General features: G+C 68.9%; 52 protein-coding genes, 1 pseudogene and 1 riboswitch (2 of these 54 running past the window's edge). Of the genes and pseudogenes, 28 read left to right on the forward strand and 25 right to left on the reverse strand.

Features of this window, described 5'->3' with window-relative positions; translation table 11 throughout:
• A protein-coding gene (locus ACODTB_RS17900) for an Rne/Rng family ribonuclease (RefSeq protein WP_488929603.1) crosses the window boundary here: on the reverse strand, window positions 1-2556 show its 5' portion. Its footprint begins 543 nt before the window's first position; 2556 of the gene's 3099 nt are visible here — the first part of the coding sequence; it begins with the start codon at window positions 2554-2556; its stop codon lies off the left edge, out of view.
• Window positions 2557-3147: 591 nt separating this feature from the next.
• Between ACODTB_RS17900 and ACODTB_RS17905 the strand changes: the two genes are divergently transcribed.
• From ACODTB_RS17905 to ACODTB_RS17915, 3 genes are all read left to right on the forward strand, one after another.
• Window positions 3148-4137, forward strand: coding sequence for an RluA family pseudouridine synthase (locus ACODTB_RS17905; protein ID WP_291115541.1), 990 nt, complete (start codon window positions 3148-3150; stop codon window positions 4135-4137).
• An 88-nt stretch (window positions 4138-4225) separates the two neighbouring features.
• Window positions 4226-4510: an H-NS histone family protein gene (locus ACODTB_RS17910; protein WP_291115544.1), complete on the forward strand. Its 285-nt coding sequence runs from the start codon at window positions 4226-4228 to the stop codon at window positions 4508-4510.
• Window positions 4511-4576: 66 nt separating this feature from the next.
• Complete coding sequence (locus ACODTB_RS17915; protein ID WP_291115547.1) at window positions 4577-5053, forward strand: low molecular weight protein-tyrosine-phosphatase; 477 nt, start codon at window positions 4577-4579, stop codon at window positions 5051-5053.
• A 7-nt stretch (window positions 5054-5060) separates the two neighbouring features.
• Here ACODTB_RS17915 and ACODTB_RS17920 read toward each other — a convergent pair whose 3' ends face one another.
• The 4 genes from ACODTB_RS17920 to ACODTB_RS17935 form a co-directional block, all read right to left on the reverse strand.
• Window positions 5061-6038, reverse strand: a complete 978-nt coding sequence (locus ACODTB_RS17920; protein ID WP_291115551.1) for an NAD-dependent epimerase — start codon at window positions 6036-6038, stop codon at window positions 5061-5063.
• 26 nt (window positions 6039-6064) lie between these two features.
• Entirely contained in the window at window positions 6065-7759 is a 1695-nt protein-coding gene (locus ACODTB_RS17925; RefSeq protein ID WP_291115553.1) for an AMP-binding protein, read from the reverse strand.
• A gap of 103 nt (window positions 7760-7862) precedes the next feature.
• The gene (locus ACODTB_RS17930; RefSeq protein WP_291115557.1) at window positions 7863-8663 is read right to left on the reverse strand and encodes a 2-keto-4-pentenoate hydratase; all 801 of its coding nucleotides are present in this window, start codon (window positions 8661-8663) and stop codon (window positions 7863-7865) included.
• Window positions 8664-8676: 13 nt separating this feature from the next.
• Window positions 8677-9609 carry a LysR family transcriptional regulator gene (locus ACODTB_RS17935; protein WP_291115559.1) on the reverse strand — a complete coding sequence of 311 codons (933 nt, stop codon included), beginning with the start codon at window positions 9607-9609 and terminating at the stop codon, window positions 8677-8679.
• Between the two features lie 123 nt (window positions 9610-9732).
• Here ACODTB_RS17935 and ACODTB_RS17940 point away from each other — a divergent pair, with 123 nt between their 5' ends.
• The 6 genes from ACODTB_RS17940 to ACODTB_RS17965 are packed head-to-tail and all read left to right on the forward strand — an operon-like array spanning window position 9733 to window position 17080.
• Entirely contained in the window at window positions 9733-11880 is a 2148-nt protein-coding gene (locus ACODTB_RS17940) for a thiamine pyrophosphate-dependent enzyme (RefSeq protein ID WP_291115562.1), read from the forward strand.
• A gap of 4 nt (window positions 11881-11884) precedes the next feature.
• Window positions 11885-13462: an indolepyruvate oxidoreductase subunit beta family protein gene (locus tag ACODTB_RS17945; protein WP_291115565.1), complete on the forward strand. Its 1578-nt coding sequence runs from the start codon at window positions 11885-11887 to the stop codon at window positions 13460-13462.
• Window positions 13463-13514: 52 nt separating this feature from the next.
• Window positions 13515-14546 carry a TRAP transporter substrate-binding protein gene (locus tag ACODTB_RS17950; RefSeq protein WP_291115568.1) on the forward strand — a complete coding sequence of 344 codons (1032 nt, stop codon included), beginning with the start codon at window positions 13515-13517 and terminating at the stop codon, window positions 14544-14546.
• Window positions 14546-15052, forward strand: coding sequence for a TRAP transporter small permease (locus ACODTB_RS17955; RefSeq protein WP_291115571.1), 507 nt, complete (start codon window positions 14546-14548; stop codon window positions 15050-15052). The genes ACODTB_RS17950 and ACODTB_RS17955 overlap by 1 nt, the downstream gene beginning before the upstream one ends.
• On the forward strand, window positions 15042-16343 hold the full coding sequence (locus tag ACODTB_RS17960; RefSeq protein WP_291115574.1) for a TRAP transporter large permease: 1302 nt from the start codon (window positions 15042-15044) through the stop codon (window positions 16341-16343). Before ACODTB_RS17955 ends, ACODTB_RS17960 begins: the two co-directional genes overlap by 11 nt.
• 35 nt (window positions 16344-16378) lie before the next feature.
• The gene (locus ACODTB_RS17965; protein ID WP_291115577.1) at window positions 16379-17080 is read left to right on the forward strand and encodes an alpha/beta hydrolase; all 702 of its coding nucleotides are present in this window, start codon (window positions 16379-16381) and stop codon (window positions 17078-17080) included.
• Here ACODTB_RS17965 and ACODTB_RS17970 read toward each other — a convergent pair.
• On the reverse strand, window positions 17043-18002 hold the full coding sequence (locus ACODTB_RS17970; RefSeq protein ID WP_291115580.1) for an EamA family transporter: 960 nt from the start codon (window positions 18000-18002) through the stop codon (window positions 17043-17045). The two genes, ACODTB_RS17965 and ACODTB_RS17970, sit on opposite strands and share 38 nt — an antisense overlap.
• A gap of 70 nt (window positions 18003-18072) precedes the next feature.
• On the opposite strand from ACODTB_RS17970, the gene ACODTB_RS17975 reads away from it, so the two are divergent.
• Entirely contained in the window at window positions 18073-18552 is a 480-nt protein-coding gene (locus ACODTB_RS17975) for an Lrp/AsnC family transcriptional regulator (RefSeq protein WP_291115583.1), read from the forward strand.
• A gap of 3 nt (window positions 18553-18555) precedes the next feature.
• Here the strand turns inward: ACODTB_RS17975 and ACODTB_RS17980 are convergent, their stop codons facing one another.
• Entirely contained in the window at window positions 18556-19470 is a 915-nt protein-coding gene (locus ACODTB_RS17980; protein WP_291115586.1) for a LysR family transcriptional regulator, read from the reverse strand.
• A 136-nt stretch (window positions 19471-19606) separates the two neighbouring features.
• Between ACODTB_RS17980 and gcl the strand changes: the two genes are divergently transcribed.
• From gcl to ACODTB_RS17995, 3 genes are read left to right on the forward strand one after another with little or no spacing between them, the layout of a single operon-like run.
• Window positions 19607-21394, forward strand: a complete 1788-nt coding sequence (gene gcl / locus ACODTB_RS17985) for a glyoxylate carboligase (protein WP_291115589.1) — start codon at window positions 19607-19609, stop codon at window positions 21392-21394.
• A 31-nt stretch (window positions 21395-21425) separates the two neighbouring features.
• Window positions 21426-22244 carry a hydroxypyruvate isomerase gene (gene hyi, locus ACODTB_RS17990; protein WP_291115591.1) on the forward strand — a complete coding sequence of 273 codons (819 nt, stop codon included), beginning with the start codon at window positions 21426-21428 and terminating at the stop codon, window positions 22242-22244.
• Window positions 22241-23149: a 2-hydroxy-3-oxopropionate reductase gene (locus tag ACODTB_RS17995; RefSeq protein WP_291115593.1), complete on the forward strand. Its 909-nt coding sequence runs from the start codon at window positions 22241-22243 to the stop codon at window positions 23147-23149. Before hyi ends, ACODTB_RS17995 begins: the two co-directional genes overlap by 4 nt.
• Window positions 23150-23151: 2 nt before the next feature.
• Here ACODTB_RS17995 and ACODTB_RS18000 read toward each other — a convergent pair whose 3' ends face one another.
• Window positions 23152-24132, reverse strand: a complete 981-nt coding sequence (locus ACODTB_RS18000) for a LysR family transcriptional regulator (RefSeq protein ID WP_291115596.1) — start codon at window positions 24130-24132, stop codon at window positions 23152-23154.
• A gap of 92 nt (window positions 24133-24224) precedes the next feature.
• Here ACODTB_RS18000 and ACODTB_RS18005 point away from each other — a divergent pair, with 92 nt between their 5' ends.
• The 9 genes from ACODTB_RS18005 to serA all read left to right on the forward strand — a co-directional run bounded on the left by ACODTB_RS18005 (window position 24225) and on the right by serA (window position 34279).
• Complete coding sequence (locus ACODTB_RS18005; protein ID WP_291115599.1) at window positions 24225-25442, forward strand: M20 aminoacylase family protein; 1218 nt, start codon at window positions 24225-24227, stop codon at window positions 25440-25442.
• 46 nt (window positions 25443-25488) lie between these two features.
• Window positions 25489-26484 carry a Bug family tripartite tricarboxylate transporter substrate binding protein gene (locus ACODTB_RS18010; RefSeq protein WP_291115602.1) on the forward strand — a complete coding sequence of 332 codons (996 nt, stop codon included), beginning with the start codon at window positions 25489-25491 and terminating at the stop codon, window positions 26482-26484.
• Window positions 26485-26561: 77 nt separating this feature from the next.
• Window positions 26562-27887, forward strand: a complete 1326-nt coding sequence (locus tag ACODTB_RS18015; protein ID WP_291115605.1) for a glycerate kinase type-2 family protein — start codon at window positions 26562-26564, stop codon at window positions 27885-27887.
• A 98-nt stretch (window positions 27888-27985) separates the two neighbouring features.
• The gene (locus ACODTB_RS18020; protein ID WP_291115608.1) at window positions 27986-28639 is read left to right on the forward strand and encodes a DUF3348 family protein; all 654 of its coding nucleotides are present in this window, start codon (window positions 27986-27988) and stop codon (window positions 28637-28639) included.
• A 9-nt stretch (window positions 28640-28648) separates the two neighbouring features.
• Window positions 28649-30895, forward strand: a complete 2247-nt coding sequence (locus ACODTB_RS18025) for a DUF802 domain-containing protein (protein WP_488929604.1) — start codon at window positions 28649-28651, stop codon at window positions 30893-30895.
• Complete coding sequence (locus ACODTB_RS18030) at window positions 30895-31557, forward strand: OmpA family protein (RefSeq protein WP_291115632.1); 663 nt, start codon at window positions 30895-30897, stop codon at window positions 31555-31557. Before ACODTB_RS18025 ends, ACODTB_RS18030 begins: the two co-directional genes overlap by 1 nt.
• 1 nt (window position 31558) lies before the next feature.
• Window positions 31559-32101: a DUF2894 domain-containing protein gene (locus ACODTB_RS18035; RefSeq protein WP_291115614.1), complete on the forward strand. Its 543-nt coding sequence runs from the start codon at window positions 31559-31561 to the stop codon at window positions 32099-32101.
• Window positions 32102-32106: 5 nt separating this feature from the next.
• Window positions 32107-32892, forward strand: coding sequence for an AadA family aminoglycoside 3''-O-nucleotidyltransferase (locus tag ACODTB_RS18040; protein WP_291115617.1), 786 nt, complete (start codon window positions 32107-32109; stop codon window positions 32890-32892).
• Between the two features lie 124 nt (window positions 32893-33016).
• Window positions 33017-34279 carry a phosphoglycerate dehydrogenase gene (gene serA / locus ACODTB_RS18045; RefSeq protein WP_291115620.1) on the forward strand — a complete coding sequence of 421 codons (1263 nt, stop codon included), beginning with the start codon at window positions 33017-33019 and terminating at the stop codon, window positions 34277-34279.
• Here the strand turns inward: serA and ACODTB_RS18050 are convergent.
• The gene (locus tag ACODTB_RS18050; RefSeq protein WP_291115623.1) at window positions 34210-35160 is read right to left on the reverse strand and encodes an AraC family transcriptional regulator; all 951 of its coding nucleotides are present in this window, start codon (window positions 35158-35160) and stop codon (window positions 34210-34212) included. The two genes, serA and ACODTB_RS18050, sit on opposite strands and share 70 nt — an antisense overlap.
• A gap of 103 nt (window positions 35161-35263) precedes the next feature.
• Between ACODTB_RS18050 and ACODTB_RS18055 the strand changes: the two genes are divergently transcribed.
• On the forward strand, window positions 35264-36010 hold the full coding sequence (locus ACODTB_RS18055; protein WP_291115626.1) for an SDR family oxidoreductase: 747 nt from the start codon (window positions 35264-35266) through the stop codon (window positions 36008-36010).
• 17 nt (window positions 36011-36027) lie between these two features.
• On the opposite strand, the gene ACODTB_RS18060 is transcribed toward ACODTB_RS18055, so the two are convergent.
• The 3 genes from ACODTB_RS18060 to ACODTB_RS18070 are packed head-to-tail and all read right to left on the reverse strand — an operon-like array spanning window position 36028 to window position 38839.
• The gene (locus ACODTB_RS18060; RefSeq protein WP_291115629.1) at window positions 36028-37005 is read right to left on the reverse strand and encodes a Bug family tripartite tricarboxylate transporter substrate binding protein; all 978 of its coding nucleotides are present in this window, start codon (window positions 37003-37005) and stop codon (window positions 36028-36030) included.
• 38 nt (window positions 37006-37043) lie between these two features.
• Window positions 37044-37475 carry an AtuA-related protein gene (locus ACODTB_RS18065; protein ID WP_488929605.1) on the reverse strand — a complete coding sequence of 144 codons (432 nt, stop codon included), beginning with the start codon at window positions 37473-37475 and terminating at the stop codon, window positions 37044-37046.
• The gene (locus ACODTB_RS18070; RefSeq protein WP_488929606.1) at window positions 37472-38839 is read right to left on the reverse strand and encodes an acyclic terpene utilization AtuA family protein; all 1368 of its coding nucleotides are present in this window, start codon (window positions 38837-38839) and stop codon (window positions 37472-37474) included. Before ACODTB_RS18070 ends, ACODTB_RS18065 begins: the two co-directional genes overlap by 4 nt.
• 65 nt (window positions 38840-38904) lie before the next feature.
• Between ACODTB_RS18070 and ACODTB_RS18075 the strand changes: the two genes are divergently transcribed.
• Together ACODTB_RS18075 and ACODTB_RS18080 are read left to right on the forward strand one after the other, a co-directional pair.
• Window positions 38905-39798: a LysR family transcriptional regulator gene (locus ACODTB_RS18075; protein ID WP_291116561.1), complete on the forward strand. Its 894-nt coding sequence runs from the start codon at window positions 38905-38907 to the stop codon at window positions 39796-39798.
• 201 nt (window positions 39799-39999) lie between these two features.
• Entirely contained in the window at window positions 40000-41526 is a 1527-nt protein-coding gene (locus ACODTB_RS18080) for an amidohydrolase family protein (protein WP_291116558.1), read from the forward strand.
• Between the two features lie 43 nt (window positions 41527-41569).
• Here ACODTB_RS18080 and ACODTB_RS18085 read toward each other — a convergent pair whose 3' ends face one another.
• From ACODTB_RS18085 to ACODTB_RS18095, 3 genes are all read right to left on the reverse strand, one after another.
• A complete protein-coding gene (locus tag ACODTB_RS18085) occupies window positions 41570-42007 on the reverse strand; it encodes a VOC family protein (RefSeq protein ID WP_488929607.1) in 438 nt (145 codons plus the stop codon).
• A gap of 14 nt (window positions 42008-42021) precedes the next feature.
• On the reverse strand, window positions 42022-42783 hold the full coding sequence (locus tag ACODTB_RS18090) for an ABC transporter permease (protein WP_291116570.1): 762 nt from the start codon (window positions 42781-42783) through the stop codon (window positions 42022-42024).
• 64 nt (window positions 42784-42847) lie between these two features.
• On the reverse strand, window positions 42848-43816 hold the full coding sequence (locus tag ACODTB_RS18095) for an ABC transporter ATP-binding protein (RefSeq protein ID WP_488929608.1): 969 nt from the start codon (window positions 43814-43816) through the stop codon (window positions 42848-42850).
• Window positions 43817-43871: 55 nt separating this feature from the next.
• Between ACODTB_RS18095 and ACODTB_RS18100 the strand changes: the two genes are divergently transcribed.
• Together ACODTB_RS18100 and ACODTB_RS18105 are read left to right on the forward strand one after the other, a co-directional pair.
• Window positions 43872-44966, forward strand: a complete 1095-nt coding sequence (locus tag ACODTB_RS18100) for a PA0069 family radical SAM protein (protein WP_291116549.1) — start codon at window positions 43872-43874, stop codon at window positions 44964-44966.
• Window positions 44967-45095: 129 nt separating this feature from the next.
• Window positions 45096-45572: a DUF6396 domain-containing protein gene (locus ACODTB_RS18105; protein ID WP_291116546.1), complete on the forward strand. Its 477-nt coding sequence runs from the start codon at window positions 45096-45098 to the stop codon at window positions 45570-45572.
• Window positions 45573-45605: 33 nt separating this feature from the next.
• On the opposite strand, the gene nadE is transcribed toward ACODTB_RS18105, so the two are convergent.
• The 10 genes and pseudogenes from nadE to thiC all read right to left on the reverse strand — a co-directional run bounded on the left by nadE (window position 45606) and on the right by thiC (window position 55425).
• Complete coding sequence (nadE, locus tag ACODTB_RS18110) at window positions 45606-46580, reverse strand: NAD(+) synthase (RefSeq protein ID WP_291116544.1); 975 nt, start codon at window positions 46578-46580, stop codon at window positions 45606-45608.
• A 61-nt stretch (window positions 46581-46641) separates the two neighbouring features.
• Entirely contained in the window at window positions 46642-46899 is a 258-nt protein-coding gene (locus ACODTB_RS18115; RefSeq protein ID WP_291116542.1) for an acyl carrier protein, read from the reverse strand.
• Between the two features lie 43 nt (window positions 46900-46942).
• Window positions 46943-48472 (reverse strand): class I adenylate-forming enzyme family protein, encoded by a 1530-nt coding sequence (locus tag ACODTB_RS18120; RefSeq protein ID WP_291116539.1) that lies wholly within the window; start codon window positions 48470-48472, stop codon window positions 46943-46945.
• Window positions 48473-48533: 61 nt separating this feature from the next.
• Window positions 48534-50474, reverse strand: coding sequence for an asparagine synthase (glutamine-hydrolyzing) (gene asnB / locus ACODTB_RS18125; protein ID WP_291116537.1), 1941 nt, complete (start codon window positions 50472-50474; stop codon window positions 48534-48536).
• 27 nt (window positions 50475-50501) lie between these two features.
• Window positions 50502-51653, reverse strand: coding sequence for a hypothetical protein (locus ACODTB_RS18130; RefSeq protein ID WP_291116534.1), 1152 nt, complete (start codon window positions 51651-51653; stop codon window positions 50502-50504).
• Entirely contained in the window at window positions 51640-51909 is a 270-nt protein-coding gene (locus ACODTB_RS18135; RefSeq protein WP_291116530.1) for an acyl carrier protein, read from the reverse strand. The genes ACODTB_RS18130 and ACODTB_RS18135 overlap by 14 nt, the downstream gene beginning before the upstream one ends.
• 10 nt (window positions 51910-51919) lie before the next feature.
• Window positions 51920-52966 carry a 3-oxoacyl-ACP synthase III family protein gene (locus tag ACODTB_RS18140; RefSeq protein WP_291116527.1) on the reverse strand — a complete coding sequence of 349 codons (1047 nt, stop codon included), beginning with the start codon at window positions 52964-52966 and terminating at the stop codon, window positions 51920-51922.
• Window positions 52967-53090: 124 nt separating this feature from the next.
• On the reverse strand, window positions 53091-53303 hold the full coding sequence (locus ACODTB_RS18145) for an oxidoreductase-like domain-containing protein (protein WP_488929620.1): 213 nt from the start codon (window positions 53301-53303) through the stop codon (window positions 53091-53093).
• A 15-nt stretch (window positions 53304-53318) separates the two neighbouring features.
• Window positions 53319-53546: pseudogene (locus tag ACODTB_RS18150) on the reverse strand (DUF1653 domain-containing protein); the annotation flags it as partial.
• Window positions 53547-53556: 10 nt separating this feature from the next.
• Window positions 53557-55425, reverse strand: a complete 1869-nt coding sequence (gene thiC, locus ACODTB_RS18155; protein ID WP_291116524.1) for a phosphomethylpyrimidine synthase ThiC — start codon at window positions 55423-55425, stop codon at window positions 53557-53559.
• Window positions 55426-55542: 117 nt separating this feature from the next.
• A riboswitch (TPP riboswitch) is annotated at window positions 55543-55657 on the reverse strand.
• Between the two features lie 93 nt (window positions 55658-55750).
• Between thiC and ACODTB_RS18160 the strand changes: the two genes are divergently transcribed.
• On the forward strand, window positions 55751-55757 hold the start of the coding sequence (locus tag ACODTB_RS18160; RefSeq protein ID WP_291116521.1) for a glycine zipper 2TM domain-containing protein. Its footprint extends 545 nt past the window's final position; 7 of the gene's 552 nt are visible here — the first part of the coding sequence; it begins with the start codon at window positions 55751-55753; its stop codon lies off the right edge, out of view.

The raw sequence follows: 55757 nt of genomic DNA on the forward strand, positions 1-55757 counted from the left end.
GCGCTCGGCAGGTGCCAAGGTCTCGGCGGCGGTCGGAGCCTCTTCAGCTTCGACCGCGCCTTCGCGGGGGCCGCGCTCGCGGCGGTCGCGGCCATAACGGTCGCGGCTGCGGCGTTCGCGGTTGCCGCGCGGCGCGCCGTTCTCGGCGTCGCCCTCGCGTGGGGCTTGAGCGTCGCTCACGCCTTCGGCGACGGTGGCCGGCTGTTCACCTTCCACGGCGTCGGGACGGGGCGTTGCCTCGGCACCTTCGGCGCCCGGCTGGCGGCGGCGGTTGTCACCGCGGGGGCGGCGATCGCGGTCGCGCTCACGGCGTTGCTGGCCTTCGGCCGCTTCGGGCGTGTCGCTCGGCGCGCTGTCCAGCGGCAAGGCGTTGTTGACGTTGTCGGCTTCGGCCGCCACAGGGGCTTCCCGGCGGCCACCTTCGCGGCGATTGCCTTGGCGGCCTTCACCTCGGCCTTCACCACCGCGCCCTTCGTTGCGGTTCTCGTTGCGGCCTTCACCACGGTTCTCGTTGCGGCCTTCACCGCGACGGCCTTCGCCACGCGCCTGTTCGTTGCGACCTTCCACGCGGCCGCCCTCGGCGCGCGCCTCGACCGCCCGGCCTTCGCCACCGCGGCCACCGTTGCGGCCACCGCCTTCGCGGCCTTCGCGCGAACCACGGCCCTCGGCGCCACCACGACCACCGCGGCTGCGGCCGTCACGGCCACCTTCGCGGCGACCGCCGTCGGCACGTTCCTCGCGGGCACCGCCCTTGGCGGCCGGTGCGGCCACGGCAGGCGTTGCCGCCGGCTTGGCCGGTGCCGGTTCGGCGCCGAACAGGCTCTTGAGCCAGCCGAAGAAACCCTTCTCGGCCGGTGCCGGTGCGGCCGGCACGGCCTTGGCGGCCACGGGCGCAGCCACCGGTGCGGCGGCGGGAGCCGGCGTTTCGGGGCGCGGTGCGGCCACGGGCGCGGGACCGTCGGGCAGCACGCCCTTGATCACCGGTTCCTGCTTGTTGGTGCGTTCCTGGCTGCGGCGCGTGAAGCTGGCGACGTCGTCCACTTCATCGGCCAGCTTGTAGCTCGCGTCCAGGTTGTCCAGGCGCGGGTCGTCGTGCTTGAGGCGCTCGAGCTTGTAGTTGGGCGTGTCGAGCGACTTGTTGGGCACCAGCAGCACGCTGATGCGCTGCTTGAGTTCGATCTTGGTGATCTCGGTGCGCTTTTCGTTCAGCAGGAAACTGGCCACTTCGACCGGCACCTGCACCAGCACCGCGGCGGTGCTGTCCTTGAGCGATTCTTCCTGGATGATGCGCAGGATCTGCAGCGCCGAGCTCTCGGTGTCGCGGATGTGGCCGGAGCCACCGCAGCGCGGGCAGGGGATGGAAGCGCCTTCGTTGAGCGCGGGCTTGAGGCGCTGGCGGCTCATTTCGAGCAGGCCGAACTTGCTGATGGCGCCGAACTGCACGCGCGCGCGGTCCTGGCGCAGCGCGTCGCGCAGGCGGTTTTCCACTTCGCGGCGGTTCTTCGACTCTTCCATGTCGATGAAGTCGATCACCACCAGACCACCCAGGTCGCGCAGGCGCGCCTGGCGGGCCACTTCGTCGGCGGCTTCCAGGTTGGTGCGGGTCGCGGTTTCCTCGATGTCGCCGCCCTTGATGGCGCGGGCCGAGTTCACGTCCACCGCCACCAGCGCTTCGGTCTGGTCGATCACGATGGCGCCGCCAGACGGCAGGTTCACCGTGCGGCTGTACGCGGTTTCGATCTGGTGCTCGATCTGGAAGCGCGAGAACAGCGGCGCGTCGTCGCGGTAGCGCTTCACGCGGTGCCCGTGCTCGGGCATCACGTGGCTCATGAACTGGTGAGCCTGTTCGAAGATGTCGTCGGTGTCGATCAGGATCTCACCGATGTCGCTGTTGAAGTAGTCGCGGATCGCGCGGATCACCAGGCTCGATTCCTGGTAGATCAGGAAGGCGCCCTTGCCACCCTTGGTCGCGCCGTCGATGGCGTTCCAGAGCTTGAGCAGGTAGTTCAGGTCCCACTGCAGTTCGGCGGCGTCGCGGCCGATGCCGGCGGTGCGCGCGATGATGCTCATGCCGTTGGGGTACTCGAGCTGGTCCAGCGCCTGCTTGAGTTCCTGGCGGTCTTCGCCTTCGATGCGGCGGCTCACGCCACCGCCGCGCGGGTTGTTGGGCATCAGCACCACGTAGCGGCCGGCCAGGCTCACGAAGGTGGTGAGGGCGGCGCCCTTGTTGCCGCGTTCTTCCTTTTCCACCTGGACCAGCAGTTCCTGGCCTTCGCGGATCACGTCGTTGATGCGGGCCTGGTTGACCGGCACACCGGCGGCGAAATACTGGCGCGAGATTTCCTTGAAAGGCAGGAAGCCGTGGCGTTCTTCGCCGTAGTCGACGAAGCAGGCTTCGAGCGACGGCTCCACGCGGGTGACCACCGCTTTGTAGATGTTGCCCTTGCGCTGTTCGCGCCCTTCGATTTCGATTTCGTAGTCGAGCAATTTCTGCCCGTCCACGATCGCCAGGCGGCGCTCTTCGGCCTGCGTGGCGTTGATCAGCATGCGTTTCATGATGCGTTCCTTCGTTCAAACACAAGGACGCAGGGGCCACCGGCCCATGCGCCAACCTGCCGTGAACCAGCGGAAGCGCGAACGAGGGGAGGAATTGCCGGAGAGCCGTTGACCCGCGGTTCGGGGAAGGCGTTCAACACAGGCGGGCACCAGGGTGCCGCGTCGAACCGCCAGGTCAGGGCGTAGGCGCGTGGAGGTGGGTGAACAGGGAAGAAGGCTCGATGGCTGTCGTTGACATGGATCTGGCCGGTGTCTCTCTGGTTTCACTTCGTCCTCACCCAGCCACGTGTTGCGGGCTGGGTGATTGGGGGTATTCCGTATTCGGGTTCGTGTTCTTCAGCGGATTCGCCCGCGGCTTCGACCGGCCCGCCGCCGTGCCAGGATTCGCATGGGAATGCATCGGGCAACGGCGCCAGACCCGGGTGCTGCGGGTGGCAACCCACCCGCGGCGGACGCCTTGCCTTGCAAGCTGCGGTCCCTTGCCTTGGGTGACTGCCTTAAACTCAAGGTAAATCAATCACTTACGGCACACGACGGGTGTGACGCATTATAGTCAGCTCCCCGCCATTCGTGGTGGCCTTATTCACACCCATGCTCAGCAACCCGAATTCGGGGGAAATCCGACACATCACGGTTGACGAAGAGTCGGCGGGGCAGCGGTTGGACAACTTCCTCATCCGCATCCTCAAAGGGGTGCCCAAATCGCACATCTACCGCATCATCCGCTCCGGCGAGGTGCGCCGGAACAAGGGCCGGGTGTCGGCCGACGACCGCGTCGCCCCTGGCGATGTGTTGCGCATTCCACCGATCCGGCTGTCCGAACGCGCCGAAGAGAAGGCGGCCCATCCGGCGCCGGCACGCGAATTTCCAGTCGTGTTCGAGGACGAGGCCTTTCTGGCGATCGACAAGCCCGCCGGCGTGGCGGTGCATGGTGGCAGCGGTGTGAGTTTCGGCGTGATCGAACAAATGCGCCAGGCTCGGCCGCAGGCCCGATTGCTCGAATTGGTGCATCGCCTGGACCGGGAAACCAGCGGTCTGTTGCTGATCGCCAAGAAAAAGAGCGCGCTCAAGGCATTGCAGGATCAATTTCGCGAACGCGAAACTGGAAAAACCTATCTGGCGATGGTCAAAGGCGCCTGGCCTGCCCGCCTGAAGGTGCTGGACCAGCCTTTGCACAAATACCTATTACCTGATGGCGAACGCCGTGTGAGGGTGACGACAGCCGACGATCCGGACGGCATGCGCTCGGTCACGCTGGTGAAGGTGGCGCAGCGCGTGCCCGCGCCACCGGGGCTGGAGGCGGTCGTGCCCGAAGGCTTCAGCCTGCTGGAGGTCACCATCAAGACCGGTCGCACGCATCAGATTCGCGTGCATTTGTCCAGCGCCGGCCATCCGATTGCGGGCGACGACAAATACGGCGATTTCGAACTCAATCGGCAATTGGCACGAATTGGTTTGAAACGGATGTTCCTGCACGCCTGGCGTTTGAGGTTGACACATCCTGTCACCAAATCCGCGTTGGAACTGCAGGCCGAATTGCCGCCGGAGCTATATAAATGGCGATCTCCCGGAATAGAATGATGGTCTGCGTCGTTGGCAGACATCCGGTTCCGGATGGATCAAACATTACCTAAAAAGGACGATTTCAATGGCAAGTTATTCCGAACTCATGGCGCAAGCCCAGAACCTGATGGCACAGGCCGAACAGGCGCGCAAGGACGAGCTCTCCGCGGTCATCGCCGACATCAAGGCGAAGATGAAGCAATTCGGCATCACCACCGCCGATCTTGGCAGCACCTCGGCGACCAAGAAGACCGGCAAATCCAAATCCGCCGCACCGGCCAAGTACAAAGGCCCGAACGGTGAACTCTGGGCAGGTGGCCCGGGCCGCAAACCCGAATGGGTTCGCGCCGTGCTGGCATCGGGCAAGAGTCTGGACAGCTATCTGATCTGATCCATTCCCCTGCCACTTGCACACGGCCCGCCTCTGGCGGGCTTTGTCTTTGGTACCCTCGAAAGCATGTTTCGAATACTCGTCGTCTGCATGGGCAACATCTGCCGCTCGCCCATGGCGGCCAGCGTGCTGCACGCCGCCATCGCTCGCCGCCAGCTGGCGCAGCGGGTGGAGGTGGATTCCGCCGGCACCTACGCCGGCCACCAGGGAGAGAAGCCCGACCGCCGGGCGATCACCCTGGCGATGGCGCGCGGTTACCCGCAGATCGAGCGCGAGCGGGCCCGCCGCGTGCGCGATGAGGACTACAGGAACTTCGACCTGATCCTCGCCATGGACGCGGACAACCTGGAGAACCTGCGCTTCAAGTGCCCGCCCGAGCACCAGCACAAGCTGCACCTGTTCCTGGAGTACGCGGGTGTGGAAGGCCGGCGCGAAGTGCCCGACCCCTACTACGGCAATGCCCAGGGCTTCGAGGTGGTGCTGGGCCTGTGCGAGCAGGGCAGCGAGGGCGTGCTCGCACGGGTGCTGAGCACGCTGGACTGAGGCGGCTTCAGGCCTGGTGGTACCCGCGGTACCAGCGCACGAAGCGTTCGATGCCGTCCTTCAGGGGCGTGGAGGGCGCGAAGCCCACCCAGCGGTGCAAGGCCTCGGTGCTGGCGTAGGTCGCCGGCACGTCGCCATCCTGCATGGGCAGGAATTCCTTGATCGCCTCGCGCCCCAGCGCCTGTTCGATGCAGCCGATGAAGTCCATCAGCGGCACCGGGTCGTGGTTGCCGATGTTGAAGATGCGGTAGGGCGGTCCACCCACGTTTTCGGGGGTGGCCGGTTTGTCGAGCACGCGCAGCACGCCTTCGACGATGTCGTCGATGTAGGTGAAGTCGCGCTTCATCTTCCCGTGGTTGAAGACCTGGATCGGCCGGCCTTCGAGCACCGCGCGGGTGAAGCTGAAGTAGGCCATGTCGGGTCGGCCCCAGGGCCCGTACACCGTGAAGAAGCGCAGGCCGGTGGTGGGCAGCCCATAGAGGTGGCTGTAGGTGTGGGCCATCAGCTCGTTGGCCTTCTTGGTGGCCGCGTACAGGCTCACCGGGTGGTCGACGGCGTCGGTTTCCTCGAACGGCATCTTGGTGTTGCCACCATACACGCTGGAGCTGGACGCGTAGACCAGGTGGCCCGGCTTCTGCGTGCGGCAGCCTTCCAGGATGTGGCCGAAGCCGGTGAGGTTGCTGTCGAGGTAGGCGTTGGGGTGCGTGATCGAGTAGCGCACGCCGGCCTGGGCCGCCAGGTGCACCACGGCGTCGAAGCGGTGGCTCGCGAACAGCCTGGCCATGGCCTCGCGGTCGGCCACATCGACCTGTTCGAAGGCGAAGCCCGGGTGCTTCTGCAACGACTCCAGCCGGGCGCGCTTGAGCGCGACGGCGTAGTAGTCGTTGAGGTTGTCGATGCCGAGCACCGTGTCGCCGCGCGCCAGCAGGCGCTGGGCGGTGTGCATGCCGATGAAGCCGGCCGCGCCAGTCAGGAGGATGTGCATGGCGGTATGTTAGCCGCCAGCCTGCCTCAGTCCTTCTGCCAGATCACCCGTTTTCCGGACGTTTCCCACGTTTCGTAGTAGCGCGCGTACAGGTCTTCGATGCGGTTGCGCTTGACCTTGAAGGTGGGCGTGATGATGTCGTTGTCCACCGTCCAGGCGGTGGTGACGACCACGATGCATTGCAGTTGCTCGTGCGGGTCCAGCGTGGCGTTGATGCCCTTGAGGTGGCTGGCCAGCGAGGTTTCAAGCTCGGTGCGCGCGGTGGCGTCGTTCGCCACGCGCGCGGCCGCGTCGGCGTTGAGCATCACGATGCCCAGGGGTTGGCCGAGGTTGGCGCCGGTCACCACGCAGGCCTCCACGGCCTCGTGCATCACCAGCTTGTCCTCGATCGGCGCGGGCGCCACGTACTTGCCCTTGCCGGTCTTGAACAGGTCCTTCACACGGCCGGTGATGCGCAGCAGGCCCTGCTTGTCGATCGTGCCCTTGTCCCCGGTCTTGAGCCAGCCGTCTTCGGTGAAGGCCTCGCGGCTCTTCTCAGGCTCCTTGTAGTAGCCCTGCATCAGTGCCTGGCTGCGCATCTGCACCTCGCCGGTCTCGGGGTCGAGGCGGTGCTGCACGCCGGCGTAGGTGGGGCCCACGGTGCCCTGCTGGTTCTTGCCCGGCTCGGTGATGTGCGAGAGCGCGAGGTTCTCGGTCATGCCGTAGCCCTCGTTGATGTTCAGGCCGAGCTGGCTGTACCACTGCAGCAGGGCCATGGGCATGGGCGCGGCGCCACCGGCGGCGAACTTGCACTGGTCCAGGCCCAGGGCCTTCATCACCTTGCGGCGCACGATGCCGCCGAGGATGGGGATGCCCAGGAGCCGGTTGAGCTTGGCCGGCGGCATCTTGGCGTGGATGCCCTGCTGGAACTTGACCCACAGGCGCGGCACCGAGAAGAAGATGGTGGGCCGCGCGCGCTGCAGGTCGGCGGCGAAGGTGTCGAGCGACTCGGCGAAGTACACGTGCATGCCGGTGCGCAGCCAGCCGTGTTCGACCAGCATGCGCTCGACCACATGGGCCAGCGGCAGGTAGGACAGCATGCGGTCTTCGCCCGAGAGCGGGATGCGTTTGACGCCGGAGTCGATGGCCCAGGCGAAGTTGCCGAAGCTGTGCATCACGCCCTTGGGCATGCCGGTGGTGCCGGAGGTGTAGATCAGGGTCGCGAGTTCGTCGGCGCCGCGGGTGGGCTCACCCTGCAGCGGCTGGTGGCGGCCGCAGATCGCGTCCCAGCCTTCGTAGGCCTGGATCGCGTCCAGCGGCGAGAGCGCGTAGCTGATGCAGGGCAGGCCGGCGGGCACGCCGGGCTTCATGCCTTCCCAGCCATCGAGCTTGCCAATGAAACAGGCCTTGGCCTCGCTGTGGGTGAGGATCTGGCGCACCGTCTCGGCCGCGAGCGTGGGGTAGAGCGGCACCGAGACGTGGCCGGCCATCCAGATGGCGAGGTCGCTCATCATCCACCAGGCGCAGTTCTTCGAGAGGATCGCGACCTTGGAGCCCGGCGCCCAGCCCTGCGATTGCAGGTGGGTGGCCATGCGCCGCACCTGGTCGCCGATCTCGGCCCAGGTGAATTCCTGCACCGCGCCCGCGCCCATGGGCTGGGTGAGCGCAACGCGCTTGGGATCGGTCTTTTCCCAGTGGTACAGGCGTTGCAGGGCGAGCAGCTCGGGCGCGACTTGGGTCATGTGACGTGTCTCCGTTGTGTGTGTGCGAAGGGTGAATCTACCAAGCCCTCCACACGCTGTTTAGAGGGTTTCACCTGTTCGGAGCCGCATCGCGGCTCAGGGTTCACCCGGTGAATTCCACCGTGAGTGCGGGCAGCGGCGGCGTGAAGCGCGCCGACCAGCGCTCGCCGGGCCGCACCGCCCAGGCGTCGGTCCAGGTGCCGGTGGTGACCACGTCGCCGGGCCGCAGATCGGGCGCGCCGGGGCAGGCGCGCAGTGTGTCCACGAAGTGCTTGAGCGCGCGCAAGGGGCTGTCGAGCACGTTGCTGCCCTGGCCCAGTTCGACCGGCTCTTCGTTCCTGAGCAGCGTGACACCGGCGTTGGCCAGCAGCGCATCGAGTTCGCCAGCGTTGGTCGCGAGCCCGCTCAAGGCCACGCGCGGGCCCACGAGCAAATGCGCGTGCAGCGCGCCGTCGGCCACGGTGTCGGCCGGCAGGAACTTCCAGTCGGGCAGGTGCGATTGCACGATCTCGAACCCGGGTGCGATCCAGTCGATGGCGTCGAACAGCCCGTCAAGCGTGGCGTTCGCCGCTGGCGTGGCCTTCAGGCCGAACACGGTCTCGGGCTCCAGGCGGGGCTGGCAGCTGCGCTCGAGCGACACACGGCCTTCGCCCTCGCAGAACGTCAGCGTGGTGTCCCACACCGTGCCCCAGATCGGCGCGAACACGTTGTAACGCGCCCAGATCGTGCGGTTGGTGAAGCCCACCTTGTAGCCACGCGGCCGCTCACCGCGCGCCAGGCGCAGGTCGCGCACCGCCAGGGCCTGTGCGTAGGCGGCGTCCAGATCGAAGCCGGTTTGCGCGCTGAGCGGGGCGGGCCAGAGGCGGCCCTGGTCCAGGTGGTCGAGCAGGGTCTGCGGGTTCATGCGCCCATCATAGTCAGGCGCTGGTGTCGGCGCGGCCGAACAGGCGGTGCACCTGGGCGCGGATCCACTGGTGCGCCGGGTCCTGCGCGGTGCTGGCGTGCCAGACCAGCCGCACCTCGTAGCTCGGCGCGGCCGCGCGCGGCAGTTCCCACACGCGCAGGTCGTGGCGCTGGCCGAGGTTGCTGGCGTACATCTGCGGCACGATGGTCAGCAGGTCGGTGTTGAGCGCCAGCTCGGGCAGGGCACCGAAGTGCCGCGCGCGCAGCACGATGCGCTCGGAGAGCTTCATGCGCACCAGCATCTTCTCCACGCTGCCGTGGAAGGTGGCGGTGGGCGAGGCCACCACCAGCGAGGCCTCGGCCAGCTGGCGCGCGCTCAGCGTGCGGCCCGCCGGGCCCGAGGCGGGCCGCCAGCGCGAGGAGGTCAGCGCCACGTAGTGCTCGCGGAACAGCAGCTCGGCGCGCACCCCGCGGTGGCGCGGTTGCAGGATGCCGATGGCGAAATCGATGTCGCGCGATTCGAGCGCGGCCGGCACGTCCTCCGCCGCCACCGACACGTTGGTCACATGGGCCTGCGGGGCCTGCTGGCGCAGCGCCGCCGCCAGCGGCGGCAGGAACATCATCTCGCCCAGGTCCGACAGCGAGAGGCGCCAGCGCATCTCGCTGTGCGCGGGGTCGAAGTCGTCGCGCACGCTTACCAGCGTTTCCAGCATCTTCAATTGCGCCTGCACCTCGGGCGCCAGGCGTTCGCACAGGCGCGTGGGCTGCAGGCCGCCGGGCGAGCGCACGAAGAGGTCGTCCTTGAAGTAGTCGCGCAGGCGCGCCAGGGCGTTGCTGGTGGCGGGCTGGGACAGCGCGAGCGCCTTGCCCGCGGCCGTCACCGAGCCGGTGCGGTGGATCGCACCGAGCACGCGCAGCAGGTTGAGATCGAGTTGGCGGAAGTTCATGGCGAGCCTCTCAGGGTTGACCCTGATTATCCATCCTGTGAATACACCACATCAGATCAATCCATTTGTCAGATGGGGATGGGCCGCCTACATTGCCGGGCATAAAGACAGGAGACCCACGATTTGGAACGCTCATTCCACAGCGAAATCGAAGCGCTGAAACTTGGCCAGGGTGAAACCTTCCACGGCGAAGGCATTCTGGCGGTGACCAAGGCACTGCTGCAGTCCGGCGTCACCTACGTCGGCGGCTACCAGGGCTCGCCCATTTCCCATCTGCTCGATGTGATGGTGCAGGCCAAGCCCTACATGGACGAGCTCGGCGTGCACGTCGAGGCCTGCACGAACGAGAGTTCGGCGGCCGCGATGCTGGCCGCGTCCATCATGTACCCGGTGCGCGGCGCGGTCACCTGGAAATCGGTGGTCGGTACCAATGTCGCGTCCGACGCGCTGTCCAACCTGGCTTCGCCCGGGGTGATGGGCGGCGCGCTGATCGTGGTGGGCGAGGACTACGGCGAAGGCGCCAGCGTGATCCAGGAGCGCACGCACGCCTTCGCGATGAAGTCCGCGCTCTGGCTCATGGACCCGCGCCCCAACCTGCCCACCATCGTGCGCATGGTCGAGAAGGGCTTCGAACTCTCCGAGGCCTCGAACACGCCGGTGATGATGGAGCTGCGCATCCGCGCCTGCCACGTGCAGGGAAGTTTCGTGGCCAGCGACAACATCGCGCCCGCCATCTCCAGCCGCCTGCAGCAGCAGGAGGCGGCCTCGTTCAGCTACGACCGCCTCTCACACCCGCCGTCCACCTTTCGCCATGAGAAGCACAAGTACGAAGTGCGCATGCCGGCGGCGCGCAAGTTCATCGAGGAAGCGGGCCTGAACGAGCACTTCGACGGGCGCTACGGCGAGGTGGGCCTGATCGTGCAGGGTGGGCTCTACAACACCACCATGCGCGCGCTGCAGCAGGCCGGCCTGGCCAATGGCACGGGCGAGAGCGACATTCCGATGCTGGTGCTCAATGTGGTGTACCCGCTGGTGCCAGAGCAGATCGCCGCCTTCTGCGCCGGCAAGCGCGCGGTGCTGGTGATCGAGGAGGGCCAGCCCGAGTTCATCGAGCAGGACATCGCCACGCAGCTGCGCCGCGCCGATCTGCAGACCCGCCTGCACGGCAAGGACCTGCTGCCCATGGGCGGCGAGTACACGGCCGAGATCCTGCTGAAAGGGCTCACGGCCTTCGTGGGCGAGCACCTGCCCGCGCTGGACACCACCACGGCGACCACCTTCAGCACCGAGCTGGCCGAGGTGCGCGAGCGCGCACTGGTCGAACTCGGCGGTGCCGTGCCCGCGCGCCCACCCAATTTCTGCACCGGTTGCCCCGAGCGCCCGGTGTTCGCTGCGCTCAAGCTGGTCGAGCGCGAAGTGGGCAAGCTGCACATCTCCACCGACATCGGCTGCCATTCCTTCGCCACCTTCGAACCGTTCTCGTTCGGCAACTCCATCCTCGGCTACGGCATGAGCATGGCGTCCAGCGCGGCGGTGAAGAACTTCTCGGCCAAGCGGCCGATCGCCATCATGGGCGACGGGGGGTTCTGGCACAACGGCCTGCTCTCGGGCGTGAGCTCGACCCTGCTCAACCAGGGCGACGGCGTGCTGGTGATCATGAAGAACGGCTACACCTCGGCCACCGGCACGCAGGAGACCATGTCCACGCCGGCCTCCGAAGCCAAGCGCGTGGCCGAGGGCTCCAGCGCCACGGCCGACGAGATGACGATCGAGAACACGCTGCAGGGCATGGGCGTGAAGTGGGTCAAGACGGTGCACAACTACCGCGTCTCCAAGGTGCGGGATGTGTTGAAGGAGGCGGTGAATTCACCGTTCCAAGGCCTCAAGGTGGTGATTGCCGAAGGCGAGTGCCAGCTCGAACGCCAGCGCCGCCTCAAGCCGATCCGCGCGCGCCGCCTCAAGGAAGGCCTGCGCAGTGTGCGCACGCGCTATGGCGTGGACGAGGACACCTGCACCGGCGACCACTCCTGCATCCGCCTCTCGGGCTGCCCCACGCTCACCGTCAAGCCCACGAACGATCCGCTGCGGCGCGAACCCGTGGCGCACGTCACCAACGGCTGCGTGGGCTGCGGCCTGTGCGGCGAGGTGGCCGATGCCGCCGTGCTGTGCCCCTCGTTCCACAAGATCGAGATCGTCACGCACCCCAGCTGGTGGGACCGCCTCACCGACCGCTTCAACCGCTTCTTCATCGGCCTGCTGCAGCCCGCCTGATCCCATGACATCAAGAGACGATTCCTACGGCATCCTCATCGCCGCGCTGGGCGGCGAGGGCGGCGGCGTGCTGGCCGACTGGCTGGTGCAGTGCGCGCGCCGACACGGCCTGCCGGTGCAGGCCACCTCGGTGCCCGGCGTGGCGCAGCGCACCGGCGCCACCAGCTACTACATCGAGCTGCTGCGCGAACCCGTGAGCGGGTCGGTGCAGCCCGTGTTCGGCCTGACACCGGTGGCCGGCCGCGTGGACGTGCTGGTGGCCAGCGAGTTGCTGGAAGCCGCTCGCATGGTCGAGCGCGGCTTCGTCACCGACCGCACCACGCTGATCGCGTCCACGCACCGCGTCTACACCACGGTGGAGAAGATGCACATGGCCGACGGCCGGCAGGACCCGCAGCGCCTGGCCGATGCCGCGCGCGCGCTGGCGCGCCACGCCGTGCTGTTCGACATGGAAGCCGTGACCGTGAAGACCGGCACCGTGGTCTCCGCCGTGATGTTCGGCGCGCTCGCCGGTGCCGGTGTGCTGCCCTGGCCGCGCAGCGTGTGCGAGGACGTGATCCGCGAATCCGGCAAGGGCGTGCAGGCCAGCCTGGCCGGTTTTGCCGCGGCGTTCGACGAGGCCGCGCAACCTTCGACCCCCACCACCGAGGTGTCGAAGGACGCGCTGCAGGTGCTGGCCGATGCCCAGTTGCCACCCGCACTGCAGGGCGAATGGATGGTGCGGCTGCAGGCCTGGCCGACCGCCGTGCAGTTGCTTGCCGCGCACGGCGCGCTGCGCTGCCGCGACTACCAGAACGACCGCTATGCCCAGACCTTCTTCGACCACGTGCAAGGCCTGGTGGACGCGACGCCACCGGCCGCCAGCGAGGCCTTGGAAGAGGCGGTGCGCCACCTCGCACTGTGGATGTGCTTCGAAGACGTGATCCGCGTCGCCGACCTCAAGACCCGGCGCAGCCGCTACGCGCGCGTGGCGAGCGAAGCCCAGGCCAAGCCAGGCGACATCGTGCGCGTCACCGAGCACTTCAAGCCCGGTGTCGACGAAGTGGCGGCCGTGTTGCCGCGCGCGCTGGGGCAGTGGCTGGTGGCGCTGGCCACGAAGCGCGGCTGGATGGGCAAGGCCCACGTCGGCCTGCACATCCGCTCCACCAGCCTCTGGGGTTACCTCATGTTGCGCAGCCTCGCCTGGCTGCGACCGCTGCGGCCGCGTTCGCTGCGCTACGCGCAGGAGCACGAAACGCTGGGCGTGTGGCTGGCGGCGATGCGCCGGGTGCTGCGGCAGGCGCCCGCGCTGGCGCTGGTGCTCGCGGGCCTCCCGCAGGTGCTCAAGGGCTATGGCGACACGCAGGTGCGCGGCCGCGAAAACTACGCGCGCCTGTGGGCCGCGCATGTGGCGCCGGTGCTCGCCGGCACCGCCGACGCCGAGCAGGTCGCCCCCCGTCTGCGCGAGGCCCTGCGGACCACGCTGGCCGATCCCGAAGGCAAGCTCAACCAGGCGCACCGCGCCGCCAGCCCGAAAGCGCAACCCATTTTCTGGGCCCCAAAGGCCGCACCTCGGGAAACCACGCTCACCCCCCGCGCATGAATGCCTGCACCATGCGCCTTTCGTGAAAAACCTCAACAACCAGGAGACAAAGATGAAGAACCCGATCCAGACTTCCTTGCGCGCTGTTGCCATGGCAACCCTGCTGCTGGGCGCGGCCGTCGCGCAGGCACAGGACAAGGCGGTCGAACTGAAGTTCGCGCACTGGCTGCCGGCCTCGCACCCGCTGGCCAAGCTGGGGTTCGAGCCCTGGGCCAAGTCGGTGGAGGCGGCGTCCAAGGGCTCGATCAAGGTCGCCCTGTTCCCGGCGCAGCAGCTCGGCAAGGCCGCCGACCACTACGACATGGCGCGCGACGGCATCGCCGAGATGACCTGGGTGAACCCGGGTTACCAGGCCGGCCGCTTCCCCATGATCGCCGCCGGTGAACTGCCCTTCCTGATCGGCAAGCCCGGCCCCGGCTCGGCCGCGCTGGACCAGTGGTACCGCTCCTACGCCGCCACCGAAATGAAGGACGTGAAGTTCTGCTTCGCTCACGTGCACATCGGCACCTTCCACGCCAAGAAGCCGATCACCGAACCCGGCCAGTTGAAGGGCATGAAGATCCGCTCGGCCAACGGCACCGTGGCCCAGACCATGACGCTGCTCGGCGCGACCAACGTGCAGGTCTCGGCCCCCGAGTCGCGCGACGCGCTCGACAAGGGCGTGGCCGATGCCATCACCTTCCCCTGGAACTCCATCGTGTCCTTCGGCATCGACAAGGCCGTCAAGTTCCACAGCGACATGCGCTTCTACGCCTCCGACTTCGTCTGGGTGCTCAACAAGCCCTGGTACGACAAGCTGGCGGCCGGCCAGAAGAAGGTCATCGACGACCACTGCAACAACGAGTGGGCCGGCAAGGTCGGTGGCGCCTGGGGCGATGAGGAAGACTCGGGCCAGGCCAAGCTGGAGAAGACGCCGGGCCACACCATCGTGAAGATCTCGCCTGCTCAGCTCGACGTGTGGAAGAAGGCGGTCGATCCGGTGTACGCCCAGTGGGTGAAGGCGGCCGACGCCGCGGGCAACAAGGGCCAGGCCGCGCTGGACGACCTGCGCAAGGAACTGGCCAACCGCAAAGCCGGTAGCTGATGAAGCGCCTGTTCTCGGCCATCGAGACGGTGGCCGCGCTCTTCCTGCTGCTGATCGCGTTGCTCACGGCGGGCAACGTGCTGCTGCGCTACGCGTTCAGCATGCAGATCCCCGACTGGTTCGACGGCACGCAGATGCTGCAGGGCATCGCGATGTTCTGGGGCATCGCCCTGGCCACCTACTACGGCACCCACATCGGGGTGGACATCGTGTGGGAGCACCTTGGCCCCAAGGGCCAGCGCCGCATGGACCTGCTGGCCACAGCCCTGACCGCCGCCTTCCTCGTGCCCCTGGCGTGGATGGTGTGGGTCAAGGTCGGCGGCACCGGCAGCCAGGGCACCATGGACCTGCGGCTGCCGCTGCAGTGGTTCTACAGCGTGGCTGCCGTGGGCGCCAGCGTGGCGGCGGTGCTGGCGCTGGTGCGCCTCATGCACCTCTGGCAGGGCCGCGCGGCCACTCCCGAGCCGGTGGACGACGACGTGCCAGGAGCGGCCCATGGATCGTGATCTGGTGGCCCTGCTGGGCTTCGTGGGCATGTTCGCCCTCATGGCCGTGCGCGTGCCGATCGGCATCGCCATGGGCATCGCGGGCGTGGGCGGCTTCGCGCTGCTTTCGGGCACCACGCCCGCGCTCAACCTGCTGGCCAACGTGCCGCTGTCGGTGCTCACCGACTACAACCTCATCGTGATCCCGATGTTCATCCTGATGGGGGCCTTCGCCTCGCATTCGGGCATGAGCACCGAGCTGTTCAAGGCGGGGCGGGCCTGGCTGGGCCATCGGCGCGGCGGCCTGGCGCTGGCGTCCATCGCGGCCTGCGGTGGCTTCTCGGCCATCAACGGTTCCTCGGTCGCCACCGCGGCCACCATGACGCAGGTGGCCCTGCCCGAAATGCGCCGCGCGGGCTACCACCCGGGCTTCTCGGCCGGGCTGATCGCGGCCGGCGGCACGCTGGGCATCATGATCCCGCCCTCGGTGATCATGGTGCTCTACGGCATCATGACCGAGACCGACATCACCAAGCTGTTCGCCGCCGGCATCATCCCGGGCTTCATGGCGATCGCTTTCTACAGCGTGGTGGTGGCCATCGTCGCGCGCCTGCGGCCCGACACCATGCCCCGCGGTGAACGCCTGGGCTGGGGCGAGCGCTTCGCCTCGCTGCGCCCGCTGTGGGCGGTGGTGGTGCTGTTCGTGTTCGTGCTGGGCGGCATCTACGGTGGCCTCTTCACCGTGCAGGAAGCCGCCGGCGTGGGCGCGATCGGCACGCTGGCCATCGGCATGCTGCGCGGGCGCCTGGGCTGGAAGCAGATCAAGGCCGCGCTCATCGGTGCGCTGCGCGTGTCCTCGGCCATCATGATGATCGTGGTCGGCGCCTACCTGTTCGGCTACTTCCTCACCATCACCCAGTTCACGCAGAACGCGGTGGAGTTCCTGGTCCACCTGCCGGTGGGGCCGTACGGCGTGCTGGCGCTCATCATGGTGGGCTACCTGATCCTCGGTGCGGTGATGGACGAACTCGCGATGATCCTGCTGACCGTGCCCATCGTGTTCCCCGCGATGATGCAGCTGGGTTTCGACCCGGTGTGGTTCGGCGTGATCGTGGTGATGGCGGTGACCTTCGGCATGATCTGCCCGCCCGTGGGCATGAACGTGTTCGTGATCAACTCCATCGCGCGCGACGTGCCGCTGGGCGCGATCTACAAGGGCACCATGCCCTTCATCGCGGTGGACGTGGTGCGCCTGCTGATCCTGTGCGCGTTCCCGGCCCTGTCGCTGTGGCTGCCGGGGTTCATTGAATAGCGGCATGGCGCCTTCGTGGCGCTATGCTGCCGTTCATGAACACCCCTTTCCTCGAAACCCTTGAAGCGGTGAGCGGCGGCGACGCCGCCGCTCAGCCCGTCGCCTCCCTCATCGTGCTGCACGGCCTGGGCGCCGACGGCAACGACTTCGTGCCGATCGCGCGCGAGCTTGACCTGAGCGCGGTCGGCCCGGTGCGCTTCGTGTTCCCCAGCGCCCCGGTGCAGCCGGTCACCCTCAACGGTGGCTACCGGATGCGCGCCTGGTACGACATCCACCCGCCCAGCGCCCACCCGGCCGTGCCGCGCCTCGAAGACGAGGCCGGCCTGCGCGCCGCGCAAGGCCTGGTGCAAGGCCTGATCGACCGCGAAGTCACGCGCGGCGTGCCGTCCCACCGCATCGTGCTGATGGGTTTCTCGCAAGGATGCGCCATGACGCTCATGACCGGCCTGCGCGCACCGCAGCGCCTGGCCGGGCTGGTGGGGCTTTCAGGCTACCTGCCGATCGCCGAAACCACCGCCGCCGAGCGCGGCGAGGCCAACCGCGACACACCCATCTTCCTCGCGCACGGCGAAGACGACCCCATGGTCACCATCGACCGCGCCATCGCTTCGCGCGACGAGCTGTTGCGCCTGGGGTATGCGGTGGAATGGCACAGCTACCCGATGGAACACACCGTGAGCACGCAGGAGGTGGACGACCTCAACGTGTGGTTGTTGAAGGTCCTGGCCGACGCATGACCGTGCGGGCCAGGCGCGCCATGTCGCGCCCGTAGAGGATCAGCGCCAGCGCCAGGCCGATCACCGGCATGGCGACAAACACCCAGCCGGTGAGCCGCTCGCCGCCCAGCCACACGCCCACGCACAGCGCCACCACGGGGTTCACGAAGGAGTAGCTGCCTGCCAGCGCCGCCGTGGTGTTCTTCAGCAGCCAGAGGTAGGCGTTGAGCGTGACCATGGTGCCCATGACCACGAGGTACAGCCAGGCCAGCACCGAGGCCAGCGACACCTGTTGCCAGGCCACGGTGCGCGCGCCCGGCTCCCACAGCGCGGCCACCACCAGCCCGAGCAGGCCGCCCAGCAGCCACTGCGCGGCCGAGGCCATGGCGGGCGGCGGCAGGGCCATGCGGCGCGAGGCGTAGGAACCCAGGCTCCAGGCCAAGGGCGCGCCGAAGGCGCACAGCGAGCCCATCAACGTGGTCGAAAAATCGCCCTCCAGCGCCAGCAGCAGCGCGCCGCTCGCGCCCAGCACGAGGCCGATCCAGCTGGTCAGCGGCACGCGCTCGCCGCCCCAGCGCGTCCACAGCGCGAGCCACATCGGCATGGTGGTCACCACGGTGGCCATCAGGCCCGAGCCGATGCCGGCCTTCTGCGCCAGCACCACCAGCGCCATGGCCGCGAAAGCCATCAGGCCACCGATCAGCGCGCTGGCGCGCCACTGCGCCGCCGTCGGCCAGGCCTGGCCCTGCCAGCGCGCGATGCCGAGCATCAACACACCCGCCGCCACGAAGCGCGCGCCGTTCATGAGCACGGGCGGCAGGGACTGCATGGCCACGTCGAGCGCGAAGTAGGTCGTGCCCCAGACCAGGTAGACGATCAGCAGGGCCCCGCCCAGGCGCAGGGTCTGGCGGTCCAGGCGATTCGGGTTGAAAATGGCAGGCATCGCAAGATGATTGACGGAAATTATTCGGAAAATCGCTTGAAAACTGAAGTTTGATCGAACTATTGGCGATATGCAAGCAAATATCAGTATCGATAGCACGGATGCCAGAATTCTTACGGTCCTGAGTGCCGACAGCCGGCGTTCTTATGCCGAAGTGGCGGCCGAAGTGGGCCTTTCCACGGCCGCCGTGCACGAGCGTGTGAAGAAGATGGCCGAGCGCGGTGTGATCGAGCGCTTCGCGTTGCGCGTGGACCCGGACCGCGTGGGCCTGCGCTTCACCGCGTTCGTGGCCATTCGCCACGATGCCAGCGCGCACTGCCGCGACGTGGCGCCGCGCCTGCGCGAATTGCCGGAGATGCTGGAGCTGCACAGCGTCGCCGGCGAATACGACTTCCTGGCCAAGATCCGCACCACCCACGCGCGCGCGCTGGAAGAGGTGCTCTACAAGATCAAGTCCATCCCCGGCGTGGCGCGCACCACCAGCACCGTGGTGCTCAACACCGAGTTCGAAGACCGCCCGCTGCAGCTGCCTGACGACCGGGAGCACTGAGACTCAGGGTGCCTCGCGCAGCCAGTAGCCGGGCCGCGCATAGACCTTCTTGAGGTGGTCGATGAAGAAGCGCACCTTGGCCGGCAGGTGCCGCTGCTGCGGGTAAACGGCCAGGATGTCGTAGGCGGGCAGGGCGAATTCGTCGAGCACGGTCACCAGCTCGCCGCGCTGCAGCTGGGCCTGGATCTCCCAGGTGGAGCGCCAGCCCAGGCCCATGCCCTCGCTCACCCAGCGGTGCAGCAGCTCGCCGTCGTTGCAGTCCAGGTTGCCTTCCACGCGCACCGTCACCGTGCGGTCGCCCTGCTGGAAGTACCAGCCGCGCTGCTGGCCGCCCTGCAGGTTGAAGGCCAGGCAGTTGTGCGCCTTCAGGTCCTCCAGCGTGCGCGGCTTGCCGTGCTTGCGGAAGTAGGCCGGCGTGCCGCAGACCACGCGCTGGTTGGTGGCCAGGTGCACGGCGACGAAGTTGGGGTCGATCGCGCCGCCGATGCGCAGGCCCAGGTCGTAGCCCTCGCGCACCAGGTCCACCACGCGGTCGGTGAGGTTGAACGAGAGCTTGACCTCGGGGTTGGCCTTGAGGAAGGCGCTGGCGTGCGGCGCCACGTGCAGGCGCCCGAAGGCCGCCGGGGCCGACACCACCAGGTGGCCGCTGGCGCGGTGCTTCTGCGCCGACACCGTGGCCTCGGCGGCCGACCACTGCGCCAGCAGCACGCGGCACTCGTCGAGGAAGCCCGCACCCTGCTCGGTGAGCGCCAGGCGGCGGGTGGAGCGGTGGATCAGCTGCGTGCCCAGGCGGCGCTCCAGCGCGTCGATGCGCCGGCCCATCATCACCGGCGTGATGCCCGCGTGCAGCGCGGCGGCGGCCAGGCTGCCGTGCTCCATCGCCAGCACGAAAGCCTCGATTTCCTTGAAGCGGTCCATGGCGGCATGTTAACCCCGCCGCCCCCGCATTGCATACCTGGAGTATCGAATCGGCGTACCGCCACTGCCATTCCCAAGAGGAAGGGTTCTCCCTAGCATCGAACCCAGTCCCTCAACCTTGGTAAGGAATCGCATCATGGCCCGTATGACCGCGGCGCAAGCCGCCATCTGTGTGCTGGAGAAGGAAGGCATCTCGCAGGCCTTCGGTGTGCCCGGCGCCGCCATCAACCCGTTCTACGCCGCCATGCGCCAGCGCGGCAGCATCAGCCATATCCTGGCGCGGCATGTGGAAGCCGCCTCGCACATGGCCGAGGGCTACACCCGGGCGCGCGCCGGCAACATCGGCCTGTGCATCGGCACCAGCGGCCCGGCCGGCACCGACATGATCACCGGCCTGTACTCGGCGCAGGCCGACAGCATCCCCATCCTCTGCGTCACCGGCCAGGCGCCGCGCGCGCGGCTGTACAAGGAAGACTTCCAGGCGGTGGACATCGAGAGCATCGCCAAGCCGGTCACCAAGTGGGCCGTGACGGTGCGCGAACCCGCGCTGGTGCCGCGCGTGTTCCAGCAGGCCTTCCACCTCATGCGCTCGGGCCGCCCGGGGCCGGTGCTGATCGATCTGCCGTTCGACGTGCAGATGGCCGAGATCGAGTTCGACCCCGACACCTACGAACCCCTGCCGGTCTACAAGCCCGCCGCGAACCGCAAGCAGATCGAGAAGGCGCTGGACATGCTGGCCGCGGCCACCAAGCCGCTGATCGTGGCCGGCGGCGGGATCATCAACGCCGACGCGGCCGACCTGCTGGTGGAGTTCGCCGAACTCACCGGTGTGCCGGTGATCCCCACCCTGATGGGCTGGGGCACGATCCCCGACGACCACCCGCTCATGGCCGGCATGGTGGGCCTGCAGACCAGCCACCGCTACGGCAACGCCACGATGCTCGCGAGCGACTTCGTGCTCGGCATCGGCAACCGCTGGGCCAACCGCCACACCGGTTCGATCGACACCTACACCCAGGGCCGCCAGTTCGTGCACGTGGACATCGAGCCCACGCAGATCGGCCGCGTGTTCGACCCCGACTTCGGCATCGTCTCCGACGCCAGGGCCGCGCTGCAGCTGTTCGTGGACGTGGCGCGCGAGCGCAAGGCCGCCGGGCACTGGCCGAGCTACGCCAACTGGGCCGGCCGCTGCGCCGAGCGCAAGCGCCTCATGCTGCGCCAGACGCACTTCGAGCAGATCCCGATGAAACCGCACCGCGTCTACGAAGAGATGAACCAGGTGTTCGGACGCGACACGGTCTACGTGAGCACCATCGGCCTGTCGCAGATCGCGGGTGCGCAGTTCCTGCACGTCTACGGCCCGCGCCAGTGGATCAACTGCGGCCAGGCTGGCCCGCTGGGCTGGACGTTGCCGGCCGCGCTGGGCGTCGTGGCCTCCGACCCGACGAAGAATGTGGTCGCGCTCTCGGGCGATTACGACTTCCAGTTCCTGATCGAGGAACTCGCGGTGGGCGCGCAGTTCCGCCTGCCGTACGTGCACGTGCTGGTGAACAACTCGTACCTCGGCCTGATCCGCCAGAGCCAGCGCGGTTTCGACATGGACTACTGCGTGCAACTGGCCTTCGAGAACCAGAACATGGACGAAAGCGCGGGCGAGCTGCGCGGCTACGGCGTGGACCACGTCGCCGTGGTCGAGGGCCTGGGCTGCAAGGCCCTGCGCGTGACCGACCCCGAGAAACTGCAGGGTGCCTTGCGCGAAGCGCAGCGGCTCGCCGCCGAGCACCGCGTGCCGGTGGTGGTGGAATGCATACTGGAACGCGTCACCAACATCGCCATGGGCACCGAGATCGACAAGATCAACGAATTCGAGGCCATCGACTGCCGTGCCCCTCAGGGCCTGGAGACGGTGGGCCTTCTCGACTGAACCCGCTGAAGCAAGACAAGGACACGATCACATGCCGACCTTTGCCGCCAACCTCTCGATGCTCTGGAACGAGCTGCCGTTTCTCGACCGCTTCGCCGCCGCCGCGCGCGCGGGCTTCAAGTCGGTGGAGTTCCTGTTTCCCTACGATTTCCAGGCCGACGAGATCCGGCAACGCCTGAACGAGCACCAGCTGCAGCTGGTGTTGCACAACATGCCGCCCGGCGACTGGGCCGCCGGCGAACGCGGCAAGGCCTGCTGGCCGGGCCGCGAGGACGAGTTCCGTGCCAACGTGGCGCGCGCCCTGCAGTACGCCACCGCGCTGGGCACGCCGAACCTGCACTGCATGGCCGGCATCCCGCCGAAGGGCACGAGCGCCGCGCAGGCGCAGGCCACGCTGGTGAGCAACCTGCGGTACGCCGCCGAGGCCGCGAAGCAGCAGGGCGTGCGCCTGCTGCTCGAACCGATCAACCACTTCGACATGCCCGGGTTCATCGTGAACCGCCCGCGCCAGGCCATCGCCATCATGGACGAGGTCGGTTCGGACAACCTCTTCCTGCAGTACGACATCTACCACGCGCAGCGCATGGAAGGCGAGCTCACCAACACCATCAAGGAGCTGCTGCCGCGCATCGCCCACATGCAGCTGGCCGATACGCCCGGCCGCCACGAACCGGGCACCGGTGAAATCAACTACCGCCACCTGTTCGACGCCATCGACGACCTGGGCTACACCGGCCAGATCGGCTGCGAATACAAGCCGCTCGACCCCGGCCCCGGCGGCACGGACAGAGGCCTGGCCTGGGTGGCCGCGCACGGCCAGACGCTCGAACTGCAAGGAGAGCCGGCATGACCCAGGACGGACTCAAGGTCGGCTTCATCGGCCTGGGCATCATGGGCGCGCCCATGGCGCTCAACCTGCGCAAGGCCGGGCATGCGCTCTTCGTGGCGAGCCGGGGCAAGATCCCGGCGGCCTTCGCCGAAGAAGGCGCCACCGTCTGCACCAACGCCACCGAGGTGGCGCGGCGTGCCGACATTGTGATCACCATGGTGCCCGACACGCCGCACGTCGACGACGTGCTGTTCGGTGAGACGGGTGTCGCCAAGGGCCTGAGCCCGGGCAAGCTGGTGATCGACATGAGCTCCATCAGCCCGATGGCCACCAAAGCGTTCGCGAAGAAGATCAACGAGCTCGGCTGTGACTATCTGGACGCCCCGGTCAGCGGGGGCGAAGTGGGTGCCAAGGCCGCGAGCCTGACCATCATGGTCGGCGGCCCGCAGGCCGCGTTCGACCGCGCCCAGCCGCTGTTCGCCGCCATGGGCAAGAACATCACCCTCGTGGGGGGCAACGGCGACGGCCAGACCACCAAGGTGGCCAACCAGATCATCGTGGCGCTCAACATCGAGGCCGTGGCCGAGGCCCTGCTGTTCGCCAGCAAGGCCGGCGCCGACCCGGCCAAGGTGCGCCAGGCCCTGATGGGCGGCTTCGCGGCCAGCCGCATCCTGGAGGTGCACGGCGAGCGCATGGTCAAGCGCACCTTCAACCCGGGTTTCCGCATCGAGCTGCACCAGAAGGACCTGAACCTCGCGCTGCAAGGCGCTAAGGAGCTGGGCGTGAGCCTGCCGAACACCGCGAGCGCGGCCCAGCTCATGCAGAGCTGCGCCGCCCACGGCATGGCCGGGCTGGACCACTCGGCCCTGTGCCGCAGCCTGGAGCTGATGGCGAAACACGAGATCGCCCCCGAACCGGCGGCCTGAGGTCAGGCGTCCGAGGCGGCCCCGGGGTCGATCAACTCGACCGAGCGCAGCACGTGGCGCCACTCGGGGTGCTCGGGGGCCGCCGCCCAGTGGCGCATCGCCTCCAGGAAGAGGGCGATGAAACTGCGCGCCGCGGGCGAGGGCGTTTCCTGCGCGCGGCGCACCACGCCCACCAGGTGGGAGCGGAAGCGCTCGCGCAGGGGCAGGGCCACCAGGCGGTCGCGCAGGCTGGCGGTTTCCACCAGCGGCCAGGGGCAGAAGCTGAGCATGTCGGTCTGCTGCACCAGGGTGAGCATGAGCGAGGCCGAATGCGCCAGGTGGATGCGCTGGCGCGGCGGCTCGATGCCGTGCTGCCCGAACAGGTTGTCCAGGATCATGGCGCGCTCGATCGGCGCGAAGTTGAGGATCCAGTCGTCGTCGCACAGCTCGGCCAGCGAGCGCGCCGCGCAGCGCGGGTGGCCCAGGCGCGCCACCACCGTCATGTCGTAGCTGAACAGGGGCGTGGCCTGAAAGCCCTGCATCGCGTCGTCGGGAGCGATGCGCCCGATCATGAGGTCCAGGCTGCCTTCGCGCAGCTTGGGGTAGGCCAGGGCGGACAGGCCGTCGAAGAATTCGAGCTGCACGTGCGGCAGGGCGGCCCGGAAGGCCGGCACCACGCGCGAGAGCAGCGTCTGCGCGACCCAGGGCGTCACGCCCACCGACAGCCGCTGCGTGGCGCCCGAGTCGCGGTGGCGCGCCAGCGCCTCCTCGGCCTCGCGCAGCTGGGCCGTCACGCGCTGGGCGTGGACCAGCAGCTCCTGGCCCGCCGGCGTGAGCGCGATGCCGTGGCCGTGCCGTGTGAGCAGTGCGATCTCGGCGTGCGTCTCCAGCTCGCGCAGCCCCTGCGTCACCGTGGCCTGGCTCAGGCCGAGCGAGCGCGCCGCCGCGCGGATGCTGCCTTCGGCGGCCACGGTCGCGAGGTAGCGGAGCTGGTGCACTTTCATAGGACGGCATTATGGGCACGACAGGCAGCGGCGAGCGTCGAGCAGTTTGACCTGTCTACCCCTCGCAGGGGCCGGTTCATAGACTCGCCGCCATGAGCTTCTGCATCGACAACGCCGCCGCCATTCACCAAGTGCTGCCCGCCGTGCGCGAGACCGCCGCCGAGATGGTGGCCTTGCGGCACCAGATCCACGCCCACCCCGAACTGGCCTACGAAGAGTTCGCCACCAGCGACCTGGTGGCCGCCCGCCTGGCCGAGTGGGGCTACGAGGTGCACCGGGGCCTGGCCGGCACCGGCGTGGTGGGCACGCTGCGCCGGGGGCAGGGCGCGCGCCGCCTGGGCATCCGCGCCGACATGGACGCACTGCCCATCCAGGAGACCACGGGCCTGCCCTACGCCAGCACGGTGGCCGGCAAGATGCACGCCTGCGGCCACGACGGCCACACCGCCATCCTGCTCGCCGCCGCGCGCTGCCTGGCGCAGGAAGAAGGCCTCGACGGCACGCTGCACCTGATCTTCCAGCCGGCCGAAGAAGGCCTGGGCGGCGCCCGCCGCATGGTCGAAGAAGGCCTGTTCGAGCGTTTCCCCTGCGACGCGGTGTACGCGCTGCACAACATGCCGGGCTTTCCCGTCGGCCAGTTCGGTTTCAAGGAAGGGCCGTTCATGGCCTCGTCCGATTCGGTCATGGTGACGGTGCAGGGCCGGGGCGGGCACGGTTCCTCCCCGCACCTCGCGGCCGACCCGGTGGTGGCCGCCGCCCACATCATCGTGGCGCTGCAGACCATCGTCTCGCGCAACGTGGACCCGCGCGAGATGGCGGTGATCTCCGTGGGGGCCATCCACGGCGGCGACGCGCCCAACGTGATCCCCGGCAGCGTGCAGATGCGCCTGACGGTGCGCGCCTACCGCCCCGAGATCCGCGCCATGCTGCGCGAGCGCATTACCGAACTCGTGCAGGCGCAGGCCGCCACGCTGGGCGTGCGGGCCGAGGTGGACTACCACTGGCGCTACCCCGCGCTGGTCAACCACGTGGAGAGCACGCGCTTCGCGCGCGAGGTCGCGCGCGACTGGCTGGGCGACGAGGGCCTGCTGCCCGAGCTGCAGCCGCTCACCGGCAGCGAAGACTTCTCGTTCATGCTGGAGCACTGCCCGGGCAGCTACCTCATCGTCGGCAACGGGGTGGGCGAGCAGCACGGCAGCGGCGGCTGCATGGTGCACAACCCCGGTTACGACTTCAACGACGCCATGCTGCCCATCGCCGCAAGCTACTGGGTGCAACTGGCGCGCCGTTTCCTGGCGCCCGCGAGCTGAGCGGCGCCGCATCTCCTGTCCCGCAACCCACGAAGGCACCGCCACCATGTCCCATCCGATCCTCTCGCTCTCCCGGCGCGCCGCCATCGCCGCCCTCGGTGCCACCGCCCTTGCCGGCGTGGTTTCCCCGGCCCTGGCCCAGGGCGCTTACCCCACCAAGCCGATCCGCATCGTCGTGGGTTACGCGCCGGGTGGCTCGGTGGACATGGCCGCGCGCGTGGTCGCCGACGTCCTCACCGCCAAGCTCGGCACCACGGTGGTGGTGGAGAACGTCTCGGGCGCGGCCGGCATCGTCGCGGCGCAGCGGGTGGTCAACAGCGCGGCCGACGGCTACACCCTGCTGGCCGGTTCGAGCAACGAGATGGCCGCCACCGGCCTGGTGAACCCGGCGCAGAAGTACGACCCGATCAAGGACCTCACGCCCATCGGCCTCATCGCCACCGCGCCGGTGCTGCTGGTGGCCGGATCCGGGCTGCCGGTGAAGAACCTCGATGAGTTCATCGCGCTGGTCAAGCGCAACCCCGGCAAGTACAGCTACGGCAGCTCGGGCGTGGGCTCGACGCTGCACTTCGCGGGCGAACTCGTGAAGCAGCGCGCCGGCCTGTTCATCACACACATTCCCTACCGCGGCACCAGCGCGCTCACCAGCGATCTGGCCGGCGGCACGCTGGACTTCGCCATCGTCTCGCCCACCGCGGCGGCCCCTTTCCTTCAGGGTGGGCGCATCACCGCGCTGGGCATCACCTCGGCGCAGCGCTTTCCCACCTTGCCGCAGGTGCCCGCGCTGGGTGAGCACCCGCAGCTCAAGGGCTACGACCTGGTCGGCTGGTTCGCGCTCGCCGCGCCGCGCGGACTGCCGCCGGAGATCGCGCAGCGCCTCTCGGCCGCGCTCAAGACCGGCCTGGCCGAGCCGGCCTACCGCCAGCGTCTGGAGGCGGGCGGCGCCATTCCGCCCGCCGGCAACGAAGACCTGGCGCAGATCATGCGCGCCGACCTCCAGAAGTACGCGGGCCTGGTGAAATTCGCGAACATGCGCGAGTGAGGCGGGCCGGCGCCGTCCGGCGCGCTGTTCCCACTCTGTAACCCCGGGGGGCACCGGACTCGCTAGACTTCTGCCCCATGCCTCAGCCGACCACTCCACCCAGTCTGAACGACCCCCGCGCCCTGCTGCGCCACCTGTACGACGTGGCGGTGCAGCGCGCGCTGCCTTTGCACAACACCGCCGCGAGCCTGCCGAAACCGCCCAAAGGCCGCACCCTGGTGCTGGGCGCGGGCAAGGCCGGGGGGGCGATGGCGCAGGCGGTGGAGGCCCTGTGGCCGGCCGATGCGCCGCTCTCGGGCCTGGTCGTCACGCGCTACCACCACACGCCGCCCCGGCCTGAAGGTCTGCCGCAGCGCATCGAGGTGGTGGAGGCTTCCCATCCCGTGCCCGACGCGGCCGGGCTCGACGCCGCCCAGCGCATCCTGAAACTCGCCGAGGGCCTCACGGCCGACGACCTGGTGCTGTGCCTGATCTCCGGCGGCGGCTCGGCCCTGCTCACGCTGCCCTGCGAAGGCCTCACGCTGGAAGACAAGCAGCGCATCAACCGCCAGCTGCTGGAGAGCGGCGCGCACATCGGCGAAATGAACACCGTGCGCAAGCACCTCTCGGCCATCAAGGGCGGGCGCCTGGCGGCGGCCTGCGCGCCCGCGCGCGTGGTCACGCTCACCATCAGCGACGTGCCCGGCGACGACGTCAGCGTGATCGCCAGCGGCCCCACCGTGGCCGACGCCTCCACCTGCGCCGAGGCGCTGGACATCCTGCGCCGCTACGGCATCGACGTGCCGCCGGCCGTGCGCGCGCAACTGGAGGGCGGTGCGCTCGAAACCCCCAAACCCGGCGACGCCCGCCTGCAGGGCCACGCAGTGGAACTCATCGCCACCCCGCAGCAGAGCCTGGAGGCCGCCGCCGAGGCGGCGCGGGCCCTGGGCCTGAACGTGGTGATCCTCAGCGACGAGATCGAAGGCGAGTCGCGCGAGGTGGGCAAGGTGCACGGGGCGATGGCGCGCTCCACCGCGCTGGGCCGCAGCAGCTTCCAGACGCCCTGCGTGATCCTCAGCGGCGGCGAAACCACCGTCACGGTGCGCCCGCGGGCGCCCGGCCAGGCCAAGGGCCGGGGCGGGCGGGCCGGCGAGTTCTGCCTGGGCCTGGCGCAGGCCCTGGGTGGACAGGCCGGCGTGTGGGCCCTGGCGGCCGATACCGACGGCATCGACGGGGTAGAGGACAATGCGGGTGCGCTGGTGACGCCCGACACCCTGGCCCGGGCCAGCGAAAAGGGCCTCAAGCTCACCGACCACCTGGCCCGCAACGATGCCTACGGCTTCTTCGAGCCGATTGGCGACCTGGTGATCACTGGGCCCACGCACACCAACGTGAACGACTTCCGGGCCGTGCTGGTGGTGTGACACCGGCGCGTTCCGCCCGGCGGTGAACCACCGCCAGCGGAGCCCTCACAACCCGCTTGATGTCGATCGTGCCCGCGAGGGCGCCCTAGGAAAGTCTTTTGCGCAGCCATTTCAACCGTTCCGCCCTGGTGCGTCAGCTCGCCGGGTGGTTGCCCGTGTCGGCGGATGTGCCCCGCCAGGACATGGCCGAGCGCCTGGGCGAGTGGTTGAACGTGGCCGACGCCATCGCCCTGCATTCGATCCACCAGACCTTGCCCTCGGTCACGGCCCGGCGCGCCGCCGTCAAAAACAACGCCACCGATGCGCAGGCCGAGCTGCAGCGCCTGCGCGCCACGCTCAGCCAGTCCATCACCACGCCACCCCAACCGCCGGTGGATGCCAGCGATGCCGAATTCGCCCCCCATCACCAGCGCTGCCTCGACCAGCAGCGCCGCATGGAGATGGGCATCGACGCGCTGCGCGGCCACCTGCGCCAGACCCTGGCCGCCACCTCGCCCCGCCTGGCGCAGCTCGCCGCGCTGGACGCCACGCTGGACCAGATGCTGGGCGGGCGCGAGCAGCGACTGCTCGCCGGCCTGCCGGCTTTCCTCAAGGCGCGGTTCGAACACCAGCGCCAGACCCACCCCGACACCTGGCCCCCCCTGTTCGAGCAGGACCTTCAGCAGGCCTTGCTGGCCGAGCTCGACCTGCGGCTGCAGCCGGTGCTGGGCCTGATCGAAGCGCTGGCCCAGGCGCCCGCGAAGCCGCATTGAATTGAATCCATGAACAGCCCTTCTCTGAACCGTTTGTTTTTCACCGCCGCCTTCGTCCTGGGCCTGCTGGCCATCGCCTGGGTGGGTGCCGGTTTTGTCGGCACCAGCCTCTTCGCCCTGGCCATGACCGCGGTCATCGGCGCGGTCTACCTGCTGGGTGCGCAGGAGATCCGGCGCTACCGCCAGACCACCGCCTCGCTCGCCGAGGCGCTGGCCAACGTGCCGCAGCCGCTCGCCACCCTGGGCGACTGGCTCGCGCGCGTGCCGCCCGGCCTGCAGAACGCCGTGCGCCAGCGCATCGAGGGCGAGCGCGGCGCGCTGCCCGGCCTGGCGCTCACGCCCTACCTGATCGGCCTGCTCGTGATGTTGGGCATGCTCGGCACCTTCCTCGGCATGGTGGTCACCTTCAAGGGCGTGGTGTTCACGCTCGAAGGCTCGGCCGACCTGCAGGCCATCCGCTCGGCGCTGGCCGCGCCCATCAAGGGCCTGGGCCTGGCTTTCGGCACCTCGGTGGTCGGCGTGGCCACCTCGGCCATGCTGGGCCTCATGTCCGCCATCGCCCGGCGCGAGCGCGCCGACGTGGCGCGCCAGCTCGAGGCCCACACCGCCACCGTGTTCCGCCCGTTCTCGCTGGCGCAGCAGCGCCAGGCCACCTTCGACGCCCTGCAGCAGCAGGCCGGTGCGCTGCCCGTGGTGGTGAACCAGCTGCAGGCGCTCATGGCGCAGATCGAACGCCGCAGCGAGCAACTCGACGAGCAGTTGCTGACCCGGCAGACCCAGTTCCACCAGGCGGCCAGCGAGGCCTACCAGGGCCTGGCGAATTCCGTGGAGCGGTCGCTCAAGGAGAGCGTGAGCGCCAGCGCCCACGCCGCGAGCGAAAGCCTGCGGCCCGTGGTGGAGAGTGCCAAAGGCACCATCGCGCTCATGGCGCAGATCGAACAGCGCGGCCAGCAGCTGGACGAACAGCTGCTGGCGCGGCAGACGCAGTTCCACCGGGAGGCCGGCGAGGCCTACCAGGGCCTGGCGAACGCGGTCGAGCAGACGCTCAAGGACAGCCTGAGCGCCAGCGCCCGCGCGGCCGGCGAAAGCCTGCAGCCGGTGGTGGAAAACGCCATGAGCGCGCTCGCACGGGAATCGACACAACTGCACGAGCGCGTGAGCGCGGCGGTGCAGGCGCAGATGCACCAGCTGTCCGAGCGTTTCGGTGCCACCGCCGGCACCGTGAGCGAGGGCTGGACGGCAGCCCTGCAGCAGCACGCCCACACCAGCGAACAGCAGGTGCAGGGCCTGGACCGCGCGCTCGCCGCCTTCACCACCACCTTCGAGGAACGCTGCGCCGCCCTGATCACCGGCGTGCAGGAGACTGTGAACCGCTCGCACGCCGAGCAGACCACGGCCGACCAGCAGCAGCAGGCGGCCTGGGCGCAGGCCTTGCAGAGCATGGCGGCCACGCTGCAGGGCGAATGGCGGCAGCTCGGCGCACAGACCCTGGCGCAGCAGCAGGCCGTGGCGCAGACGCTGGAGCAGACCGCGACCCTCTGGCGCGACGAACTCGCCAGCCTGCGCAGCGAAGAAGCCGCGCGCGACCAGGCCGGCGCTCAGCGCCTGGGTGAGTTGCAGTCCTCGTTGAACGACCAGGTGGCCACCCACCTCGCCACGCTGGGCACCGCGCTCGAAGCGCCCATGTCGCGCCTGCTGGACACCGCGGCCGAGGCGCCCAAGGCCGCGGCCGAAGTGATCGCCCAGCTGCGCCAGGAGATGAGCCAGCTCACCGAGCGCGACAACACCGCGCTGCAGGAACGCGCCGCGCTCATGCAGAACATCGACGGCCTGCTGCAGTCCGTGCAGCAGGCCACGGGCGAGCAGCGCGCTGCCGTCGAATCGCTCGTTGCTTCCGCCGGTGCGGTGCTCGACCAGGTGGGGCGCCAGTTCGCCGACACCGTGGGCGTGCAGGCCGTGCGCGCCGAAGAGGTGGCCGCGCAGGTCAACGGCAGCGCCATCGAGCTCGCCGCCCTCGGCGAGGCCTTCGGCCACGGCGTGCAGCTCTTCAGCACCACCAACGAAAAACTCATCGAGAACCTGCAGCGCATCGAAAGCGCGGTCACGCAGTCCATCGCGCGCAGCGACGAGCAGCTCGCTTACTACGTGGCGCAGGCGCGCGAGGTGATCGACCTCAGCATCAGCTCGCAGCAGGGCATCATCGAAGACCTGCGCCGCCTGCGCGGCCCGCAGCCCGCCGAGAAGAAGGCCGCGTGATGATCGGCCTGGACGACCGCCACATCGAGGACGAGGACGGCACCGACCACACCGCGCCGGTGTGGGCCGTGTTCGGCGATCTCATGTCCGGCCTGGTGGGCGCCTTCGTGCTCATCCTGGTCGGCGTGCTCGTGGTGCAGATGGACCTGGTGGCCAGCCTGCAGGCCGAAGTGCAGAAGCGCCAGCAGGAAGAGCAGCGCCGCATGGCGCTGGAAAAGGCCCTGGCCATTCCGCTGCAGAACGGCCGCGTGACACTGGACAACGGCCGCATCGGCATCAGCGGCAGCGTGCTGTTCGCGCTCAACTCCGACGAGCTGCGCCCCGAAGGCCGGCAGATTCTGCAGAGCCTGGTGCCGCCGCTGCAGGTCTACCTGGGCGAGCGCGACGAGATGCTGATGGTCAGCGGCTTCACCGACGACCGCCCGGTGCAGGCCACCAACCAGCGCTTCGCCGACAACCTCGAACTCTCGGCCCAGCGCGCGCTCACGGTCACGCGGGCGCTGATCCAGGAAGGCATGCCGCCGCAGCGCGTGTTCAGCGCGGCCTTCGGCGCCGAGCAGCCCGTGGCCTCCAACGGCAGCGAGAAGGGCCGCGCGCTCAACCGCCGCGTGGAAATGGCGCCCGTGCCCAAGACGGCCCCGGCGCCCACCCCGAAGCCCTGAGATGAGCCACGACGCCGACGCCGTGCACGCCCATTACCTGGCCGCCCTCACGCGCCGCCTGGAGGCCGCGCCCGAGGCCGTGCAACGCGTGCTGCGCGCGAAGCTGCCGGTGGCGGTGCCCGCCGAAGGCCCTGCCCAGCACACGGCGGCGCCCGCCACACCGCCCCGGCGCCCGCGCGCGCCACCGCCCAAGCCGCTGACGCCGCTGGGCCGGCTCAACCAGCACATCGCCTCCGCCACCCAGGCGCCGGGCACCGCCGCCGGCCGTCCCGAACTGCGCAGCGCGCAGGCGTTTCGCGAAACCTGGTCTCGCCTGTGCGCCGAGGACGAGGTGGTGCAGGCCGTGCAGCGCGGCCCTGAAAACGCCGGCCCGCTCAACTCGCACATGCTGGTGCTGCGCACCCTGGGCCTGCTGCGCGAACTCTCGCCGGACTACCTGCGCCGTTTCATGGCGCACGCCGACACCCTGCTGTGGCTGGAGCAGTCAAGCGCCCAGCTCAAGCAGCCGGCCGGCAAGCCCAAGGCGGCGCGGCAGAAGAAATGAACGCCATGACCCACCCCGTGCCCATCGAGATCGCCGGACAACTCGCGGCCACCCGCGCCGTGCTGGAGCGCCACCTGGGCGACACGCTGCAGGCCATCCACCTGTTCGGCTCGGCCCTGGACGGCGGCCTGCAAACCTTGAGCGACCTGGACCTGATGGTCACCGTGAGCGCGCCCCTGGCCGAGCCGGTGCGCCGCGCGCTGATGGGGGACCTGCTGGCCGTCTCCGCGCCACCCGGCACCGAGGGCCCGCTGCGCGCGCTCGAAGTGACGGTGGTTGTGCGCGGCGACGTGGTGCCCTGGCGCCATCCCGCGCGGCGCGAACTGCAGTTCGGCGAATGGCTGCGCGAGGACCTGTTGGCCGGCACCATCGAGCCCGCCATGGAGGACCACGACCTGGCGATCCTGCTGAGCAAGCTGCGGCAACACAGCGCCGCGCTGATGGGACCGCCCGCGGCCGAGCTGTTCGAGCCCGTGCCTGCGGCCGATTTCGCGCAGGCGCTGCTCGACACCGTGGCGCAGTGGAACGAGGCGACCGACTGGGTGGGCGACGAACGCAACGTGGTGCTCGCCCTGGCGCGCATCTGGTTCAGCGCGGTCACTGGCGGGATTGCCTCCAAGGACGCCGCCGCCACTTGGGCGCTCGAGCGCCTGCCCGAAAGGCATCGGCCGGTCCTGGCCAAGGCGCGCTTGGCCTACCTGGGCCACGCGCGAGACGATCTGGCCGAAGACGCGGAGGGCGTGGCGGCGTTCGTGCGGCATGTCCGGGCCGAGGTCGAGCGCGTGGTCTGAGCGCCTGAAGCCGCCGCTGCGGTGCTGAGCGGCGCTGCTGTGCTCACCGGGAAGACCCGGCCCAGGCTCGACGGATTGAGCCTACGCCCACTGTGCCGATCAAATCCGCCTATATTTTTTACCCATGAACCTGCCCGCATCGCCCATTGCCGGGGTCGTCAGCCCGACCTCGATCGACAAGAAAAAGATCAAATTCCTGCTGCTGGAGGGCGTGCACCCCTCTGCGGTGGAGGTGCTGCGCGCCGCCGGCTACAGCCAGATCGAGAGCCTGCCCGGCGCGCTGCCCGAGGACGAGCTCAAGCTCCGGATCGCCGACGTGCATTTCCTGGGCATCCGTTCCCGCACCCAGCTGACCGCCGAGGTGCTGGCCCATGCGCAGCGGTTGGCGGCGGTGGGGTGCTTCTGCATTGGCACCAACCAGGTCGACCTGAGCGCGGCCAGTGCGCGGGGCGTGGCGGTGTTCAATGCGCCGTTTTCCAACACCCGGTCGGTGGCCGAGCTGGTGCTGGCCGAGGCGATTCTGCTGATGCGCGGCATCCCCGAGAAAAACGCGGTGTCGCACCGGGGTGGCTGGCTCAAATCGGCCAGCCATTCCTACGAGATCCGGGGCAAGACGCTGGGCATCGTGGGGTATGGCTCCATTGGCGCGCAGTTGTCGGTGCTGGCGGAAGCGCTGGGCATGCAGGTGGTGTTTTTCGATGTGGTCACCAAGCTGCCGATGGGCAACGCGCGCCAGGTGTCGAGCCTGGCCGATGTGTTGAGGCAGGCCGACGTGGTGAGCCTGCACGTGCCGGAAACCGCCGCGACACAATGGATGATCGGTGCGGCCGAGCTGGCCTTGATGAAAGCCGAGGCGGTGCTGATCAATGCGGCGCGCGGCCAGGTGGTGGTGATCGAGGCCCTGGCCGAAGCCATCCGGCAGAAGCGCCTGCTGGGTGCGGCGATCGATGTGTTTCCCCAGGAGCCCCGCAGCAACGACGACCTCTTCGAGTCGCCGTTGCGGGGTCTGGACAACGTGATTCTGACGCCGCACATCGGCGGCTCGACGAAGGAAGCGCAGGAAAGCATCGGCGTGGAGGTGGCGGCCAAGCTGGTGAAGTACAGCGACAACGGCACCACGACCTCCTCGGTCAACTTTCCCGAGGTGGCGCTGCCGGCCCACCCCGGGCATCACCGACTGCTGCATGTGCACCAGAACGTGCCGGGCGTCCTGTCCCGCATCAACCAGGTGTTCTCCGACAACCACATCAACATTGCCGGGCAGTTTCTGCAGACCCGGGGCGAGGTGGGCTATGTCGTGATCGATGTCGATGCTGCCTATTCGGACATCGCGCTGGCCCGCCTGCTCGATGTGCCGGGCACGCTGCGTTGCCGCGTGCTGTTCTGATACTGGCCCGGCGCCTGGCCCACGTGGCGGCTGAAGGCGGTGCTGAAGCTGCTGGCCGAGCTGTAGCCCACGCGCTCGGCCACCTCGACCAACGCCATGCCCTCGCGGCGCAGCAGGTCCTTGGCCAGCGCCATGCGCCAGGCCAACAGGTATTCCATGGGGCGCAGACCGACGGCGCGTGAGAAGCGGTCGAAGAAGGCCGAGCGCGACAGCGCCGCCTGTCGGGCGAGTTCCTCCACGGTCCAGGTGCGCGCGGGCTCGCCGTGCATGAGGCGCATCGCCGCCGCCAGCCGCGCGTCGGCCAGGCCGCGCAGCAAGCCGGGAGGGGCGCCTTCGCCGGTGGTGGAGCGCAGCGCTTCGATGAGCAGCACCTCCACCAGCCGGCCCAGCACCAGCTCGCGGCCGGCGCGCTGCTCGGTCGATTCCTCGCGCACCAGCCGCACCAGCACCGAGAGCCGATCGATGCCTCGCACGTGCAACAGGGCGGGCAGCAGCGAGACCAGCAGGGCCGCGTCGGGCGAGCCGAAGGCGAAGTAGCCGCCGAGCATGCGCACGTCCGGCGGGCCGTCGGGCCGGCCGTGGCGCAGGTCGCCTTCCATGCCGGCCGCCTGCAAGGCGTCGATCGCCACCGGCACCACCGGCTCGAAACCCGAGAGCGTGAAGCCCGGCGTGGCCGGCATCAACACGAAATCGCCCGCTTCCAGGGTGATGGGTTCCTGGCCCTGGACGGCGAGCAGGCAGCGGCCCTCGAGCAGGGTGCAGAAGCTGGGCTGCCCGAAGGCCGAGTAGCGCACGCCCCAGGTACCGGCGCCGCTGATCACTTTCGAGAACACCGCGCGGGGCCGCAGCAAGGCGATGACGTCGGCAAGGGGATCCACCATGGATGGACTTTGGCGAATGATTGACGGACTTTTGATTGTAGTCAGTCCGGTTTTGTCTCGATATCGTGACGACCTTCTTCACTTCATTTGCAAGGACCTCTCCATGAAAACCGTTCTGATCACTGGCTGCTCGTCTGGCTACGGCCTCGAAACCGCGCGCCACTTTCTCGCCCAGGGCTGGCACGTGGTGGCCACCATGCGCACGCCGCGCTGGGACCTGCTGCCGGCCTCGGAGCGCCTGGCCGTCCTGCCGCTGGACGTGACCGACCCGGCCAGCATCGCCAGCGCCCTGCAGGCCGCCGGGCCCATCGACGTGCTGGTGAACAACGCCGGCCTGGGCCTGTTCGGGGCCTTCGAGGCCACGCCCCTGGCCACGGTGCGCGAGATCTTCGAGGCCAACACCTTCGGCACCATGGCGATGACGCAGGCGGTGCTGCCGCAGTTCCGCGAACGCCGCGCCGGGCGGGTGGTCAACGTCACTTCCAGCGCCACGCTCGCGCCCATGCCGCTGGTGGCGGCCTACACCGCGAGCAAGACCGCCATCGAAGGCTTCACCGCTTCGCTCGCGCACGAGCTGCAGGCCTTCAACGTGCGCGTGAAGCTGGTCGAGCCGGGTTACGCGCCCACCACGCGCTTCACCGAGAACGGCGCGCAGCGCATGCAGGGGCTGATCCCCGAGGCCTACGCACCCTATGCGCAGGCCGTCTTCGCCACCCTGGGCTCGGCCTCGGCCTTCACGGTGGAGTCGGACGTGGCCGAGGCCGTGTGGCTGGCCGCGAACGACGCCTCACCCCGGCTGCATTACCCGGCGGGCGCGGACGCGGTGGCGCTGGCCCGGCAGGCCGCCTGACGCGCGCCCGGTGCGGCTCACTCCGCCTCGATGCCGGCGGCCTTGATGACGCGGCCCCACATGTCGGTCTCGCTGGCCTGGAACTTCACCAGCTCGGCCGGTGAGGTGGGGAACACCTCGCCGCCGCTGCCAGCGAAGAACTGGCGCACGGCCTGGCTTTCGATGGCCTTGTGCAGCAACTCGTTGAGGCGCGTCACCACCGGCGCGGGGGTGCCGGCCGGCGCGTAGGCCGCGAACCAGTAGCCCATGTCGTAGCCCTTCACGCCCGCTTCGGCGATGGTGGGCACCTCAGGCAGCGATGCCATGCGCCTGGCCGAGGTGACGCCCAGCGCGCGCACCTTGCCGGTGGTGATCTGCGGCATGCCGGTCGAGGCGTCGGTGAACATCATGGTGATCTGCCCGCCAAGCAGGTCGGTGATGCCCATGGGGTTGCTGCGGTAGGGCACGTGCAGGATGTTGACGTTGGCCATCTGCTGGAACAGCTCGCCCGCCACGCGGCTGGACGAACTGCCGCTGCCGAAGGACAGCTTGCCCGGCGCCTGCTTCGCGGCGGCCAGCACGTCGGCCACGCTCTTGTAGGGCGCGTCCGCGCGAACGATCATGATCTGCCCGCCCTTGCCGATGCCGGTGATGGCGGCGAAGTCCTTCACCGGGTCGTAGGAGAGCTTCTTGTACAGGTGCTGGTTGGCCGCGTGCGTGGTGTTGGTGGTGATGAGCACGGTGTGGCCGTCCTTGGGCGCGTTGGCGGCGGCCTGGGCCGCGATCATGCCGCTGGCGCCCGCCTTGTTGTCCACCACCACCGGCTGCCCGGTCTGCTCGCTGACCGATTGGCCCAGCGCGCGCGCCAGGATGTCGGTGGCGCTGCCGGCGGCAAAGGGCACGATGAAGGTGATGGGCTTGGTGGTGAGCGAAGCCTGGGCGAAGGCGGCGGGCAGGGCCAGCACCGAGGCGAGCGCGACCACGGCGTGGCGGCGGGTGAAGGGGCTGTTGTTCATGTCTGTCTCCTGGGGTGGATGGTGAAGGAAGAAGCGCCTCAGCCCGAGGGGCCGTGCAGTTGGGAAACCAGGTGGGCGGGAACCTCGAGGTCGAGCGCCAGCAGGTGGAAGGACAGGGCCTTGCCGTGGCTGTCCAGGTTCAGGGCGTCGTTGACGCCGCCGTCGAGCACGTCGTCCAGCACGAAGTTCATCGCGTGCAGCTTGGGCAGCAGGTGGCGCACCACCTGGCTGGGCTGGCGGTGCCGGAAGTGCGCGGCGACGCGCTCGGCGGTGATCTGCGCCACGATCAAGGGATAGAGCGCCTCGCTCCAGGCGATCACGCTGATGTTGGATCGGTTGCCCTTGTCGCCGGTGCGGCCGTGGGCGGCGCGCCACAAGGGCACGGTGAGGACGGGGGGGCTCACTGGAGCACCTTCGCCCTGCGGGCTGGGGTGCGAGCTTGCTGGGGAGCGGCCCTGCGCTGCGCTCATGCGCCGTCTCCTTCGTCCAGCAGGCGAAAGCCGGTGGGCACCAGCGCGCGGTCCATGGGGCAGGAGGCGGTGCCCAGGGTGGGGCGCAGCGCGGTGCGCACACCACCACCACCCGCCGGGCCACAGGTGTAGAGCGCCGTCACCTCGCGCATCAGCCGCTGCGCCATGGCCTTGTCCGCGTGGCGCGTGGCCACGCGCAAGCGCACGTCGGTGGCCGAGCCGGGCACGCTGTGCCGCAGCCAGCGGCCCTGGTCGTCGGCCAGCACGCTGGCCACGCCAATCAGGTCGATGCGCAGCGGGCCCAGCCCGTTCAGGCGCTGGGTGAGCACCTCGGCAGCAAGCCTGGCGCGCTGCTCCGCGCGCACGCCGGCGTAGGAGATCTCGCCCTCGGCCAGCCAGCCGCTCTCGAAGCACACGTTCACCTTCAGCGTGTCCGGCCGCCCATGGCCGCGCACACCACTGAGTTGGACCCGGTCCCGGCCCACCTGTTCGACGCGGGCCTCGGTGATGTCGGCCACCACATCGGGCGTGAGGTAGGCGCGCGGGTCGTGCACCTCGTAGAGCAGCTGTTCCTTGACGGTGTGCCCGTCCACCATGCCACCGGTGCCCTCGGGTTTGAAGACCGTGCAGCTGCCGTCCTGCGCGATGGCCGCAATGGGGTAGCCCACCCGCGCCAGGTCCGGCACGTCCTTCACGCCGGGGTCGGCGTAGTAGCCGCCCGTGACTTGCGCGCCGCACTCCAGCAGGTGGCCGGCCATGGTGGCGCCCGCGATCCGGTCCCAATCGTCCAGGGCCCAGCCATGGTGGGCCAGTGCCGGTCCGAGCACCAGGGACGGGTCGGCGACGCGGCCGGTCACCACCACGTCGGCGCCCGCGCGCAGCGCATCGGCAATGGGCTGCGCGCCGATGTAGGCATTGGCGCTGATGACGGTGCGGCCGGCCAGCTGCGCCGCCAGGTCGGGCGACATCAGCGTGTCCGCCACCCGGTGGGCCACGTCGTCGCCGTGCACCACCGCCACCCGGGGTTCGCGCAGGCCCAGGGAGCGCGCGATGGCCTGGATGCGCCGGCCCGCGCCGAGCGGGTTGGCCGCGCCGAAGTTGCTCACGATGGGAATGCGGTGCGCCAGGCAGCGCGCGAGCACGGGCCGCACCAGCTCGTCCAGCATGGGCTCGAAGCCACCGTCCGGGTCCTGCAGGCGCGCCAGTTGCGCCAGCGCCAGCGTGCGCTCGGCCAGGGTTTCGAAGATCAGGCAGGCCGGGCCACCGGTCTGGATGAGCGCATCGACCACCGGCCCGGCGGCGTCGGTGCGGTCGCCGGAGAAGCCGGCGGCCGAGCCCACGTGAATCACCGTTGTGTTTGCCATGTCGCGCACTGTAGGCGCCGGGCACTCATCCTGTGAAACTCAAACTTCAGATATATTGATCTGAAATGCAGATCAATCTGTCCACCCGCGAACTGCGCGCCTTCGTGGCATTGGCCGAGCAGCGCAACTTCACCCGCGCGGCTTCGCTGTGCCACCTGTCCCAGCCCGCGTTCTCCGCGCTCATCCAGTCGCTGGAAGCCAACCTGGGTGGCCGCCTGTTCGAGCGCACCACGCGGCACGTCGAGCTCACCGCCGAGGGCGAGGCCTTTCTGGACGCCGCGTTGCGCCTGCTCAAGGACACCGACACCGCCATCGAAGGGGTGCGCGACCACGTGGCGCGACGCCGGGGCCGGGTGGCGATCGCCATCCTGCCCTCGCTCGCGGCCGGCTGGTTGCCGCCCCTGCTCGCGCGCTTCCACCAGGCGCACCCCGGCATTGAACTCGACGTGGCCGACGTGCTGTCCGACGAATGCCTGGAGCGGGTGCGCGCCGGCCGGGCGGACTTCGCCCTGGCCTCATCGCGCACCGACGCGGCCGAGCTGCACACCGAGCGCTTCTGCTCGGACGATTTCCATGTGGTGTTTCCCGCGGGCCACGCGCTCGCGGCCGGTGCGGGCGCGGTGCGCCTGGCCGAGCTGCATGCCTTCCCGATGGTGCAGCTGGCCCGTTCCAGCAGCGTGCGCCAGTACGTCGAGGCCGCGATCTATCCGCACCGCATGCGCACGGTGATGGAGCTGGAGCAGCTCAGCACCGTGGCCGGCATGGTGCGCGCGGGCCTGGGCATCACCATCGTGCCCTCGCTCACGCTGTTCCACTTCGAGCAGCCCGGGTTGGGCGCGCGCCAGATCAGGTCGGCCGGGCTGAAGCGGCAGGTGTTCCTGGTGCGCCGCGCGGACCGAGCGCTGTCCTCGGCGGCGCAGGGGCTTCACAGCCTGCTGATGAAGCACCGGCCGTCGTGAGGGCGGGCGCAGACAGGCCTCGCCATGGTGGAGGGGCGAGGTTTTCTCTCAATCGTGTCCTCGGTGTGGTTTCCGCTTCAACAGTCTGAATGCGGTACGGGTGGATTGGTCCTCAAACTTGGGGATTCAAATTCCGAAGGCTCCGCCCTAAGCTGCCCTCCATCGTCTCGTTGCAGACGAGATCCTCAGAGGAGGTGCGCCATGGTTGTGGATCGCCGGTCGTTGCTCGGGTCACTGGTGGGTGGTTTGCTTGCCTCGACAGCGTCGCGCGCGTTGAGCTTCCAGCCACCGAGTTGCCAGGCGCACAAGCCCTCAGACAGGCTGGTGGTGGACGTGCATTGCCATATTCTGAATGTGAGGGATGTCGACAGGGATGCGTTCGTCAAACGCAGAATTCTGGAGCTGGACGAAAACCGATCCATTGGCGCCTTGGTGGTCAGTGCATTTGCTCAACTGGGGTATGCCAGCGCTTACCTGAACACCCACACCATGGCCAGTGAGCTTGAGTTCATCGCCAGAAACCAGAAGACCTGGCTCCGCCAACCCGAGGCCTTTTGTCTTCCAGGACCGAAGGATCGCACCAAGGTGTTTGGCACCGAGTACGAGTTTTCATCGCCGAGTGGAGGCGCCAAACCGTTGGCGGGAATGATGAACGGTCGCCTGGCCAACACGGTCCGGATGATGCATGAGTACCCAACGGTCGATCTGTTCACCCCATCCATGGTGGACTTCTACGAAGGTGCTGAAAACTGGTACTCGGAAAACGACACGATGTCGGTGGTCTACGAAAGAATCAGTCAGGCCACCTTCGGCAGGATCTTGCCCATGGTGTCCTTCCATCCGCAACGCCAGGCAGACTTGCAGCATCGCGAGGAAAGACTGACGCCATTGGGCCTGGTGAAGAAGTCGATCAAGGACAGGAACTTTGTTGGCGTGAAGCTGCATCCCTCGGTGGGTTATGGGCCCGGTGGGAATGCCAAGCTGGCTTGTCCCAACTCGAAGCGGAACCGAAGCGTCCAGGTCGATCAATACCGCAAACGGTACGGCGATCGTCTGGACAGGGCGCTGTGGGAGCTGTTCGAGTACTGCGCAGACAACGAGGTGCCCATCCTGACGCATGGAAGTCCTGGCATACCGGCCTATGCAGCGTGCATGAAGCCTGAAGGGGTGGCGCCCGAGGAGTGGCTATACGCCCCCTTGCAGTGGGCCGCTGTGCTGGAGCAGATGAAACGCCGCAATCCCGCCAAACCATTGCGCATCTGCCTGGGACATTTCGGTGGTGCATTTTCCAGTCACAGCTATTGGCATCCCTGGATGAACAACTTGCTTCAGGCCATGTCCGACCATCCTTCGCTCTACGCCGACCTCTCGATCCAGTCTGGTCTGTTCGACAGCGATTCGGGCCGCCGCAAGGCATTGCGCTCCCAGTTCACCAAGCTGTATGAGGACAACAAAGTGTTGTCGCAACAGAGCATTTACGGTTCCGATTGGCACATGGCCGAGGTGGCAACGATCGGGCCGGCGTACTTGACGGACTTGGTGGAGCTGGTTCCGGCGTCCAGCCGGAACAGGGTGTTCGGCCTGAATGCCGCTGAGTTTCTGGGACTCCAGAAGGGGCGTGCGAACAGGGCGCGCATTCAAGACTACATGCGCTGGCTGGAAAAGAAAGGCCGCATGCCTGCGGGATACCAGCCCGCGTGGATGAGCAAAGTGGATGCGTCGACTTGAGTCTTCGCGTTGGCCTCGCCTTGCGGGGGAGGCGTTTGCCTGTTCAACCCAGCTCGGCCAGCCCCGGGTTGAACACCACCTCCCACAGGTGCCCGTCCGGGTCCTGGAAGTGGCCGGCGTAACCGCCGTAGAAGGTCTCTTGCGCGGGCTTGACGATCCGCGCGCCGGCTTCGGTGGCCTGCCGCATCACGGCGTCCACCGCCTCGCGCGAGTCCACGTTGTGGCCCAGCGAGAGTTCCAGCGCGCTCGACGCCTGCGCGGTGGGCGAGAGCAGCGGCAGGCCGGTGTCGGCCGCCAGGCTGCGGCGCGGCCAGAGCGCGAGCTTCAGGCCGGCCTGCAAATTGAAGAAAGCCACGGCGCCGTTCTCGAACTCGGTGCCGATGATGCCCTTGGTGGCCAGGCCCAGGCCGTCGCGGTAGAACGCCACCGCGCGTTCGAGGTCGTCCACGCCGAGGGTGATGACGGTGATGCGGGGTTGCATGGCCAGGGCGCCCTTCAGCGGCGCAGCTTGTAGCCGGTGCGGAACACCCACCAGATGAAACCCAGGCACAGCGCCATGAACACCAGCGTCATGCCCGTGCTCACGGCGATGTGCACGTCGGCCACGCCGTAGAAGGCCCAGCGGAAACCGCTGATGAGGTAGACCACCGGGTTGACCAGCGAGACCGTCTGCCACAGCGGCGGCAGCATGTTGATGGAGTAGAACGCGCCACCCAGAAAGGTCAGCGGCGTCACCACCAGCAGCGGGATCACCTGCAGCTTCTGGAAGTTGTCGGCCCACAGGCCGATGATGAAACCGAACAGGCTGAAGGTGACGGCGGTGAGCAGCAGGAAGCCGAGCATCCACACGGGGTGCGCGATGTGGTACGGCACGAACACGCGCGCCGTGAGCAGGATCAGCAGGCCCAGCATCACGGACTTGGTGGCCGCCGCGCCCACGTAGCCCAGCAGCACCTCGATCCACGACACCGGGGCCGACAGCAACTCGTAGATCGTGCCCGACCACTTGGGCATGTAGATGCCGAACGAGGCGTTGGAAATGCTCTCGCTCAGCAGCGACAGCATGACCAGGCCGGGGATGATGAAGGCGCCGTAGGTGACGCCGTCGATGTCACCCATGCGCGAGCCGATGGCGGTACCGAAGACGATGAAATACAGCGAGGTGGTGAGCACCGGGGCGAGGATGCTCTGCGTGATGGTGCGGAAGGTGCGCGCCATCTCGAAGCGGTAGATGGCCTTGATGCCGTGGATGTTCAATGACATGGGAAAACCTCCGTGCTGCGCACTGCGGTGCGATCACCTTCGGGCGGCCGTGCGGTGATCATGCGCGGGCCTCCTGTTTCTTGTGGACGAGGCTCACGAAGATGTCTTCGAGCGAGCTTTCGCTGGACTGCAGGTCCTTGAAGTCGATGCCCTGCGCATGCAGCGTGCGCAGCAGCTCGGCGATGCCGGTCTCGTCCTTCTGGGTGTCGAAGGTGTAGGTGAGCGTGTGGCCGGCGCCGGCGAGTTCGAGTGGCCAGCGCGCGAGCGCCTCGGGCACGCGCTCCAGCGGTTGCTGCAGCGTGATCGTGAGCTGCTTCTTGCCGAGCTCGCGCATCAGCACGTCCTTGTCTTCCACCACGATGAGTTCACCCTGGTTGATGACGCCGATGCGGTCGGCCATGTCCTCGGCTTCCTCGATGTAGTGCGTGGTCAGGATGATGGTGGTGCCGCGGTCGCGCAGCTCGCGCACCATGCGCCACATGTCGTGCCGCAGCTCCACGTCCACACCCGCGCTGGGCTCGTCGAGGAACAGTATCTTGGGCTCGTGCGACAGCGCCTTGGCGATCAGCACGCGCCGCTTCATGCCACCCGAGAGCGTGAGGATCTTGTTGTCCTTCTTGTCCCAGAGCGAGAGGTCGCGCAGCACCTTCTCGATGTAGACCGGGTCGGGCGCCTTGCCGAACAGGCCCCGGCTGAAGCTCACCGTGGCCCAGACGGATTCGAAGGCGTCGGTGTGCAGTTCCTGCGGCACCAGACCGATGGCGGCGCGTGCCGCACGGTAGTCGCGCACGGTGTCGTGCCCATCGGCGATCACCACGCCTTCGCTCGCATTCGCGATGCCGCAGACGATGCTGATGAGCGTGGTCTTGCCCGCGCCGTTGGGTCCGAGCAGGGCGAAGATCTCGCCTCGGCGGATGTCGAGATCGACGCGCTTGAGTGCCTGGAAACCGCCCGCGTAGGTCTTGCTCACGCCGCGCACGGACACGATGGGGTCGGCGGTGTTCACCGCCTGGGAAGAAAGGGACATGGAGCCTCCTGAAGCGCCACACTCTAGCACTGTTTTTGTGTACAGTGGTCGTCCCATGCCGAACGTCCACATTCCGATTCAGGCCATCAAGGGCCGGGGCATCAGCCACCAGCAGCCGCACCGCTTCCTGCGCGACGAGCGCCAGGCGTTCGACGATGGCTGGGGGGCGCTGGACGAAGCCGCGATCGCGAGCGGCGAAGCGCCGCCCCCGGCCACGGAAGTCACCTGGGAAGACTGCAAGAGCGCGATCACGAAGAACGACTCGCCTGACGTGGGCTTTACCATGGGCCTCAACCCCTACCGGGGCTGCGAGCACGGCTGCACCTACTGCTATGCGCGGCCCACGCACAGCTACCTCAACCTCTCGCCCGGGCTGGACTTCGAGACGAAGATCATCGCCAAGCGCAACCTCGCCGAGGTGCTGCGGCGCGAACTCGCCAGCCCGCGCCACGTGCCCGGCCTGCTGGCCATCGGCACCGTGACCGACGCCTACCAGCCCGTCGAGCGCGAACTCCGCCTCACCCGGGCCGCGCTCGAGGTGCTGGCGCAGGCGAAGCACCCACTGGCCATCGTCACCAAGGGCAGCGGCGTGGAGCGCGACATCGACATCCTCGCGCCCCTGGCCGCGCAAGGCCTGGCGGCGGTCTACGTCACCATCACCTCGCTCGACGGCAAGCTCGCCCGCGCGCTGGAGCCGCGCGCGGCCGCGCCGCACCGGCGCCTGCGCATCCTGCGCACGCTGGCCGACGCGGGCATTCCTGTGGGCGTGAGCGTGGCGCCGCAGATCCCCTTCATCACCGACGACATGGAGCAGGTTCTCGAAGCCGCGTGGGACGCCGGCGCGCGCCGCGCCTTCTACACCGTGCTGCGCCTGCCGTGGGAACTGAGCCCGATGTTCCGCCAGTGGCTGGACCTGCACTACCCGGACCGCGCCCTGCGCGTGATGGCGCGCGTGCAGGAAATGCGCGGCGGCAAGGACTACGACGCGGACTTTGCTCAGCGCATGCGCGGCAGCGGCATCTGGGCCGACCTGATCCGCCAGCGCTTCGACAAGACCTGCGCGCGCCTGGGCTTCAACACCGAACGCGAGCCGCTGGACACCTCGCAGTTCAAGCCACAGGCGCTGCGCGCGCAGCAGGAACTGTTCTAGCGGGGCATGACGCGCTTCGGCGCTTGAGGCGCTGAAGTGTTGCGGCCTCCCGACACCGCAGCGTCCTCTTTCTGACTTTCCATTGCGGGTGCCTATGCGTTCTGGCAGCGTGCGGCTGAGATGGGTTCCATGGAGTCGCAGGCATTCATCGGCAACAAGCTGCGGGGCAATCACGATGAGCCACCGTCTTTCTGGGGCAACTGGCCTGTGGCTCGCACGATGATGGAATGTTCACTGGCCCAAGGATTTGGCCCGGCTGCCTATGACCTTGGCGCCATGCTAGATGCACACGCTGAGACATCGAATGACTACCGGCATGCGCTTGAAGTTTTGCACGAAGGCGTGAGGCTTGGCCATCAGGAATCCGCCAACTATCTATTCGCATCGTTTCATGGGGGTGACCCTATCGTCGGTCGTGCCAAAGACCCTTTCCGAGCCCGTCGCTACAAGGCCATCTCCGAACGCCTGCGCCTGGACCACCACCTCAAGCTGCCCAACCTGGACCGCGTGCTGCCCCTGCCACCCGCTTCCTTACCGCACTGGAACAGCGACCCCGACACCCTCATCGACGCCGCCAACGGTGCGCGTATCCCGTCGCGGCCCTAGATCGCCACACCCGATCGCGTCAGCCCCAGAAGCTCAGAGGGCCTGCACCAACTCCGGCGCCGCCGCCAGGTACTCCGTCGCCCGTCGCTTGGCGCGGATGTCGTCGTACACGCGCTGCGCCTGGGCCGGCGTCATCTTCAGTGCGACCGCGAGTTCTTCGGCCGAACGGCCGTGTTCCAGCGCCCACAGCGCGATGTCCATCTGCGCGTACGGCAGCGCGAAGTAGAACTCGTCCTGGCCCTGCGGCAGGGTGTAGGTGTCGGTCGTGGGCACGGCGTTGCAGATCGCGTCGGGCAGGCCGAGGTGGCGCGCCATGGCGTAGACCTGGGTCTTGTAGAGGTGCGCGATCGGCTTGAGATCGGCCGAGCCGTCGCCGTTCTTCACGAAGAAGCCCTGGTCGTATTCCAGCCGGTTGGGCGTGCCGACCACAGCGTAGTTGAGCCGGTCGGCGTGGTAGTAGTCCATGGTCTTGCGCACGCGCTGCTTGAAGTTCGTGGCGGCCACGATCTGCAGGTATTCGCGCAGCGGCAGGCGCACGCTTTGCTGTTCACCGTCGGGCGATTGCACGACGAGCTTGAAGAAGTTGATGCCGCCTTCCACACCGCCGGCGATCACGATCTTGTTCTTCCAGCCTTCGCCGTACGCGGGCACCACGCGGCGGATGGCTTCGTCGCGCTGCTGGTAGCAGCCCAGGGCTTCGAGCGCGGGCGCGATGTCGTGCACCTGGTATTCGATGCCCAGGTGCTCGGCCAGTTGCCGGCCGCGCTCGGTGCTGAAGCCGCTGGAGTCGCGCTCGGGCAGCAGCAGGCCGAACACCTTCCTGGCGCCCAGCGCGCGCACCGACAGTGCGGCGCACACCGAGCTGTCGATGCCACCGCTGATGGCCACCACCAGGCCGCGCCGGCGCAGCTTCTGCGTGAGCACCTGGGGGATCCATTGCGAGATGCGCGCGAGTTCGGCCTCGCAGTCCAGCGCCAGGGACTCGGGGCCCAGGGGCACGGCGCTCATTGGGAAACCTCCGCGCAGCGCGCTGCGGTGCGAGCGCCTTCGGGCGGTCGTGCGGCGCTCATCAGACCACCCCTTGCTGTTTGCGCTGCACAAAAGCCTCGATGGCGTTGAGCGAATCGAGGTTCTCCGGCACCATCTCGTCGTCCCCGATCTTGAAGCCGTAGGTCTCTTCCAGGTGCGCCACCAGCTCCAGGAAGCCGGTGGAGTCCAGCACCTGGTGCTCGAGGAAGGAGTCGTCGTCGCTGGGCGAGACGGCGCCCGCGCCGAGCAGGAAGTTCTCTTCGATGTAGCGCCGCACGTCGGCTTTGATGGTGCTCATGGATGGGGTTCCGTTGGGGGTTGCAGGTTTGAAAGAGGAAACATCAGGCCAGATCGCGCCGCCGCAGCTTGCCGGACTCGGTGAGCGGCAGCTCGTCGACGAAGGCCACGGTCTTGGGCGCCATCCAGCTCTCCAGCCGGGCCAGGCAGTGGCGGATGATCTCGCGTTCGCTCAGCGTCGCGCCCTCATGCAGGCGCACGAAGGCTTTCACGGCCAGGCCCAGGCGTTCGTCGGGCGTGCTGGTGACGGCGGCTTCGCGCACGCCGGGCAGTTCGCAGATGGCGTGTTCCACCTCCAGCGGGTAGACCTTTTCGCCGCGCGACTTGAACATGTCATCGGTGCGGCCCACGCAGTAGAGCCAACCGTCGGCATCGCTGCGGAAGACGTCGCCGGTGCGCAGGGTGTTCTCGCCCGGGCGCGGGCCGGGCGAGAGGCGGCTGGGCTGGCCGACGGGCGCGTTCCAGTAGCCCGCGCTCACGTGGGCACCGCACACCACCAGCTCGCCGGTGCTGCCATGGGGCAGGCGCTGGCCGCTCTCGTCTTCCAGCCAGTGTTCCTGGTGCGGGATGCCGCGCCCCACGCTCTCGGGCCGTGTGTCCACTTCCTCGTGCGGCAGGTAGCTCGCGCGCATGCATTCGGTGAGGCCGTACATCAACAGCAGCCGCGCGTGCGGCAGGCGCTCGCGCAACTGCGCGGTGTGCGCGGCGGGCAGGGCGGCGGCGGCGTTGGTGATGAGGCGCAGGGCGCTCAGGTCGTGTGCGGCGAGGTCCAGCGCGAGCAGGCTGGCCCACAGCGTGGGCACGCCGGGGAACACGGTGACGCGCTGCGCGGCGAGCCGCTGCAGCAAGCGCATGGGAAAGGCGGCGCTGTTCTCCAGCACCAGCGTGGCGCCGATGCCCAGTCCCATGAGCACGTGGTACAGGCCGTAGCTGAAGGTGGGTGGCAGGGCCAGGCCGATCACGTCGTCGGGCCGCAGGTGCAGGTAGGCCTGCACCGCGCGCCAGGCCGCGAGCATGTTGGCGTGGCTGAGCATCACGCCCTTGGGCACGCCGGTGGTGCCTGAGGTGTAGATGAGGGTGGCGAGATCGCCGGCATGGGCGGGGCCGGCGTGGGCGCTGGCCTGGGTGGCGGGCTGCGGCCAGGGTGGTGCGGGGGTGTCGCCTCGTGCCCACACCAGAGGCGGCTGCGGCTGTGCGCCCACGGCCGCCGTCCACGCGGCGGCCAGCGAGGCCTGGGTGAGCAGGGCGCGCGCGCCGGTGTCGGCCAGCACGTGGGCGAGCTTGGCGGCCTTGGTCTGCGGCCCCAGGGGCACCACCACGGCGCCCAGCCGCCACACGGCGTGCAGCGCGGCCACGTAGTCCACGCCGCTGTCGAGCAGCAGCACCACGCGCTCGCCGGGGCCGATGCCGGCGGCGTGCAAGGCGTTCGCGACGCCGTTCACGCGCTCGTTCAGCTCGCGGTAGCTGACCTCGCGGTCGGCCACGACCACGGCGGTCTTGTCGGGCACTTCGAGGCAGCGCGCATCGAAGGCGCTGTGCACGAAGGGGCCGGGCAGGAAGGCCAGGGCGGTCATGGGAATACCTCGCCCTGCGGGCTGCGGTGCGAGCTTGCTTGGGAACGGCCCGGCGCGGCGCTCATACAGGTTCCAGCACAGGGGTGGCGGGCCGCACGAACTGCCCGTGCAGCAGCATGGTGGAGAGCACGCCCACGAAGGCCATGTTGTCGGCGAAGCCAATGGCGCGGCCGGCCGCGCACTTGGCACTGAGCCGGGCGACGGCGGGAGCATCGAACAGGCCGGCGTCGCGCACGCTGGCCTCGCTCAGCAGCTCGGCCACCCAGGGCAGGGGCTTGCCGGCCTCGAAGAAGCTGGCGCTGTCGGGCGAGCGGTACGGCTGCTTGGTGCGGCGGCCGATCTGCAGCGGCAGCTCGTGCGCGAAGGCTTTGCGCAGCAGCAGTTTCTCGCACAGGCCGCGCATTTTCAGGCGCGGCGGCAGTCGGCTGGCGAAGGCGATCACGCGCGGGTCGAGGAAGGGGTAGCGCCCTTCGATCGACGCGGCCATGGCCATGCGGTCGCCCTGCGCGGCCAGCAGGTAGCCGCTCATGAGCGTGTGCGCTTCCACGTACTGGTCGCGCGCCATCGGCAGCCACTGGTGGAAGTGGTCGGGCAGGCGCGCGCGCAGCTGGGCGGCCGGGTCGTGCCGCGCCAGGGCCTGCTGCTGTTCGGGCGTGAAGAATGCCCAGGCGCGCCGCGTGGTGGACAGGCGGGTCTGGTGCGCGAAGCTTGCGTCGTCGCCGGGCACGGTGCTGTCGGTGAAGAAGCGCTGCGACATCGCGTTGGAGCCGCCGGGCGAGCGCGCGAGCCAGGGGTAGAGCCGCTCGACCACGCGCGCGCGGCGCGGCGAGTCGGGCAGCTGCGCGACGAAGCGGCGGATCTTGGCCTCCTTGAACAGGTCGTAGCCGCCGAAGACCTCGTCAGCGCCTTCGCCGGTGAGCACCACCTTGTAGCCGGCGGCGCGCACGCTGTCGGCCAGGCGCAGCATAGGGGTGGGGGCGGTGCGCACCAGCGGGGTCTCGGCGTGCCACACGGTGCGCGCGAATTCGGCGGCGATGTGGTGCCGGCCGCAGCCGATGGACGAGTGCTGCGTGTTCAGGTGCCGCACCATGGCCTGCTGGTGCTCGCTTTCGTCGAACTCGGCGTCGTCGAAGGTGAGCGAGAAGCTGCGCAGCGGCGTGTCGGTGTGGCGGCGGATGATGGTGGTGAGGATGGACGAGTCCAGCCCGCCGCTGAGGTAGGCGCCCACCGGCACGTCCGCGCGCAGCTGCAGGCGCACCGCGTCCACCAGCAGGGCGTGCAGCTCGTCGGCCAGCGCGTCTTCGTCGACCGGCGCGAAGGGGTCGGTGAGGGGGAAGTCCCAGTCCCACCAGCGCGTGAGCGTCTCGCCCTGGGCGTCCACCACCAGGCAGTGGCCGGGCGGCAGGCAGTGGATGCCTTCGAAGGCCGAGTGCGGTGCGAGCGGTGCCCACCAGCCGAAGCTGGCCGCCAGGCCGGCGGGGTCGAGCCCGCGCGGGACCTCGGGCAGCGCGAACAGGGCCTTGGCTTCGGAGGCGAAGGCCAGCCGCGGGCCCACGCGCGTCCAGAACAGGGGGCGGATGCCCACGCCGTCGCGCGCCAGCAGCAGGCGCTGGCGCGGGCCGTCCCACAGGCCGAGAGCGAACTGCCCGTTCAGGCGCGACAGAAAGGCATCGCCCCAGGCCTGGTAGGCGTGCAGCAGCACCTCGGTGTCGGAGTCGGTGGCGAAGCGGTGGCCGGCCTGGCGCAGTTCTTCGCGCAGCTCGATGTAGTTGAAGATCTCGCCGTTGAAGACCAGCTGCACGCGGCCGTCCGCGCTGCCCATGGGCTGGGCGCCGCCTTCGGGGTCGATGATGGCCAGGCGCGCATGGGCCAGGCCGATCGGGCCTTCGACCCAGGTGCCCCGGCCGTCCGGGCCGCGGTGGCCCAGCGTGCCGATCATGGCGTCCAGCTCGGCCCGTTCGGGGGCACGCCGGGGGCTGAAGAGGCCAGCGATGCCGCACATGGTCAGGCCTTTTCGGCGTGTGGCGGCTCAGAGCGCATCGCTGTCGTCGCTCGCGTCGGTCAGGTCCCAGCGCGCCTTGGCCAGCCGTTTGGCCAGGGCCGTGTCGCGCGACTGCACGCCGCACAGGCGGCCGGCGTCGTCGCGCGAAGGCAGGAAGCCGGCGCGTGCGGCCACACGCTGTGTGAGGCTGTCCTGCAGGTTGAGGCGCACGCAGCTGCAGCGCCGGGCGGCGGCTTCGCGCACCGCGTCGTGCAGCAGGCCGAGCAGGGTGGCTTCGGTGTCGTGGTGCCAGTCGATCACGTGCAGCTCGGGTCGGCCTTTGTCGTCGACCTCCATGGCCCAGGCGATCAGGCCCACCACCTTGTTGTCCCGCCGTGCCACGCGCATCACGAGCGAACGCCGGGGGTTGCCCAGCAGCCGCTGCTGCAGGTAGCTGCTGTCGCGGCGCAGGTGTACGCTGGCCGGATCGAGGGTGTCGGGCACGGCCAGTGCCGGGTCGAGCCGGGTGGTGTTTTCCAGCGTGAGGCCGCGCGGCCGGTGGCGGCGCAGCGCGAGCCGGCGCAGGGCCAGGCCGCCGTTGGCCACGCGCATGGCCAGGGGCAGGCCGGCCACCGCCGGCCAGCGGCGGCGCACGAAGGGTGCGAGGTCCAGCGGGTGGGTGAAGGTCAGGCGCGAGGGCAGCGGCTCGAACATGCGGCGCACGATGCCGGCCGAGTTCTGGTTGGCGCCCACCGCGAGGGTGAAGTCGTACCGCGCGAGCATGGCCTGGTTGAGCCAGATGCCCAGGCCCGACTCCTGCGCCTCGGGCCGCACCAGCAGGTCCATCACCTGCGCGCCCGCGAGCCGCTGGCCGTCGTGCTCGACGCGCAGTTCCTCCACGCCGATGATGGCCAGCAGCCGGCCCTTGGCGCGCAGGCACCACAGGTCGCCGAAGCCGCCGCTGGCGCGCCCGAGCCGGTAGCGCCAGCGCAGGTAGGTGTCGTCGTCCCAGCTGCCGTTGAGGTGCTCGCGGCGCAGCGCGATGACCTCGGGCAGGTCGGCGAGCAGGGCCGGGTTCAGGCCGAGCTGCAGCGCCGTGGCGTCCAGCCCCAGGCTGCGCGCCACCAGCCGGCCGAGCTTCTCGTGCTCGGGCAGACGGGGGGCGGGCGCCACGGAGCGCCGCACATCAGGCGTTTTCACTCAGCACCCCGTGCACCTTGAGGAAGGCCAGCACATCGCCGATGCGGGTCATCTCGCGCGAGACCTCGGCGGTGAGCTCGATGCCGAAGCGCTCGTCGAGTTCGGCCATGAGCATGAGGGCGCCCATGGAGTCCCAGTCGTCGATGGCGTCGCGCTGCAGGTCGGCGTGCACGTCTTCCACGGGCAGGTTGAAGCAGTCCGCGAGCATGGCGAGGGCATCGCTCACGGAGACCTGGGTCTTGGCTGGTTCGCTCATCGGTGAAACCTCAGTTCAATGACGACAGGCCTTCGCCGTCGTCGTGCAGCAGCAGGGTCCGGTCGTCGATCTGGATCATGGCCGCGCCCCATGACAGGCCGACGCCATAGCCCAGCAGCATCCAGTGAAGCCGCTGCCCCGGCGCGGGCGGGGCGAGCCGGCGCGTCATGGCCACGGCCACCGAGGGGCCGCCGCAGTTGCCGCTGTCCTCGATCGACATCGGCACCCGGTCGTCCGGCAGTCCGCTCTTCTTCATCAGGTGTTTCATGATGAAGCGGTTGGACTGGTGGAACACGAAGGCGTCCACGTCGGCCACTGTCTTGCCCGCGAAGGCCAGCGTCTCGGCGATCAGCGGCGGCACGCGCTTGATGGTGAAGTTGAAGATGGCCGCGCCGTCCATTTCCAGGAAATGATGGCGCGGGTTGGCCGGCTCGCGGTCGCGGAAGGCGCCGCCGCGCAGGATCAGCCCGTTGGCGCCGCTGCCATCGGTGTGCAGCACGAACTGGCCGCCGGCCCCGGGCGTGCCGTCGAGCTCCAGCGCGGTGGCCGAGCCGGCGTCGCTGAACAGCAGCACCGTGGCCTGGTCTTCCGGGCTCACGAAGCGGCTGGGCGTTTCGCCGTGCAGCATCAGCACGCGCTGGTGGCCGCCGGCGCGCAGCATGGCGGCGGCGATGTACAGGCCATAGGGGTAGCCGGAGCAGCCCAGGCCGACGTCGAACGCAGCGCAGCTGTCGGGCAGGCCCAGGCGCTGCTGCAGCAGGCAGCTGGTGGAGGGCAGGAAGTGGTCGGGCGTCTGGGTGACGAAGATCAGCGCGCTCACCGTGTCGGGCGCCCAGCCCAGGCGCTCCATCAGCCGCGTGGCGGCGCGAAAGCACAGGTCGGCGGAGGTGATCGACGGGTCCACCACCCGGCGCTCGCGCACGCCGGCCATCGCCACCACCTTGCGCACGTCTTCCGGCGGGAAGCCCAGGGCCGGATCGAGGTTGTCCACGACCATCGGAGGCAGGCACGTGCTGATGCCTGCGATGCGGAAACCGCCGATGTTCGATTGGCTCACTCGACTTCCCTTGTTGAATCGGTCGCGTCCCGGGCGCGGAGTCCGGGCGCTGGTTGTGTACCCCGGCCAGTATACGGAAGGGCCCCGGGCCGAGGCGCCGCCCGGGCCCGGGGCCGGTCAAATGTCACAAAAGACGGGCCAGCGCGTCCTCCCGCCAGTGGTGCAGCGCGGTGTAGAAACCTTCCCAGACGCAGCCGTTGCAACCCCGCCCGCAGCAGGTGTCGGGCTCGGGCGGCGGCGGGCGCAGGGCGCTGTCCAGGTCCATGCCCCGGCGCAGCGCCAGGCCGCGCAGGTGGGCGATCAGCGCCTGCGCGGTGGGCAGGTCGGCCAGCGGCACGCCGGCCGGGTCGTGCCGCGTGAAGCGCGGTTGTTCGCGCCCCTCGAACGTGCCCACCTCCGCGAACATGGCCGCCGGCCGCACCCACAGGCCCCAGCCGCCGTAGAGCGCGCGGTACAGGGTCATGCCTTCCAGGGTCTCGCTGCAGCGCACGGTGTCCAGCACCTCGTACCAGCCGCCCTTGTAGTGGCGGTAGAGGCCAGGCGGCGTGGGGTTCAGCGGGGGCAGGTCGTCGTCGGTCATGGCGGGGAGTTTAGGCGCCGGCCTTGATCGGGATCGACGGCACCGGCACGTAGAACTCGCCGCCGGCGGCCTTGAACTCGGCCGATTTGCCGGCCATGCCTTTCTCGGCGTAGTCGCGCACGTCCTGCGTGATCTTCATCGAGCAGAACTTCGGCCCGCACATGCTGCAGAAGTGGGCTTCCTTGCTGCTGTCCTTGGGCAGGGTCTCGTCGTGGAAGTCGCGCGCGGTGTCCGGGTCAAGGCCCAGGTTGAACTGGTCGTGCCAGCGGAACTCGAAGCGCGCCTTGCTCATGGCGTCGTCGCGCGCGCGGGCGCCGGGGTGTCCTTTGGCGATGTCGGCCGCGTGCGCGGCGATCTTGTAGGCGATCAGGCCCTGCTTCACGTCGTCGCGGTCGGGCAGGCCCAGGTGCTCCTTGGGCGTGACGTAGCAGAGCATGGCCGTGCCCATCCAGCCGATCATGGCCGCACCGATGGCCGAGGCGATGTGGTCGTAGCCGGGCGCGATGTCGATGGTGAGCGGGCCCAGGGTGTAGAACGGGGCCTCGTGGCAGTGCTTGAGCTGCTCGTCCATGTTGGCCTGGACCAGGTGCATCGGCACGTGGCCCGGCCCTTCGATCATGGTCTGCACGTCGTGCTTCCACGCGGTCTGCGTGAGCTCGCCCAGGGTTTTCAATTCGGCGAACTGGGCCTCGTCGTTGGCGTCGGCCGCGCTGCCGGGGCGCAGGCCGTCGCCGAGCGAGAAGCTCACGTCGTAGGCCTTCATGATCTCGCAGATCTCGTCGAAGTGCGTGTAGAGAAAGCTCTCCTGGTGGTGCGTGATGCACCACTTGGCCATGATGGAGCCGCCGCGCGAGACGATGCCGGTGCGGCGGTTCGCGGTGAGGTGGATGAAGGGCAGGCGCACGCCGGCGTGGATGGTGAAGTAGTCCACGCCCTGTTCGGCCTGCTCGATCAGCGTGTCGCGGTAGATCGCCCAGGTGAGGTCCTCGGCCACGCCGCCCACCTTCTCCAGCGCCTGGTAGATCGGCACCGTGCCGATGGGCACCGGCGAGTTGCGCACGATCCAGTCGCGCGTGGTGTGGATGTTGCGGCCGGTGGAGAGGTCCATCACGTTGTCCGCCCCCCAGCGGATCGCCCACACCAGCTTGTCCACTTCCTCCTCGATGCTGGAGGTGACGGCGGAGTTGCCGATGTTGGCGTTGACCTTGACGAGGAAGTTGCGGCCGATCGCCATCGGCTCGACCTCGGGGTGGTTGATGTTGGCCGGGATGATGGCGCGGCCGCGCGCCACTTCGTCGCGCACGAACTCGGGTGTGATGATCTCGGGTATGCGTGCGCCCATGGGGTTGCCGCGCAGGCGCGCTTCGCGCGCCGCGTCGCCCAGGTACTCGGCCATCCATTCGCGCTTGCCGTTCTCGCGCACGGCCACGTATTCCATCTCGGGCGTGACGATGCCGCGGCGCGCGTAGTGCATCTGCGTCACGTTCAGGCCGCTGCGCGCGCGGCGCGGCGTGCGCTGCAGGCCGGTGGCGGAGGCGCGCAAGGCCTCGATGCGTTCGGCATCCCGGGCTTCGTGCTTCACGCCGTCGTCCAGCGCCTGGCGCGCGCGGCCTTCGTAGCTCTCGGTGTCGCCACGCGCGGTGATCCACGCGCCGCGCACCTCGGGCAGGCCGCGCGTCACGTCGATCGCGGCCGTGGGCTCCGAGTACGGGCCCGAGGTGTCGTACACCACGACGCGCTCGCCGTTGGTGAGCGCGATCTCGCGCATGGGCACGTTCACGCCGGGCTGCTGGCCAGACACGTGGATCTTGCGGGAGGCGGGAAAGGGCTCGCGGCTGAGCGCGAGGGAGGCGGTGGGGATCTTGTCGGGGGCGTTCATGGTGGCGGTTTCCGGTTCCGGTGGATGGGCATGGATGAATGCTCCGGAGGACCGCCCCGGTGACCGCGTGCGCGGGCGCCGCCCTTCCGCCAGGGGAAGGGCCACACCCGCATGCCGCCGTGGGGCATGCGCTCTTCTTTCGCCGGTACTAACCGGATCAAGTTCACGGGTTCGGCCGTCAAGCCGTCTCAGCGCCGGACCCTTTCGAGCCCGTGCACCCCGGAGCAGGGGGGAGTGTACTCGGACACGCTTTGTCACAAGAACACGACAGAACAGCGATAGATTGCCCGGCAAGATCGATTCCTCAGAAAGGCAGGATGAGCACATGGACA

Source organism: Hydrogenophaga sp. FG152, assembly GCF_057809615.1.

Excerpts from the sequence above, each read along its gene's own strand:
- ACODTB_RS18025 (WP_488929604.1), top strand. The coding sequence starts at position 28,649 with ATGAACAGCCCTTCTCTGAACCGTTTGTTTTTCACCGCCGCCTTCGTC.
- ACODTB_RS18030 (WP_291115632.1), top strand. The coding sequence starts at position 30,895 with ATGATCGGCCTGGACGACCGCCACATCGAGGACGAGGACGGCACCGAC.
- ACODTB_RS18040 (WP_291115617.1), top strand. The coding sequence starts at position 32,107 with ATGACCCACCCCGTGCCCATCGAGATCGCCGGACAACTCGCGGCCACC.
- ACODTB_RS17935 (WP_291115559.1), bottom strand. The coding sequence starts at position 9,609 with ATGAACTTCCGCCAACTCGATCTCAACCTGCTGCGCGTGCTCGGTGCG.
- ACODTB_RS17970 (WP_291115580.1), bottom strand. The coding sequence starts at position 18,002 with ATGCCTGCCATTTTCAACCCGAATCGCCTGGACCGCCAGACCCTGCGC.
- ACODTB_RS18060 (WP_291115629.1), bottom strand. The coding sequence starts at position 37,005 with ATGAACAACAGCCCCTTCACCCGCCGCCACGCCGTGGTCGCGCTCGCC.
- ACODTB_RS18120 (WP_291116539.1), bottom strand. The coding sequence starts at position 48,472 with ATGACCGCCCTGGCCTTCCTGCCCGGCCCCTTCGTGCACAGCGCCTTC.
- nadE (WP_291116544.1), bottom strand. The coding sequence starts at position 46,580 with ATGAGCGCCGTGCCCCTGGGCCCCGAGTCCCTGGCGCTGGACTGCGAG.
- ACODTB_RS18115 (WP_291116542.1), bottom strand. The coding sequence starts at position 46,899 with ATGAGCACCATCAAAGCCGACGTGCGGCGCTACATCGAAGAGAACTTC.
- ACODTB_RS17965 (WP_291115577.1), top strand. The coding sequence starts at position 16,379 with ATGAACACCCCTTTCCTCGAAACCCTTGAAGCGGTGAGCGGCGGCGAC.
- ACODTB_RS18005 (WP_291115599.1), top strand. The coding sequence starts at position 24,225 with ATGAGCTTCTGCATCGACAACGCCGCCGCCATTCACCAAGTGCTGCCC.
- ACODTB_RS18070 (WP_488929606.1), bottom strand. The coding sequence starts at position 38,839 with ATGGCAAACACAACGGTGATTCACGTGGGCTCGGCCGCCGGCTTCTCC.
- ACODTB_RS17910 (WP_291115544.1), top strand. The coding sequence starts at position 4,226 with ATGGCGCAAGCCCAGAACCTGATGGCACAGGCCGAACAGGCGCGCAAG.
- ACODTB_RS17980 (WP_291115586.1), bottom strand. The coding sequence starts at position 19,470 with ATGGACCGCTTCAAGGAAATCGAGGCTTTCGTGCTGGCGATGGAGCAC.
- ACODTB_RS17975 (WP_291115583.1), top strand. The coding sequence starts at position 18,073 with ATGCAAGCAAATATCAGTATCGATAGCACGGATGCCAGAATTCTTACG.
- thiC (WP_291116524.1), bottom strand. The coding sequence starts at position 55,425 with ATGAACGCCCCCGACAAGATCCCCACCGCCTCCCTCGCGCTCAGCCGC.
- asnB (WP_291116537.1), bottom strand. The coding sequence starts at position 50,474 with ATGTGCGGCATCGCTGGCCTCTTCAGCCCCCGGCGTGCCCCCGAACGG.
- ACODTB_RS18015 (WP_291115605.1), top strand. The coding sequence starts at position 26,562 with ATGCCTCAGCCGACCACTCCACCCAGTCTGAACGACCCCCGCGCCCTG.
- ACODTB_RS18135 (WP_291116530.1), bottom strand. The coding sequence starts at position 51,909 with ATGAGCGAACCAGCCAAGACCCAGGTCTCCGTGAGCGATGCCCTCGCC.
- ACODTB_RS18000 (WP_291115596.1), bottom strand. The coding sequence starts at position 24,132 with ATGAAAGTGCACCAGCTCCGCTACCTCGCGACCGTGGCCGCCGAAGGC.
- ACODTB_RS18010 (WP_291115602.1), top strand. The coding sequence starts at position 25,489 with ATGTCCCATCCGATCCTCTCGCTCTCCCGGCGCGCCGCCATCGCCGCC.
- ACODTB_RS18055 (WP_291115626.1), top strand. The coding sequence starts at position 35,264 with ATGAAAACCGTTCTGATCACTGGCTGCTCGTCTGGCTACGGCCTCGAA.
- ACODTB_RS18065 (WP_488929605.1), bottom strand. The coding sequence starts at position 37,475 with ATGAGCGCAGCGCAGGGCCGCTCCCCAGCAAGCTCGCACCCCAGCCCG.
- ACODTB_RS17960 (WP_291115574.1), top strand. The coding sequence starts at position 15,042 with ATGGATCGTGATCTGGTGGCCCTGCTGGGCTTCGTGGGCATGTTCGCC.
- ACODTB_RS18050 (WP_291115623.1), bottom strand. The coding sequence starts at position 35,160 with ATGGTGGATCCCCTTGCCGACGTCATCGCCTTGCTGCGGCCCCGCGCG.
- ACODTB_RS18035 (WP_291115614.1), top strand. The coding sequence starts at position 31,559 with ATGAGCCACGACGCCGACGCCGTGCACGCCCATTACCTGGCCGCCCTC.
- serA (WP_291115620.1), top strand. The coding sequence starts at position 33,017 with ATGAACCTGCCCGCATCGCCCATTGCCGGGGTCGTCAGCCCGACCTCG.
- ACODTB_RS18105 (WP_291116546.1), top strand. The coding sequence starts at position 45,096 with ATGGAGTCGCAGGCATTCATCGGCAACAAGCTGCGGGGCAATCACGAT.
- ACODTB_RS18100 (WP_291116549.1), top strand. The coding sequence starts at position 43,872 with ATGCCGAACGTCCACATTCCGATTCAGGCCATCAAGGGCCGGGGCATC.
- ACODTB_RS17945 (WP_291115565.1), top strand. The coding sequence starts at position 11,885 with ATGACATCAAGAGACGATTCCTACGGCATCCTCATCGCCGCGCTGGGC.
- gcl (WP_291115589.1), top strand. The coding sequence starts at position 19,607 with ATGGCCCGTATGACCGCGGCGCAAGCCGCCATCTGTGTGCTGGAGAAG.
- ACODTB_RS17905 (WP_291115541.1), top strand. The coding sequence starts at position 3,148 with ATGCTCAGCAACCCGAATTCGGGGGAAATCCGACACATCACGGTTGAC.
- hyi (WP_291115591.1), top strand. The coding sequence starts at position 21,426 with ATGCCGACCTTTGCCGCCAACCTCTCGATGCTCTGGAACGAGCTGCCG.
- ACODTB_RS17915 (WP_291115547.1), top strand. The coding sequence starts at position 4,577 with ATGTTTCGAATACTCGTCGTCTGCATGGGCAACATCTGCCGCTCGCCC.
- ACODTB_RS17925 (WP_291115553.1), bottom strand. The coding sequence starts at position 7,759 with ATGACCCAAGTCGCGCCCGAGCTGCTCGCCCTGCAACGCCTGTACCAC.
- ACODTB_RS17950 (WP_291115568.1), top strand. The coding sequence starts at position 13,515 with ATGAAGAACCCGATCCAGACTTCCTTGCGCGCTGTTGCCATGGCAACC.
- ACODTB_RS17920 (WP_291115551.1), bottom strand. The coding sequence starts at position 6,038 with ATGCACATCCTCCTGACTGGCGCGGCCGGCTTCATCGGCATGCACACC.
- ACODTB_RS17930 (WP_291115557.1), bottom strand. The coding sequence starts at position 8,663 with ATGAACCCGCAGACCCTGCTCGACCACCTGGACCAGGGCCGCCTCTGG.
- ACODTB_RS17995 (WP_291115593.1), top strand. The coding sequence starts at position 22,241 with ATGACCCAGGACGGACTCAAGGTCGGCTTCATCGGCCTGGGCATCATG.
- ACODTB_RS18075 (WP_291116561.1), top strand. The coding sequence starts at position 38,905 with ATGCAGATCAATCTGTCCACCCGCGAACTGCGCGCCTTCGTGGCATTG.
- ACODTB_RS18085 (WP_488929607.1), bottom strand. The coding sequence starts at position 42,007 with ATGCAACCCCGCATCACCGTCATCACCCTCGGCGTGGACGACCTCGAA.
- ACODTB_RS18095 (WP_488929608.1), bottom strand. The coding sequence starts at position 43,816 with ATGTCCCTTTCTTCCCAGGCGGTGAACACCGCCGACCCCATCGTGTCC.
- ACODTB_RS17955 (WP_291115571.1), top strand. The coding sequence starts at position 14,546 with ATGAAGCGCCTGTTCTCGGCCATCGAGACGGTGGCCGCGCTCTTCCTG.
- ACODTB_RS18080 (WP_291116558.1), top strand. The coding sequence starts at position 40,000 with ATGGTTGTGGATCGCCGGTCGTTGCTCGGGTCACTGGTGGGTGGTTTG.